The following is a 53,227-nucleotide window of genomic DNA, read 5'->3' as shown; positions in this document are numbered from 1 at the left end:
TGCCTTTCGGAACATAGCGCAGCTACTTGTAGCTTGTAGCCGGTAGCTCGTAACTTTATTCGTTTCTGAGCAGTAGTATTCCATTTGTAGAATCAATCTTTCCTTCTTCCAATAGCTGGTGTACAGCTTCGGTCAGAAGTTCTTTATCTACCAATATTTGTTCGGCAAGACCTGCCGGGGTGACTGATTCTTTTGCAAGAAGTTGAAGCACTTTATCACGTAATTCCTCCATTGAAATCTCCTGTGCCACTTCTTCCGCACGGTGGCTGAGGCAAACATCACATATCCCGCAGTTGTGCTCATTCTTCTCACCGAAATAACGCAGCAACATGCGGCTGCGACAAATAGTGTCGGTTGTCACATAATCTACCATTGCTCCGATTCGGATCTCATACCGTTCTTTACGTTCTTCATATACACTGGGTGGTATTTGCAGTTGCTGCATTTCTATGCGTTCACGCGTGTATATAATATAAGGTGTCTTTTTGTGTGGAATATAGTGTATGATGTGCATCTTAGATAAGCGCATCAGCATATCATACACCCGTTGTCGGGTCAACCCGCTACGCACAGCGAGCGTATCTTCGTTGATAAAAATGTAATCTGTAAACACACCGGTATAGGAGCGCAGGACGATTTGGATAAGCTTATCCATATCCTCTCCTAATTCCCGCAACTTGTAGAGTTCGTCACGGCGAACGGTGAAGTAGAGTCGGGAAGCATTATCCTGTTCATCCGTATATTCCAAGTATCCTGCCTGTGTCAGAATCTTCAATGCACTGTCGGCAGGCACGGGGAAGTACTTGAACTTCCGGCAGAAATCTTCCAGACTAAACTCTCTGACGCATCCCAGACCATCACCCATAGCCATCTGATAATAGTATTGCAAGTGCTCGTATACCTGCTTGATGTAATCTTTCTCAGGGAAAGTATCCGGAATACGTTTATGGAGGGTAATCTTATCTGATTTGGCATACAGGATAACGGCGTATGCCTTGTTTCCGTCCCGTCCTGCACGTCCCGCTTCCTGAAAATAGGCTTCGATGGAGTCGGGCAGGTCGAGGTGGATGACGATGCGCACATCCGGTTTGTCAATACCCATGCCGAAAGCATTGGTAGCAACCATCACCCGGCTTTCACCCTTCTGCCAGCGTTGCTGGCGCACGTCTTTGGTAGCATCATCCAGACCGGCATGGTAAAAGTCGGCGGTGATGTCTTCGTGAATTAAAAGTTCGGTGATTTCTTTGGTTCGGCGGCGGTTGCGTACGTAGACGATGGCACTGCCGGGCATACGGCGCAGGATATGCAGCAATTCTCCGGTCTTGTTTTCTGTTTTGCGGACTATATAAGCGAGGTTTTTGCGCTCGAAACTCATGCGGAAAACATTCTCCTTCTTGAAGCACAGGCGTTCCTGAATGTCTTTCACTACTTCGGGAGTAGCGGTTGCGGTAAGTGCCAGTACGGGGACACCCGGCAATAAATCGCGTATTTCGGCTATTTTCAGATAAGCGGGGCGGAAGTCGTACCCCCATTGCGAGATGCAATGACTTTCGTCCACAGTAATCATGCTGATATTCATCTTCCGTAATTTGGTACGGAAGATTTCAGTGTCCAGCCGTTCGGGAGATATGTACAGAAACTTGTAGTTGCCGAAGATGCAGTTTTCCAGCGTGGTGATAATTTCCTGCCGGGACATTCCGGAGTAGATGGAAAGTGCTTTGATACCCCGTTTCCTCAGGTTCTGTACTTGGTCTTTCATCAAGGAAATCAAGGGCGTAACCACCAGACAAAGTCCCTCTTTGGCAAGTGCGGGTACCTGAAATGTGATGGATTTGCCGCCACCCGTAGGCATCAATCCTAATGTATCCTTACCCTCGCCAATGCTGTTGATGATATCTTCCTGTATGCCGCGGAAGTTATCATATCCCCAATATTGCTTTAAGATTTCCTTGTACATAGAAATGAAGAATGAAGAATGAAGAATGAAGAATGAGCCACACAATTATGCCGCATGGTAATTCTTCATTCTTCATTCCTCATTTAATTGGGTTTAATATCCTCTATCTGTAACTGTACTTCTCCCCGCTTATGGGTGTTTTCTTCGATGGAGTAGCAGATGTCGAATGAACGTTTAGTCTTGATGAAACGCACATGCGAACTTTGTCCGAAGGCGATGCCATTCATTACATTGTTCGATTTGTTGTCCACCAGCTCCAACTTGATGTGTTCCTGGTCGCGACCCACAACTTTGCTCGTACCATAATCATACACGTTATGGGTGCAGAATATAGGTTTCGGATTGTCCGGTCCATAGGGGTTGAATCTCTTCAGGTCACTGAAGAACTTGGGAGTGATATCCTTGAAGTCTATTTCTGCATCAATATTGATGAGGGCACTGGTCTGTTCGGGAAGAATGTTCTGTGACACAAACTCTTCAAAACGTTTGGTAAAGGCGGTGACGTTTTCCACTTTCATAGAGAGCCCGGCGGCGTATGTGTGTCCGCCAAAGTTCTCAAGCAGGTCGCGGCAATACTCGATGGCTTTGTACACGTCGAAGCCGGATACGGAGCGGGCAGAACCTGTTGCCATATCATCCGTGCGTGTCAGTACCACGGCAGGGCGGTAGTAAATTTCCGTCAGGCGGGAAGCAACGATACCGATGACTCCTTTGTGCCAATCCTCATTGTATAGTACGATGGAACGACGTCCGGCAAGTCCGTCCAGTTCAGCCACTATTTGGTTGGCTTCTTCGGTCATACTTTTGTCGAGGTCCTTGCGGGTTTCGTTGTATTGGTTGATTTGGTTGGCCTTTTCCAAAGCTGTGGAGAAGTCCTTTTCAGTCAGTAAGTCGACGGCTTCTTTCCCGTTTTGTATACGGCCGGAGGCATTGATGCGCGGTCCTATTTTAAATACGATGTCACTGACGGTAATATCCTTTTCCGTGAGTCCGCATACGTCGATAATCGCTTTCAGACCTACGCTGGGATTACTGTTCAGTTGCTTCAAACCGTGGAAAGCAAGTATCCGGTTTTCGCCCATGATGGGCACGATGTCCGAAGCAATGCTCACGGCAACCAGGTCGAGCAGTGGGATAAGGTGATGGAACTCTATGCCGTTGCTGATGGCAAATGCCTGCATAAACTTAAATCCTACGCCGCAACCGGAAAGGTGCTCGTAAGGATATGTATTGTCTAAACGTTTGGCATTCAGTATAGCGGCGGCAGGAGGAAGCACATCGTCGGGCACATGATGGTCGCAAATGATGAAATCGATGCCTTTCTCTTTGGCATACGTTATTTCTTCCACGGCTTTGATGCCGCAGTCCAATACAATAATTAGTCCTACGCCGTTTTCAGCGGCATAGTCTACTCCTTTGGTGGATACCCCGTAACCTTCGTTGTAGCGGTCGGGGATGTAATAGTCAATGTTCGAATAGAACTGTTGAATGAACTTGTAGACCAGGGATACCGCAGTGGTGCCATCTACATCATAATCTCCGTAAATCAGAATACGTTCTTTCTTTCCCATTGCCTTATTAAGGCGCTCCACGGCCAAATCCATGTCTTTCATCAGAAATGGGTCGTGCAAGTCGGGCAATTGCGGGCGGAAAAACTTCTTGGCATCCTGTGCCTTGGTTATTCCCCGCTTCACCAATAATCCTCCAAGAATCGGGCTAATCCCTAATTCTTGGGCTAGTTTTTGGCTTGTCTCTGCCTGTTCGGGTGTAATGGGTTGATAATTCCATTTGTGGGTCATTTTATATATTGTTTTTTCTTTTTCCTGTCTCGGGGCTGGAATGGATTTCTTTTCTCTCGAAAAAGTCCATATTCTCCAACAAGCTGTAAAGGTATGAAAAACTCTTGAAACGGAAGTGGATTCTCACGAAAAACTTCATGAAATAGCAGTGGATATCAGAATTTACCTATTTATGGTTATCTTTAAAGAAGCTAAGCGGCATCTCAGCAAAACTTTTCATGCAAGCATGAAAGTTCTGCATTCGATTTGCATTATCTTTGCTTCCCGAAAACTTATAAATGACGTAGTATGTTGATATTCATCTCTTGTGCCAAAACAATGGCAGTACGCACTACTGTGAAGGTTCCTGAAATAACTGTTCCGCATTTTCAGGCGGAAGCATTGCAGAATGCAATGGATATGGGACAGTATTCTGCCGTTGAGCTGGAACACTTGTTGCGGGTGAACTCTAAAATTTCTGCTGAGAACTACCTGCGCTATCAGGATTTTTTCTCAGAAGCTAATTGCCCGATGCCTGCTATTTGTGCATATACCGGTGCCGTCTTCAAACGTATATTACCGAAAGATTTTTCTGCAGATGACTTTCTCTATGCACAGCAGCATTTGCGCATCACCTCTTTCCTTTACGGGCTGCTCCGCCCGTTGGATGGAATAAAACCTTACCGGCTGGAAGGAGATATACATTTGCCGGAGAGAGGGAGAATGTCGATGTTTGATTACTGGAAGCCCTTATTGACGGATCTGTTTATAGCCGACATCAAGCAACAGGGCGGCATACTTGTGAACCTTGCCAGTGGTGAAATGAAGGATTTGTTTGATTGGAAGCGGGTGGAAAAAGAAGTCCGCGTCATCACTCCCGAGTTTCAGGTCTGGAAAAATGGACAGTTGAAAACGATTGTTATCTATGCCAAGATGTGTCGTGGCGAAATGACACGTTTCATTATAAAGAATCGCATAGAGCGCCTCGAAGACTTGAAAACTTTTACATGGGAAGGTTTCGCTTTCGATGAAGTGCGGAGTACGGATAGCCATCTGCAATTTACATTGGCTTAGTCCTTTCGCAAATATTCCATGTATTCCTCGTAGCTGATATATCTTCCTCCCATTGACTTCAAGTGTGGCGTTTCAAACTGGCAATCTATCAGTAAACCTCCATTTTTCCTGAAGATTTGTGCCAGATAGATAAGGGCTAATTTCGAAGCATTGGGAACCAGTGAGAACATGCTTTCACCGAAGAAACAGCGGCCTAATGTTACCCCATAGAGGCCACCTGCGAGGCGTTCTCCTTCCCACACTTCCACGCTGGCTGCAAACTTTTGTTCGTGCATGCGTGTGTAGGCTTCTGTCATTTCTTCGCCGAGCCAGGCACCTTCCATATTCATCCTTAATTCACCGCAGGCATGGATTACATCGTGGAAAGCCTGGTTGACACTTAGGTCATACTCTCCCTTTTTGATAAACGTGCGCATGGAGTGGGAGATATGTATTTCCTCCGGAAAAATGACGAAACGTTCCATCGGACACCACCACTGTATCGTGCCCTCTTGAAAGGCATACCAAGGGAATATGCCGTTGGAGTAGGCAAGTATGAGGCGGTCGATGGAAAGGTCGCCGCCTACTGCCAGCAACCCGTCGGGTTCGCCATAGCGAGGGTCGGGAAAAGCTATTTCTTCAGTCAGTTGGAAAACCATGTTGCTACTCTGTCGGGATTTGTAGTTTTAAGTTCTCCTTCTCTACTTGTACGCAGGCTGTTCCTCCGGATTTCAAGTTACCAAAGAGGATTTCGCGCATCAATAACGGTTTCAGGTGCGAGGCAATCACGCGGTCCATTTCCCGTGCACCGTATTCCGGCAGGAATCCCCGTTGCAACAACCATTCACGGGCTTCGGGGCTTAATTTCATTTCTACCTGACGGGCGGCAAGCTTTCCGCTCAGTTCTCCGAGTTTTTTGTCGAGGATGAGCGAAGCCATCTCCCGGTTCATATCGTGGAAGACAACCGTAGCCGAGAGGCGGTTGATAAACTCAGGTTTGAAGGTTTTCTTTACCTGTTTCAGCATAGCTTCTCCGGCTGTAATCTGGCTACTGAATCCGATGGATGCCTGGCGGGCATATTGTGCACCGGCATTTGAGGTCATGATGAGCACTACATGGCGGCAGTCGGCTTTGCGTCCCTTATTATCGGTAAGCACGGCATAGTCCATTACCTGCAACAAGATGTTGAACACATCGGGATGGGCTTTTTCTATCTCATCCAGCAACAGTACGCAATGAGGAGTTTTGCGAATGGCGTCGGTCAATAATCCACCGTCTTCATAACTGACATAACCGGCGGGTGAACCAATTAGTTTGGCTACAGTATGCTTTTCGGTGTATTCGCTCATGTCGAAACGTTGCAGGGCGATGCCCAGTTCGGCCGCCAGCACTTTGGCTACCTCGGTTTTGCCTACTCCGGTAGGTCCTACAAAGAGGAGGCTTGCCAACGGCTTGTTTTCATCCAGCAATCCGGCTTTAGACATTTGCACAGCTTCCACTACCTGGCGCACAGCTTCTTCCTGCCCGTAAATCTTGTTGCTGATGCGTGCATAGAGTGTTTCCAGCGAAGCGGTGTCTTCTTCTTTCATGGCAAGTGCATCTACTTTGCAGACGCGGGCGAGCACATCGGTAATCAGAGTTTTATCCACTACCTGCTCTCCGGAAGAGGTAGGGTGTATTTCACGATAAGCTCCCGCTTCATCCACCAGGTCGATAGCTTTGTCGGGCAGGAAGCGGTCGTTGATGTAGCGGGCGCTTGCTCTGACTGCATAAGGGATGACGTCGGGCTGGTAGGTCACTCCGTGAAATGTCTCGTACTTTTCTTTCAGCCCTTCCACAATATGGATGGTTTCCTCGATGCTCGGTTCGAGTATGTCTATTTGCTGGAAGCGACGTACCAGTCCCTTGCTGCGGGCAAAGTAACGATTATATTCCTCGTAGGTGGTGGAACCGATGAAGCGGATTTCTCCTCCTTCCAGATAAGGTTTCAGCATGTTGGAAGCATCCATAGAACCGTCTCCTGTGCGTCCGGCACCTATTAAGTTATGTATTTCGTCTATGTAAATAATGGCGTGCCCTTCGCTCCGTACACCTTCCATGATGACTTTTAGTCGTTTCTCAAAGTCGCCCCGGTATTGCGTACCTGCCAGCAGGGTTCCTAAGTCCAGTTCATAGATGCGGCAATCCGATAGGCGTTCGGGAACATTTCCTGCCTCGATGCGTGCTGCCAGCCCGTAGGCAAGGGCCGTTTTACCGACACCCGGCTCTCCTACATGCAATGGATTATTCTTCTCTTTGCGGCAGAGTACCTGAATGGTGCGTTCCAGTTCCGCTTCCCGTCCGATGAGTGGATTGTGGGTTTGCAGGCAGTCGTTCAGGCAAGTCACGTAATTCCGCCAGGGTTCGCTCTTTTCTTGTCCGGCAGTTTGCTCATAGACCATTTCTTCTGCTTCTTCATATTGCGAAATGAGTGAGCTGAGAAATTCCGGTAAGTCTTCCCCGATGGTTTCTTTCAGGAAGTGTGCTGCCCAGGATTCCTGCAATTGAATCATTCCTTGCACCAAATGCGGGACATTCAGTTCCTCGGCACTCGAATAGTTTATCATCAGATAGGCGTGTTGTATGAGTTCATTCAGTTGCGCTGAAACTTCCAATTCATACTCCACACCTTCGGGGATGCTCTCTAACTCTTCAGCGAAATAATTTTCTAACGAGAGGGAAAGTTCCTCAACGTCACAGAAGAATTCTTGCAAGGCATTTAAAAAAGGCGGTTGCTCCAGAAATGCGCTCAATAAATGTTCGGGCATGATGAACTCGTGCCGGTAGGATAGCGCTTTTCTTTGTGCAGAGGAAAATGCACTGCTTACATATTCTGTATTTTGTATGTCCATATCTTTTTTCTGTTTTTATTCTTCCTCCGGTGCAACGGTGAGCCGGAGTGGAAAGCCTTCGCTACGTGCCATGCGGGTGGCTTTCTGCACTTTTGATTGTGCAATGTCGTATGTATAGATGCCTACCACTGCCGATTGGCTTTTGTGTACCTGCATCATTAGCGCTTCTGCTTCTACCGTTGATTTATAGAATACGGTAGTAAGTATCTTTACGACGAACTCCATAGTGGTGAAGTCATCATTGTAGATTGTCACTTTGAAACGCCGCGGTTCGCGCAGGTCTGTGCGTTCTTTTTCTTTGAAAGATGATTGTTGCTGTTCCATGATGGGGACAAAAGTATAAAAAAAGAGGCATATTTGTTCTGCATAAGTTCTTCAAATGTATATAGCCGGTAAAATCACTATAGGTTCAGTACTCGTTTAATGCAAACTCGGTATAGATTCGGTTCAAATTCGGTATAAATTCGGTTAGATGGCATATTTTATGGGAAAGAACCGAATTTGCTCAAAGTAAATAGCAAAGATGTAAAGGAGTAGATAGTTGTTGCATATTTACGCAAAATGAAGAACTAAATACGCATTTGAGGATAAAAAAAAACAGCCAGCCCTCTACTTTTGCACTTATCAAAACTTTAGAATAATATACTATGGAACGAAAGTGCTTGCGAATGTTTTATGTGTTGGCTTTAGCCATATCAATATCTAATTCTCTTGCTTGTGCCGGGAACGGTGACATGCAAAGTGTTAATGCAGGTATGCAGAACAGTAATACTACAGGAAAAGAAGAATGGATGAAATCTCTTCCGGATACACTTCCAATGTGCAAAATATCCATTCCCGGCACGCACGACAGTGGCACCACCAAAGGTGGACGCATGCTGAAAACACAGGCAATGGACATTACCGCTCAGTTGCAGCAAGGCATTCGCGCTTTTGACATCCGCCTGGAGAAGAAAAACAATAAATTAGGAATCTTCCATAGTCACGCTTTTCAGGATATATATTGGGAGGATGACGTATTGCCTGCTTTCATAAACTTCTTGCAGGCACATCCCTCCGAAACCCTGATTGTTTCACTGAAGAAGGAGGGAGGGGAATTAAAAGATTATGCTTCTTTATTATCAGCTTCTTTAAGTGCTCCTGCACATCAGAGCTACTTCATTGCGGACTTCCGTCCGGAACTAACATTAAAAGAGTGTCGCGGAAAGATTCTCTTTTTGCATAGAGACCATGCAATGGATAACTATCCAGGAGCTGCTTGTATAGATTGGAAAGATAATGCCACTTGTCAGCTAATTCTCCGTAATAAAGACGGAAGGGAGGGGTATGTTCTGCTTGAAGATGAATATCAATATGAATCGGATAAAGGTGCCAGAAAGAAAATAGAGGTATGTATTCGTAATTTTGACAGGGTATCTTCTGAACCTGCTTCTTCGCGCCGATGGGGAATTACTTTTGTAAGTGCTACCGGGTTGCCTTTGGGGACACCCGTTGTCTTTGCCAATAAGGTCAACGCACCTGTAGCTAATTATCTGAAAAAAGCAAATAAACGGAATTGTGGCATTGTCTTTATTGATTTTGTAAACAAACAAGGGGGAAAACGTTTAGTGGAATATTTAATAAGGAGTAATATTGGTAATGACTGAATGTTTACGCAAAATGAAGACTTAAATGCGCATTTGAGGATAAGAAAAAAAATCAAGCGCCTTACATTTGCAGATATTAAAACCTTAAAAACTATATACGATGAAACTGGCAATTGATCTCGGAGGAACTAACATTCGGATAGCGCAAATTGAAGACGGCAGATGCTTGAATAAGACATCGGTATCTTGCCTCGCGCAAGCGGATTCCTCTACAGTACTCGGACAACTTTTTCAACTAATCGAGAGTGTAATGAATGAACGGATAGAGGGTATCGGCATAGGTGTCCCTTCGATTGTTGATCCGGAAAAAGGTATTGTCTATAATGTGGCTAATATATCTTCCTGGAAAGAAATCTACTTGAAGACGATTCTGGAAGATAGGTTTAATGTACCGGTCGCTATTAATAATGATTCCAATTGTTTTACGCTTGGCGAAAAGTTGTTCGGTGCAGGACAATCTTATGCTAATATGGTTGGAGTTACCATTGGAACGGGTATAGGAGCGGGCGTCATTATCAATCATCGTTTGTATTGTGGCGAATATATGGGAGCCGGTGAAATAGGCTCATTACCTTATCTGGACTCTGACTTTGAACATTATTGCAGTAGTTTCTTCTTCAAAGAACAGCATCACACTACCGGTGCAGTAATAGCAGAAAAGGCGAAGCTGGGAGAACAGGTTGCGCTGGATATCTGGAAAGAATTTGGTATTCATTTGGGTAATCTTATGAAAGTAATTCTTTTTACTTATGCTCCACAAGCCATTATTTTGGGAGGCGGCATTGTGTCGGCTTTTTCACTCTTCGAAGAAGCCATGAAGGGTGCGATGCATGAGTTTCCTTATGATGTTATATCAAATAAGGTGAAGGTGATACCATCACATCTGAAAGATGCCAGTTTACTGGGCGCCTCAGCTTTGTTTGAGGAGTAAAATCGGATACTTATTTTAGTAGAAAAAGGTTTAAGAAAAAAATATGATACAGCTGTAATCCTGCCTTTCAACCTTTGAGGCAGACGTGAAATTATCTATAATTATTAACTTTAATTTCTTAATGCATGGAACAAGTAAATCTTAGAATCTATCGAACGATTCTAACCTTATTGTTAGGCCTGTTCTTGTCGGTGGGTGCTTACGCACAACAGATTTCGGTGACGGGAACAGTGAAAGACCAAACGGGTGAACCTGTGATTGGTGCCAATGTTTTGATAAAAGGAACTTCTACGGGAGTTATAACGAATCCTAATGGTGAATTTTCGTTGTCGGGGACTAAAGGGGATATACTGGTTATCAGTTTTATCGGCTACACCACTCAGGAAATTCCGGTTACGGGCAAGCCTATGATGGTTATTCTGAAAGAAGATACGGAACTTCTGGAAGAAGTGGTTGTGCTGGGATATGGTGCAAATGCCCGCAAGCAAGACTTGTCGGCTGCTGTAGGGGTGCTGAATAACACGGATGAACTGACGGCTCGTCCGGTCAGCTCTACGGAAAGTATGTTGCAAGGTCAGTTGGCGGGTGTCACGGTTCAGGCCGATGGCGGTGACCCTACTTCCACTCCCTCTATTGTGATTCGCGGACAAGGTTCGCAGAATGGTGATAATGTACTCTGGGTGGTGGATGGCGTGCCGGGTGCTCCCATTGCATCTATGAGTGACATCGAGTCTATCGTAGTGCTGAAAGATGCTGCTTCGGCTGCTATTTATGGTGCACAGTCGGGTGCAGGCGGTGTTATTCTGGTCACTACCAAGAAGGCTAAAGCAGGTGCGCCTACACTTAGCTATGAGGGTACTTACGGCATCCGTCAGGCTACAAATCTGCCGGAACCGCTGAATGCGGAAGGAGAGTTGGAAATGCGCAGAATCTCTTATGCTAATGCTGGCATAGCTCTTCCCGATGGTTGGAATGTAGAAAAGAATCCGTGGATTGCCACTACCCGTACCAACTGGATGGACGAGATTTTCCGTACAGCTTTCTATCAGCGTCACAACATTGCGCTGAATGTAGGTACCGACAATTATTCCAGTCGTTTGTCTTTCTCTTATGATAACGATGAGGGGGTATTGATTAATACTTATAATAAGAACTACTCCATCCGATACAATGGCAAGTTCGAACTGAACAAATGGGTGAGCATTAGCGAAGATTTTGTATGGAAGAATACGGAAAGTCGTTCTAAGGATACGAATGACGCCTATACAGGTCCTGTTCTTTCAGCTATCTACATGCCAGCCAGTGCCACTGTTTATAATCCGTTGGATGGCACGTGGGGAGGTACTACTACCGAAGATCCGGCTTACATTGCGAAGTATGGAAGCAATTTTGCGGGTGCGCACGGTGATGCTGTCAATCCGGTACGTTTGCTGGAGGCGGAAAATCGTTTCAACAGAACCAGTGATGTATGGAGCACTACCAGTCTGCAAATAGCCAATGTGGTGCCCGGTCTGAAATTTACCAGTCGCTTTACGTACAATCTGAAGAGTAACAACTATAAGAACTTCCGTCCCATTCAGGATGAACCGGGCAAGCCAAATAACTCGAATAGCCTGGATGTGACCAATTATCGTTCTGATGCTTGGAAGACAGAGAATACTTTGACTTATGATAATAGTTTTGGGAAGCATACAGTCGGCGCCTTGTTATCTACTACAGCCGATCATTATAATGTACGCGGTTTGGAAGTAAATGGTAAGAATTTTGCAGATGAAACTCCGTACTTACAATATCTGGCTTATGCAGGTTCTACTTCGGCCACCGATTATATGACAGGTCCTGATGCCAATGTTTCATTGGTGGCTCGTCTTGCCTATTCTTACGATGACCGCTATTTTGTGACGGCATCCTGGCGTCGTGATTATGCCGGACGCTTGCCAAAGGATAATAATTTTGGAGATTTTCCGGCAGCTACTGTGGCATGGAAGATTTCTAACGAAAAGTTCTTTAAGAAGAGCAACCTGCTCAGTTTGTTGAAGTTGCGTGCTTCCTGGGGACGTGTAGGTAATCTCGGCTCTATCAGTTATAGTTACAAATCACTTTTGCTGGGAACATCATACTGGCAGGAACAAGCTCAATATGGTGTGGTTAATAATACGACTTGGAACAATTTCGTATATAACTCTACTGCAATGAACAAAGACCTGACATGGGAAACTTCTGAGCAGTATGATTTAGGTTTGGATGTTGAAATGTTCAAGAATCGTTTGTCTCTGTCGTTCGACTACTTCGACAAGCGTACCTTTAACTTGATTCAGAAACAGACCATGGACTGGCCGAGTTCTATCGGATTGGATCCGATGTTGATTAACCAAGGTGAAGTTCGTAACCGTGGTTTTGAAGTGACAGCCAGTTGGAACGATCATATCAATAAGAATTTCTCTTATTTCATATCCGGTAACTTCTCCTATCTGAAAAACTGGGTTTCTGATATAGGCGTGAAGAATGCTGATGGTAGCCCCGGTGTATGGACTGACAGTGATTCTAAATTCCGTAATATTCCTTATACTCGCCAGACTGCAGAAGGTAAACCGTTAGGGTCTTACTATTTGATTAGGACAGACGGTATTTTCCAAAGTGATGAGGAAGCTGCTGCATATGTGAAAGATGGAAAACGTATTCAGCCGAATGCTGTTGCCGGTGACTTGAAGTTTGTTGACTATAACAATGATGGTAAGATTGACGATAAAGACCGTCAGTATTGCGGTAATTCTACTCCAAAGACGACATATGCTTTCACACTGGGTGCTACCTATAAGAAGTTATCCGTTAGTGCTATGTTCCAGGGAGTAGGAGGTGCTCAGGTATTCTATGCAGGTAAAAATATGCTTTTAAGTGACGCAGATGGTAACTTCAACCGTTCAAAAGAAATTTTGAATGCATGGAGTCCTACCAATACCTCTTCGAATATCCCCAGACTCTCCGCTAACGATCCGAACTCTAACTTCACAACAGCTTCCGATTGGTATCTGGAAGACGCTTCATATTTGCGCCTCAAAAATCTGACCATCTCTTATGATTTGACAGACGTGCTTCAAAAGTGGTCTCATTTAAGTGAACGCAGTAGCCGTATGTCTGTTTACTTTAGCGGTGAAAATCTCTTTACGATTACTAATTATTCAGGTATGGACCCTGAATGTGGTGGATGGGATGCGCTGAAGTACCCTGTGTCCAGAGTATTCTCTTTTGGTGTGAAATTAACTTATTAATTAAAATTGAGGATTATGAAAAAATATATACCAATATTAGCTTTATCAGCATTGGTCTTCTGCTCTTGCGGAGATTTTTTAGATGTGCAGCCTGAAGGTAAGCCTACCACTACAACTTATTTTGTGAATGATGGACAGGCGATTGATGCCATTGACGGACTTTATGCGCCCATTCATCAGGAAAAAGGTTTTGGACGTGAGTTGTTCTGGGAACAAGGTGCTGCTTGTGATATTGTATGGGCAAAAACACGCGGTTTCAACAGTTTGGCTACTTTGGATTATACCGGTGATGAAAGTCCCATACTCGGAGGATATGATTTGTTTTACCAGAATATGGCTCGCTCTAATTGGATTATCAAGCAGTTGCTTGCCAAAGAGAAAGTGACTACACTTACTGCGGTAGAACACCGGAGCTTAGGTGAAGCCTACTTTATGCGTGGTATGGCTCATTTCTGGATTGCCTATCGTTATGGTACAAAAGAGCTGGGAGTTCCTTTTGTGCGTTATGAAGATTTTGAAGGAGACTATGATAACTCTATTCCTCCGCAGCAGGCATCTGTAATAGATAACTATAAGTATATTATAGAAGATATGGATAAAGCCATCTCATATTTGCCAAAGTTTGAAGAATATACGGATGAAGACAAAGGACGTCCGCACAAAGCGGCTGCCGTGGCCTATAAAGCTAAAGTATATGCTTACTGGGCTATGTGGGACGAAACGCAATGGAACAATGTGATTTCTATGGTCAATTCCCTGGAAAGTGATTATGGACGTGATTTGGCTCCTACTTTTGACGAAGTGTTCTCTTCTGATTTTAAGGATTTCTGGAATAAAGAATATATCTGGTCTATTCCCGGTAATGGTGGTTCTACAGGTGGTGGTGTCGAGTTCATAGGTGTTATTCTGGAAGATAAAGGCTGGGGTGTATATAATGGCTGGGGACAAATTAAGCCATCTTATGATATTTATGAAGAAATGAGAAAAGATGGTGCAGGTAACGATCGTCTGGTACGCTCTATCTTGGAATATAATCAGGAATTCCAGTTCTTTGGTGAAAAACGTAAGTTCTATTCTGATACGAATCTGGATGTAGGTTTCCAGATTAACAAGTATATGGACCCGTTTAAGCATAAGGATGCTGACACTCAGGGATATGTAAATACAAACGGCAACTGGCCGACAGGTCGTGTGAACTTCCCGTTGATTCGTTTTGCAGAAATGTTGTTATTCCGTGCTGAAGCCTATCTGATGACCAATCAGGCTGACAAAGCAAAAGAAGATTTGAACCGTATCCGCAGACGTTCTAATTTGGAAGAACTGACAGGTACAGTAACCATGGCGGATTTGTATCACGAACGTCGTTGTGAATTGGCTTTTGAATATACCGATCACTTGTTTGACCTGAAACGTTGGCATCGTTCCTCAAATACTGAGATAAAAAATCTGGCAGCTCAGGAATTGAATGCACATCCACGCATCCGTAAGTATACCGACCGTTCTAATCCGGAATCGGAATTTACGATTGAACCTTATGCTGATTATTTGAAAAAGGGTACGTATGCGGATTATATGCTGGTATTCCCTTATCCGTCGGAACAGATTACCAAATCGAATGGTAAGTTGAAGCAAAATGCCGGTTATAATTAATCTTCGTTCTGAAGAATAAATTTATAGAATAGACCTCATTGCCATTGGTCTAATCTGCAAGGGTTGGTATTTTCCCGTATCGATCCTTGCAGAATTTTCTTCTTTTTGCTTTCCGGAGCAAAGATTATTAACAGAATCATATTTTTAATGTAGCCCGATGAAATTAAGAAATTTGACATACGCAGTTATTGCCCTCCTTGCTTGCTGGTCTTGTAGTTCCGGTGAGCAATCCCCCGTTGATTATGTAAATCCCTTTATAGGTACCGGCTTTCACGGTCATACCTATCCGGGAGCAACTGTTCCTTTTGGTGCAGTGCAACTGAGTCCTGATACCCGTTCCGGAAATTGGGATGCTTGTTCAGGGTATCACTATGACGATACAACCCTGAATGGTTTTTCGCATACACATCTGAGTGGAACCGGATGTATTGATTTGGGGGATGTTTTGTTCCGTCCAACAATTCAAGAGGCAGATTTGGCTGCAGAGAAGTGTATCTACCAGCCTGCTGTTTTTTCTCATAAAGACGAGAAGGCATCGGTGGGATATTATTCGGTGGTTTTAAAAGAAGAAGGCATAAAAGTAGAACTGACTGCAACCACACATGTCGGTATGCATTGCTATACATATCCTTCTGGTAAAGAGGCGTCTGTCATCATCGATTTGGCTCACTTGCTTGACAATGAATATATTTACGAAGCTTCCTTGGAGCAGACGTCTGCCAATGAAATTGCAGGTATGCGAAGAACCAGGGGATGGACGGACAATCAATATGTCTATTTTGTAGCCCAATTCTCTAAATCTTTCAAGTCTGTTGATTTTGTAAAGGATAAGAAGATAATGCCTGCCGGAACAAGATTGTTTGGCACCGACTTGCAGGCTGTTCTTGCTTTCGATAGTAGTGATGGGGAACCTGTTGTAGCCAAAGTGGGATTATCACTGGTAAGTGAGGAAAATGCACGCATGAATCTGGAATCTGAAGTGAAAGACTTCAATTTTGATGCAGTGCATGCTGCTGCCCGGCTTGCTTGGGAACAAGTGCTATCTGCCATCACGATTGAAGGAGGAGATGCTGATGATTTGGCAGATTTTTATACAGCCATGTATCATGCTATGGTGGTGCCCAATGTTGTGAGCGATGTCAATGGTGAGTATCGCCGCCATGACATGCAGATAAAGCAGTTGCCTAAAGGCGAAAAGCAGTATTCCACTTTCTCCCTTTGGGATACTTTCCGTGCATGGAATCCTTTGATGACGCTGATTGACACTACATTGGTAAACAATATGGTTAACTCCTACCTGAATATTTATGATGCTTCGGGCGAACTTCCTATCTGGCCGCTTTCAGCCAGCGAGACAGGGACTATGATTGGATATCATTCGGTTTCTGTCATAGCTGATGCCTATTTGAAAGGAATCAGAGGGTTCGATGCGGAAAAAGCATTGGATGCTATGGTTGTTTCATCCGAAAAGAATAAAAAAGGAGCAGACTATTATATTCAGTATGGCTTTATTCCTTCGAATATCAAAAAAGAATCTATCTCCTGCTTATTAGAGTTTGCTTACGATGATTGGTGCATTGCACGTATGGCTCAGGCGATGGGAAAAGAAGAGGTATATCAAAAATACATCGAACGCTCCCAGAACTATATCAATGTATTTGATGGCTCTACAAGGTTCTTCCGAGGTAAGCGGATGGATGGCAACTGGGAAACTCCCTTCAATCCTTCCGAGGTAGGACGTGCCTATACGGAAGCCTCTGCCTGGCAGTACCGCTTCTTTGTGCCTCACGATGTGAACGGAATGGCGCAACTGTTTGGCGGAAAAAAAGAATTTACTGTTGCGCTCGACTCTATCTTTACGGTAGAATCGAAAGTGGATGGTGATCTCGTTGATATTACCGGCCTGATAGGACAATATGTACATGGTAACGAGCCGAGCCACCACATCGCTTATCTGTATGATTATGTGGGACAACCTTGGAAAACACAGGAAATGACGCGCCGCTTGCTTCATGAAATGTATCACCCTACTCCGGAGGGTATTATTGGCAACGAAGATTGTGGGCAGATGTCTGCATGGTATATATTATCAAGTCTGGGAATCTATTCTGTATGTCCCGGAAGCAATGAATTTGCATTGACCAGTCCTTTGTTTGAGAAAGCAGTCGTGAAGTTAGCCAATGGGAAGACACTGACCATTCTTGCCAACAATCCGAAGAAGAATGTATATATAAGCAAAGTTGAACTGAACGGAGAACCGATAGATACTAATTATATCACTTACTCTCAACTAATGGGAGGCGGTGAATTACGCTTTACCTTATCTGATAAACCGGACAAGATAAGAGGGATTTCCGAGGAAGCTTCTCCTTACTCTTATACTAAGGAGAATGTGGTTTCCATTCCTTACGTTGACAAAGATCTGAACTTGTTTATGGGTACGGTAACCATTGCTCTGGCTACAGCGACGAATGATGCAGAAATCAGATATACGCTGGATGGAAGTGAACCTACAGAATTGTCTCCGCTTTATGAAAAACCCTTCGAACTGGATAAGACCACGCAGATAAAGGCAAAAGGATTCAAAGGAGGCTTCCAACCGAGTAGCACCTTATCCATTTGGGCCACTAAAGCTGAATTGAAAGCATCGCTTCCGGTGAATCCTGTTCAAAATGGTACATCCTATAAATATTTTGAGGGCACTTACCAGAAAGTGGCGGATATGGAAAAAACTCCATTAGTGGAATCAGGCATCATGCCGGAACCTTCCATAAAAGGAGCCCGGCAAGAAGACCATTTCGGTTATATATTCTCTGGTCTGATAAACGTTCCTGAAGATGGGGTTTATACCTTCCAGACGCGCTCGGACGATGGCAGTGTTTTATATATCGACCATGAATTGGTAGTGAACAATGATGGTTCTCATGCTGCTATTCCTGCTACGGGATTTATTGCCTTGAAGAAAGGATTTCATCCCTATATGCTTTATTATTTTGAGGACTATGAAGGTGAACATCTGAGTTGGGCCTGGAAGCTTCCTTCTGCAAAGGAGTTGGCACCTGTACCGGCTTCTGTATTGTTTGTGAAATAATCATTAATACATAAATATCATGAAAAGAATATTTTTGTTGTTTTTACCATTCCTTGCTGCATCATGCGGGCAAGTGAAACAAGAGGTTTCCGCTCCGGAACCTATCAATGTAATGTCTTTCAATATCCGTTATGATAATCCGGAAGATAGTCTGGATAACTGGAAATTCAGGAAAGACCGTGCTGCAAATGCTATTCGCTTTTATAATGTAGATATATTGGGAACACAGGAAGTGCTGCACAATCAGTTGGAGGACTTGAAACAACGTTTGCCGGAGTATGATGTGATTGGAGTGGGTCGTGAAGACGGAAAAGAGAAAGGTGAATATAGTGCCCTTTGGTATAAGAAAGACCGTTTTACGCTGATAGATTCCGGATATTTCTGGCTGAGCGAAACACCTGAGGTAGCCGGTTCCAAAGGATGGGACGGAGCTTGTGAACGTATAGCTTCGTGGGCAAAACTGAAAGATAAGGTTTCCGGTAAGGAAGTCTTTGCATTGAATACCCACCTGGATCATGTGGGTATTGTGGCTCGTCGCGAAGGGATAAGCCTTATGCTGAATAAAGTGAATCAGTTGAGTGACGGACTGCCGGTGATTGTTACCGGAGATTTCAACTCGGAACCGGAATCGGATGTAATCAAGCATGTAACTGATCCTACTGATCCGGAACATTTGACGGATGCGCGTACGGCATCTCCCATTGTTTATGGCCCTTCGTGGAGCTACCATGATTTCGGAAAGATTCCCTATGATCATCGTCCGTTGATTGACTATGTATTTGTGCGCAATGGACTTAAGGTTCTTAGATATGGTGTTCTGGCGGAAACTGAAAATGCTGCTTTCCTGTCGGACCATGCACCTGTTCTTGTGACGGTGGAGTGAGAGGGCTTTATAAATGGAAATAGTTGATAACAGTAAATTAATAGCAATGAAGAAGATTTTGAGAAACTGCGTATTCGTAGTTTTGGCAATTGCATTATTGCCTGGCAGTGTATTGGCGCAAAGTCGCCGGGACAAGGAACAAACGTATGTATTGGAAAATCCGTATGCAGTAACAAAAATAACCCCGCCTCAAGGGAAAAAGATAAAGAATGTCATACTGATGATTGGCGATGGCATGAGCCTTATGCATGTATATTCGGCATGGACAGCCAACCGTGGTAAGTTATTTCTGGATAATTGCCAAACTGTAGGTTTATCCAAGACTTACTGTGCCAATAAACTGATTACCGATTCCGGTGCAGGTGGCACAGCTTTGGCTACCGGACACAAGACAAATTATCATGCTGTAGGCGTAGATACGGAAGGCCGTCCGTTGAAGTCGTTAGTAGATTTCGCTGCTGCCAAAGGTAAATCGACCGGAATAGCAGTGACCTGCCGCCTTTGGGATGCCACTCCTGCTGATTTCTGCTGCCACAATAGCGACCGGGATGCCGAAGCTGAGATTGTAACAGATTATGTGAATTGTAGTGCAGACTATGTATTCGGTGGTGGTGCCAAACTCTTTGAAGACCGCGAAGACGGACGTGATCTCTTTAAAGAATTACGTGATAAAGGTTTCCAGACTCCCCGTAGCTGGGATGACTTGGCAGCCATAAAGAGCGGCAAAGTATTCGCTGTGCCCTATCCGGTAGATACTCCGCTTCCTGCCGAACGCGGTGATCTCCTTACCCGCGCTTCATTGAAAGGCATCGAGTTGCTGAACCAGAACAAGAATGGCTTCTTTATGATGATTGAAGGTTCACAGTTGGATGATTACGGACACTTCAACGATCTTGATCTGCTGATGCAGGAAACACATGACTTTGACCGTACCATCGGCGCTATTTATAAATGGGCTGCCGAGGATGGGGAGACATTGGTAGTGGTTACCGCCGACCATGAAACCGGTGGGCTTACACTGGTGGACGGCGACTTGCAGGAAGGTAAAATCGTATGTAAATTCTCTACGGGAGGACACAGTGGAGTGATGGTACCGGTATATGCATTCGGCCCCGGGGCAGAAGAGTTTACCGGTATTTATGAGAATACTGCTGTCTGCGATAAGATAAAGAAATTGCTCGGTCTATAAACTAAACAACTATTTCCCATGCTGAAACATATTTTATTTGTATGCCTGCTCGCCTTTCCGGCACTTACTTCGCTGAAAGCCCAGAGCTGTGGTAATGATGAGAAATATCATTTGCCTTATAAAAATACGTATGTAAAAGAGCCCTTGGTCACCGAGAATGAGTATCGTGTGGCTAAACCCGAAACGATTGAACCGAAGAGCTTTGAAGAAGCCCGGCAGATTCTTCCCAATCCCATTTGGGGCGGGCATGAAAAGGAACTTGAAATGTATTGGCGGGCATGGGAAATAGCTATCGGTAATATCCGTGCACCGCAACCGGGTTCCGGCTTTGTTTCAAGCTATCTGGATACAGCCTATAACGGTAATATCTTTATGTGGGATTCTTCGTTCATCCTTATGTTTGCCCGCTATGGTACACGCTTTTTTCCTTTTCAGCGTACATTGGATAATTTCTATGCCAAACAGCACCCCGACGGTTTCATTTGCCGTGAAATAAAGGTTGACGGGGCTGATTGCTTCGAGCGTTATGATCCCGTTAGTACGGGACCCAACCTGATTCCCTGGTGCGAAATGGTATATTATCACCAGTTCGGAGATACAGAACGCTTGCATAAGATATTCCCGGTGCTTTGCGGCTATTACAAATGGCTGAAACTGAACCGTACGTGGCGGAATGGCACATACTGGTCGAGCGGCTGGGGAACGGGTATGGATAACATGCCCCGTGTGCCGTCAGGCTACAATCCCATTTACAGTCACGGACACATGATTTGGTTGGATACCAATCTTCAACAACTGTTTACCGCCAATCTGCTGCTTGAGATGGGATTCTATCTGGAGCGTTGGCAGGAAATAGAAGAGTTTGAAGACGAAGCCAAGATGTTGGGAAAATATATCCACGACAATCTTTGGGATGAAAAAACGGGTTTCCTGTACGACCAGTATGCTGACGGGACACTTTGCACAACGAAAGGAATAGGTGCTTACTGGGCTTTGTATTCCGATGTTCTGGATACCAAACAACTTGACCGCCTGGTGAAGGAACTGGATAATCCGGAGACATTCAAACGAAAATACCGGGTGCCTTCCTTGTCTGCCGACAACCCCAAATATAAGGAAAACGGACGCTATTGGCAAGGTGGAATATGGCCGGGCACCAATTACATGGTGATGCAGGGACTTATCGAGAAGGGCTATCGCAAACTGGCACGGGAGATTTCTCTGAACCACTATGCCGAGGTGCTGGAAGTATATAAGAAAACCGGTACTTTCTGGGAATATTATGCTCCTGAAAGTGCGGACCCCGGATTTATGGCAAGAAAAGAGTTCGTGGGCTGGGCCGGTCTTCCGCCTATTGCCGAACTGATAGAGTTTATCATAGGTATCCGAGGAGATTATACTGGACAGCAGATTGTCTGGGATATGAATCTGACAGAGGTTAACGGAATAGAGCGTTATCCTTTCGGACCGGAGGGAGTAATCAGTCTGAAAGCTGAGGCACGCCGTTCTGCAAGTGACGAACCCCGTATCACTGTAGATACTAACGTAGGCTTTGAACTGCTTGTGCTCTATGGTGAGAAAGAAAAGAAGATTAGTGTCACACCCGGTAAACATACCTATTAATAAAAAACGTTTATCATGAAAAACAAGATGTCACGACGTCAATTTCTGAAAGCTGGAGGACTTGCCCTGGCTGCAATGGCAATCCGGCCGTCTTCAGTGTTCCCTTCATCCGGAGAGTTGGGGCAGAAGTATACTTCATTGCGTCCTTCTGAGGATAAGAGGTGCTTTACTTCCAAGGCAGTAGAGGCAGCCATTGCAGAGGGAAAGAAAAAGATAAAAGATGAGAAACTCCGTTGGATGTTTGAGAACTGTTTCCCAAATACGCTCGACACTACTATCCGGCATAAGATGAAGGAAGGCCGTCCGGACACTTTTGTCATTACGGGGGATATCGATGCTATGTGGCTGCGTGACTCTTCTGCACAGGTATGGCCATATTTGCCGCTGACGAAAGAAGATAAGGAACTACAACTTCTGGTAGCAGGACTTATCAACAGGCAGGCGAAGTGTATCTTGATAGATCCTTATGCCAATGCTTTCAATGACGGACCGTTGGGCAGTTATTGGGAGACTGACCACACACAACATATGGTGAAGGAATTGCATGAACGTAAGTGGGAAGTAGATTCTCTGTGCTATCCTATCCGTTTGGCTTATCATTATTGGCTACAGACGGGTGATACTTTAGTGTTCGGTGCAGACTGGCACGAGGCTATGACGTTGGTGGTTCGAACCTTTAGGGAGCAACAACGTAAGGAGAACCTGGGGCCGTATAGTTTTACGCGTGACTGTGATCGTCCGACTGATTCGCAGATTAATAATGGATGGGGAGCACCGGTCAAACCTGTCGGTCTGATAGTCTCGTCTTTCCGTCCTTCGGACGATGCTACTCAATACGGTTTCCTGATACCTTCCAATATGTTTGCAGTTGTGTCATTGCGGCAGTTGGCGGAGATAGAGCATAAAGTGTACAAGAATGAGACCTTTGCCGGAGAATGTACGGCATTGGCAGACGAAGTGGATGCTGCCATTCGTAAATACGGAACATTCAATCATCCTGTTTGCGGGCGAATTTATGCCTTTGAGGTGGATGGCTTCGGCAATGCACTTTGTATGGACGATGCCAATGTGCCCAGTCTTTTGTCTGCTCCTTATCTGGGTTATTGTTCTTCTAAAGATGCCATTTACCAGAATACCCGTAAAATGATATGGAGTGACAATAATCCCTATTTCTTCAAAGGAAAAGCCGGGGAAGGGGTGGGAGGCCCTCATGTCGGGTTAAATTATATTTGGCCGATGAGCATCATCATGAAAGCCTTTACAACAGACAATCCTGAGGAGATACGCGTTTGCCTGAAACAATTGCGTGATACGGACGGAGAAACGGGCTTCATGCATGAGTCCTTTAATGTGGAGAATGCAGCGGACTTTACTCGCTCCTGGTTTGCATGGGCAAATACATTGTTCGGCGAACTTATACTTAAAACAATACGTGAATACCCTAACTTATTATCTCAAACGTTATGAAAATAGCTTATTGGATACTTGCCGCATCGTTTACTCTTCTATCCTGTGGAGAAGGGCATAATGATAGTATGAAAGACTACGGCATTATACCTATGCCTAACGGGATAGTTCCGGAACAGGGAACGTATATTTTGCAGGGTGAAAAGACTGTGGCTGTATCTTCTGAAGAACCTTCTATAAAAGTTTTTCAGTATATGGAGAATGCCTTGAAGAATACTTCGGTTACACTAAAGCGTGTTTCTTTAACTGAACAGGCTGATATTAGTTTCCTGATAAACGATACTTTACCTGATGAGGCTTATACGTTGGAGGTATCTTCTCATAATATAAAAATCAGTTCTAATGCAAGTGCAGCCGGACTGTTCTATGGCGTTCAGTCTTTATTGCAGCTCATGCCCGCAGAAATCTATGATACTCAGCGAAAGTATGAAAACAACATAGAAATTCCTGCAGTCAACATTACGGATGCCCCTCGTTTTCCCTATCGTGGAGCTATGATGGATGTGGGGCGTAATTTCCTGCCCAAGGAAGAAGTCTTGAAGTTCCTCGACCTGATGGCTATGTATAAACTGAATAAATTTCATTTCCACCTGACGGATGATCAAGGTTGGAGAATAGAGATAAAAAAATATTCGAAACTTATTGAAATAGGTTCTCATCGTAAACAAACCCAAGTAGGACATTGCGATTACTATTATCCGCGGCGTTTCGATGGAAAAGAGAAAGAGGGATATTATACGCAGGATGAAATCAGGGAGATTGTGAAATATGCCTCCGACCGTTTTATCACCGTAATCCCCGAAATTGAGATGCCGGGACATGCTTCGGCTGCATTGGCTTCTTATCCGGAACTTTCCTGTGGATTAGGGAAGACTTATGTTGTGCGCGATTACTTTGATGTTTTTGATGAAGTCTATTGTCCCAAAGAAGGTACGTTCAACTTTTTGGAAGATGTGTTGACGGAGGTTATTGACCTTTTCCCCAGTCACTATATTCACATCGGTGGAGATGAATGTCCGAAGAAAGCATGGAAAAAATGCGGCCATTGCCAGGCTTTGATGAAGCGGGAAGGCTTGAAGGATGAGGAAGCGTTACAGAGCTGGTTCATACATCGGATAGAGCAATTTGTGAACAGTAAGGGGCGCGATATTATTGGCTGGGATGAAATATTGGAAGGAGGACTTGCTCCTAATGCCACGGTGATGTCATGGCGTGGAGAAGAAGGAGGTATCGAAGCTGCCCGCCAGAAGCACAAGGTTATTATGACGCCCGGTGACGAATGCTACATTGACCATTATCAGGAAAGTCCGGAATTTGCTCCGTTGGCTATCGGCGGTTTCTTACCGTTAGACAGTGTTTATGTTTACAATCCGCTTCCCACCGAACTGACACCTGAAGAGCAGGCTTACATCATAGGAACTCAAGCCAATGTCTGGGGAGAATATATTCAAACTCCTGAATACTTTGAGTATATGGCTTTCCCTCGCTTGTTGGCGATGTCCGAGGTGCAATGGACTCAACCGGAGAATAAGAATTTCAGCTCATTTGCTCAGCGATTGGATGGAGAATTCAAGCGGTTGGATTATTGTGGAGTAAATGCTTGCCGTAACTTCTATGAGGTAAATCTGACGGGAGCATGGAATGATTCTCGTCATACTTATGAAGTAACTCTGAAAACTTTCTGTCCTGATACTGAGATTTATTATGCAATTAACGATTCTGTGGTGTCTTCTTCTTCTAATTTATATAAAGCGCCTGTGAGTTTATCCGAAGATGCTACTGTTTATGCGGCTGTTTACAGGGATGGAAAACCGTTGGGCAGAATTATGCATAAGGAGTTTGCAGTGAACAAGGCTACTGGAAATCCATATGAATGTGTACCGCTTCCGGTTGCGGAGAAAGTGAATGAAGGCATTGGGCTGACGGATGGTATCCGTGGTTATACCCGTGATTTGCGCCGTTGGGTGATTTTCCGTGGAGATACGGTGCGGATTACCGTTGATCTTGGGAAGGCGATGCCTGTAAATAGGGTGGCTTTTGCTTTTCTGTGGCGGCCGTTTGATACACTTTGGCCTGCAAGAAAACTATCAGTTTCTGTTTCTACAGATAGTAAGACATTTACTTCTGTGGGTAGCACAGAGTATTCTTATGATTTCACACCTACTGAAGCCACTCGTTTCCCTGTGTCGTATTCCTTCCCGGAGATTACTGCAAGGTATATCTGCCTGGAACTATTGAACGGAGGCTTATGTCCCGAAGGTTACTATCATGCAGGACAACAGAGCCGCCTGGCTATTGATGAAATAGAGTTTTATTGACCTTAAAACATATGTATTATGAAGAAGAAACTTATTCTTTTATTTTTGTGGGTATGTATACTTCCTGCTTTGCTGTCGGCTCAAAGTCGGTTCGCTTTCAGAGACGGAAAGTTTGTAATAGCCCAGTTTACGGACTTGCACTGGACACCCGAATCTCCGAAGTGCGCTGAAACAGCCGCTACTATTCGTGCTGTCCTGAAATCCGAATGTCCAGATCTTGCTGTATTGAGCGGAGATGTGGTGACTGCTGACCCTGCCATTGACGGCTGGAAAGCGGTGGTCGGCATCTTTAATGAAACTAAAACTCCTTTTGTTGTGACTATGGGCAATCACGATGCAGAATACATGACACGTGGTGATATTTACGATTTCCTTTTAAAATCTCCCTATTATGTAGGGGCAAAAGGTCCGAAGGATGTTGGATATGGCAATTGTGTCATTCCTGTTTATGCCTCAAAAGAGAAAGATAAAGTAGCAGCATCACTCTATTGTATGGATTCTAATGACTATCAGCCAAATAAACTTTATGGTGCTTATGATTGGATTCACTTCAATCAGATTGAATGGTATCGCAAGCAGAGTGCATCTTTAGCAGCCGGTAATGGTGGCACCCCTGTGCCTGCATTAGCTTTCTTCCATATTCCGCTGATTGAATATAACGAACTTACCGGAGATGGAAAAACCTTTGGCAATGACAAAGAGGGCGGAGTTGCTTCATCAAATATCAATTCCGGTATGTTTGCTTCATTTATTGATATGAAGGATGTAATGGGAGTATTTGTAGGGCACGATCATGATAATGATTTTATTGGAATAGCTAAAGGGATAGCTCTTGGCTATGGACGAGTGACCGGTACAGATGCGTATGGAGTATTGACCAGAGGTGCCCGTATCATTGAGCTATATGAAGGTAAATATAAGTTTGATACATGGATATCTACTCCTTCAGGACGGGAAGCTGCCTATTATTATCCTTCGGGACTAAATTCGGAAGAAGAGCAGACCATGACTTATCAACCGGCCAAGAATGTGTCTCCTGATAAGCATGGTGTGGCGTATATCTATTATGAAGGAAAATGTAAGCGTGTTGCTGACATCGCATCTTGTGGTAAGGTGAAGGAGGGAACCATGAAGAACTTCTCAATTGGAGAAGCTGCTGTTACAGATCACTTTGCTTATGATTTCCGTACATTGGTAAATATCCCCGAGAAGGGCGTCTATCGCTTTTATACCTTCTCTGATGATGGTTCTGTGCTTTACATAGACGGTAAACTGGTGGTTAATAATGACGGCGGGCACAGTGGACGCCGTGCTGAAGGGAAAATAGCTCTTGAGAAAGGCTTCCATGAGCTACATTTGTTATATTTTGAAGATTATATGGGGCAGGAATTGGAAGTGGGATATTCCGGACGGAATATTCTGGAAACGACCTTACCTGACGATATGTTGTTTATTCCTGATTAATAGGTATTACATATATATATTATTTCGTTATCTTTTTGTAATTGCAGTCAGTCATCTTCTGATGTTCTTTTCTGTATTCATTGGGTGAGACTTTTTTTAGTGCTTTGAACTGGCGGGACAGGTTTTTTAAATTGTTTATTCCAACCTGTTCCGCTACTTCTACGATAGGGGCGTCACTAGCCAACAGTAACTGGGCAAAACGCTCCATTCTAAGGTTGAAGATATATTTGTGAATAGATTGTTGGGTGACCTGCTTAAAACGAATTTCCAGCAAACGGCGTGACAAAGGAACTTGTTTAACAATATCTGAAACAGTGATGTTTGAAGCCAGATTCTGATGGATATATTTCAGGGCGGTATGTATGTACGCGTCGGCGGTGGAGTAGAAATCAGTTGAAAGGCGGTTTACTATGTTGACGGGTTGAAGGACTACGTCATAGTAACTGGCCTCTTCGTCGTTCAGCAAATGTTCTATGAGTTCGGCCGCTTCAAAACCACCTCTCACGATGTTGTGGCTGATGCTGGATAGAGGAGGATCAGAAAGGTTGCATATAATTTCATCATTATCAACACCCAATATGGCTATTTTATCAGGCACTTTGATATTGTTGACTTTACAGATTTCGGTAATGCGGTTCCCTTGATTGTCATCACAAGCCATGAGTGCTGTGGGCTGAGGTAGCGACTTCAGCCAGGTGAGCAAGGGGGAAGCTTCATAAAACCATAAATCATCAAGGGATTGCTCCTGATAAGAAGAAAAATTGCTACCGAAACCTTGCGCAGCTATACACTCGTAAAAGCCGTCACAGCGTTCCTGTGACCAGACGGTATTACGATAGCCGTAGAAAGCAAAGTTCTGGAAACCTTTGCTCAGAAAGAACTCTGCTGCCATTCTGCCGGTTTTATGATAATCGCCGGTAATATTGGGAATGTTGGTAAACCTCGATTTATAGTCTTGCGCCACTGCTATAATTCCGTTCTTGCGGAAAAGCTCTACATTATCTTCATTGTCGAATTGCCCGATAATTGCATCTGCTTGCCAGGCTTTTGCCCATCTCAATACTCCCTCTATGCCATAGGTATGTTTGTAGGAAGGTGGCATCCGGCATACAACCCATGGCTCATGGCTCTTTGAGTAGGCGAGAACTCCTTTAAGCAAATTATATGCAAAGGATTCAGTAAAATCTGTCAGCAATATCAGGCGAATCATATAAAATAGTAAAAATGAAAGTAATTTATTTTGTATTCAAGAAAATGTGGCTGAATGCGGATAAATCTTATCTACGTAAATTTACTGCTCGTATCAGAAATATCCGTTTTTATGCAGTTGGGTCCAATCAATGGGACTGTGCTCCATAAATAATTTTTTTTAGTCATGTTTCCTTTTAATTAATAAATTTCTGTCTGGCAAATATAATTTATTAATTTCTATTTCCCTAATGGAAACAGTATAATAATAACGAAACAGCATCTCTTTTTTTTGATTCGTCTGGAGGGTACGTAGGTAAATAAATAGTTAGGGAACAAATAAAGTTATGTAAAGAAGTGAAGTAAATGACAAAATGTTAATCCTGGCATCTCACGTTTCTTTCTTTCGTGTAGAGGGAGGACATGGTATGGAAAAACGCAAGGATTCTCCGTTTGAGAAATGCTATTTGATGCAGAATGGGGACAAAACGGAAACTTAGGAAGAAAAAAATGTTTTGTTTGATTCTTATTTGAACATATATCAGAAGAATTTCTTTAAAAATGATTATTTAGCTATGTGGCTTGTTTGCTTCGAAATAGAAGAATAAGCACCTGTTTATCGGGAGGACTACACCCTTTTTAGGTGATGGTATCACCCTTTTGTAACTAAGGTGTAGCTTTATGGTACAAAAGGTGTAGCCTTAGTAAATGGAAGATTGCTTGTTTGGGCAAAAAAGACCGTTTGTTTTGCTCAAACAGACCATGTAATTGCATCGAATAGACCATCTGTTGTATGCAAACAGATGGTCTGATGCTGAAGACTAAAGGTTTCAATCTTCCGAAAGTGGCTTTTAATTTGAAGTCTTGGTTACTGATAGTTGATGAAAACCGACATTCTGCAACTAAAATGTACTATTTGCCTGTTATTGTGATATAATGAATGGACGATTTTATCATCCGCTTTATTTCGATAAGCACATATCACTCCTATTGTAAATCTGAGAAATGGAGAGACTCAGAATAATAGGAGGGAATGTACTAAGAAGCTTGTGTGATGAGAATTTGTTTTTATTTCTTCTTTCTCAAATCTCTTCCTTCATATTGACAGATTGCATTAATCCATTCCTCCTCCAGTGGCTTGGATTCATGCTTTTCAAGATTGAAAGCAACCATGATGGAGGTGCAGACGCACTTGATTTCCTGAGTTTTCGTATCAATCACTCGCTGGGCGAGGTGAAAACTCTTTGTCCCGATTTCCGTAACGGCAGTCTGTACGGCGATGTGGTCCGAACCGTAAATTTGTGCAAGGAAGTTAGCTTCGATGTGCACAACGACAATGCCATCTCTTTCCCAGTCAACGTCCGGACACACAGAAGCAAAGTACTCGGTTTTTCCCAAATCATAGAAAGAGAAGTAGACCGTATTGTTCACATGACCGAACTTATCGACATCATTAAATCGTAGTTGTATGGGCAGGGTGTGGTTAAATTGAATTTCTTCCATTGTTTTCTCTTAAACTTTTCTATTAATCCGTGCAAAAATAGTACTTTTGCGTGTTAATCACTGTATTTATACACCAAGAAATGATAGAAGATATTAAAAAAGCCTGTCAGGTGATGAATGAAGGCGGAGTCATTTTGTATCCCACCGACACCATTTGGGGCATTGGTTGTGACGCCACCAACGAAGAAGCTGTGCGGCGCGTGTATGAGATTAAGCAGCGCTCGGACAGTAAAGCGATGCTGGTATTGGTCGATTCTGCCGTGAAGGTGGACTTCTATGTGCAGGATGTGCCGGAAGTGGCTTGGGATTTGATTGAAGTGGCAGACAAACCACTGACTATCATCTATTCCGGTGCACGCAATTTGGCTCCTAACTTGCTTGCCGAAGATGGTAGCGTGGGTATCAGGGTGACGAATGAGGAATTCTCAAAACGTCTTTGTCAACAATTCCGCAAGGCGATTGTTTCTACATCTGCTAATGTCAGCGGACAACCTTCGCCAGCAAATTTCAGTGAAATTACAGAAGAACTTAAGTCTTTGGTAGACTATGTGGTGGGGTATCGCCAGGATGAAATAGGACATCCGAAACCATCCAGCATTATCAAACTGGATAAGGGGGGCGTTATTAAAATCATACGCGAATAAATGATGCTGCTTTAGTCAGCTACCTTTATCCGGTTTGCAGGGGTGAAGGTCTATAAATAGGTATAATGGAAAAAGAGAAGAGAAGTTTGTTTCAGCGTTTCCTTTTATGGCGCGAGAAGAATATTAAGGAAAAGCAGTTTATTTTGATACTCAGCTTTCTGGTAGGTATTTTTACGGCTATCACTGCCCTGATACTGAAGATGCTGATACATTGGATACAGAATTTCCTGACGAATAATTTTAATACAACAGAAGCCAACTACCTCTATTTGGTTTATCCCGTAGTAGGTATTTTCCTGGCAGGATTGTTTGTGCGATATGTGGTGAAGGATGACATTAGTCATGGAGTAACCAAAATCCTCTATGCAATTTCCCGGAGGCAGGGACGAATCAAGCGGCATAACACATGGTCGTCTGTGATTGCCAGTTCCATAACCATCGGTTTCGGTGGTTCGGTAGGGGCGGAGGCACCTATTGTGCTGACGGGATCGGCTATCGGTTCCAATCTGGGAAGTGTCTTCAAGATGGAGCACCGCACGCTGATGCTTCTGGTGGGTTGTGGTGCTGCCGGTGCTATTGCCGGTATCTTTAAGGCTCCTATTGCGGGATTGGTATTTACATTGGAAGTACTGATGATAGACCTGACCATGACTTCTTTACTCCCATTGCTGATTTCTGCAGTGACTGCCGCCACTGTTTCTTACATCACTACAGGTACGGAAGCAATGTTTAAGTTTCATCTCGACCAGGCATTTGAGATGGAGCGCATTCCCTATGTGATTATGTTGGGAATCTTCTGCGGACTGGTTTCGCTCTACTTTACCCGTGCGATGAATTCTGTGGAAGGCGTATTTGGTAAACTGAAAGGTCCGTATCAGAAATTGGCTTTGGGCGGCATAATGCTGAGTATATTGATTTTCCTTTTCCCACCGCTTTATGGTGAAGGTTACGATACTATTGAATTGTTGCTGAATGGTACTTCTAATGCTGATTGGGATACGGTGATGAACAATTCATTCTTTTATGGGCATGGCAACTTGCTATTGCTCTATCTGATGCTGATTATCCTGTTTAAGGTATTTGCATCCAGTGCCACGAATGGCGGTGGTGGTTGCGGTGGTATTTTTGCACCCTCTTTGTATCTGGGCTGTATAGCAGGTTTTGTCTTCGCCTTTTTCAGTAATAAGTTTGATTTTTCTTATTATTTGCCTGAAAAGAATTTTGCTTTGATGGGTATGGCGGGTGTGATGAGTGGTGTCATGCATGCCCCGTTGACGGGAGTCTTTCTGATAGCCGAGCTTACGGGAGGGTATGACCTCTTCCTTCCGCTAATGATTGTGGCCGCCAGTTCTTATCTGACAATAATAGTTTTCGAACCTCATAGTATCTATTCCATGCGTTTGGCAAAGAAAGGTGAGTTGCTGACACATCATAAAGACAAAGCTGTGTTGACGCTAATGAAAGTGGAAAATGTGGTGGAGAAAGATTTTGTTGTTGTTCATCCTGAAATGGACTTGGGTGAATTGGTAAAGGCTATTTCTGCTTCCCGTCGTAATATATTCCCTGTGACGGATAAAACCGGAATATTGATTGGCATTGTAATTCTGGATGATATCCGGAACATTATGTTCCGCCAGGAATTGTATCACCGCTTCACGGTGGGCAAATTGATGATAGCTATTCCGGCTCGTCTGTATGATACGGATAGCATGGAACAAGTGATGCGTACATTTGATGATACGCAGGCATGGAATCTTCCTGTGGTAGATGAAGAAGGGCATTATCTGGGATTTGTTTCCAAATCAAAGATATTCAATTCCTACCGTCAGGTATTGGTACATTTCTCTGAAGATTAGCATATTAACATATTAGCACATGACTTGTTATGATGAAGAAAGAAGATTTGCGAATAGTTTATATGGGCACTCCCGATTTTGCAGTGGAGTCTCTGCGTTGTTTGGTAGAAGGTGGATATAATGTAGTAGGTGTCATCACTATGCCCGATAAACCGGCGGGTAGGGGACATAAACTTCAATACTCGCCTGTAAAACAATATGCTCTGGAACAGAATCTTCCCTTGTTGCAACCGGAAAAGCTGAAAGATGAGGCTTTCATCCAGGCCTTGCGTGAATGGAAAGCTGACTTGCAGATTGTGGTTGCTTTCCGTATGTTGCCTGAGGTTGTATGGAATATGCCACGTCTGGGGACATTCAATCTTCATGCTTCCCTTTTGCCCCAATACCGGGGCGCCGCGCCTATCAACTGGGCGGTTATTAATGGTGATACGGAAACGGGTATTACGACTTTTTTCCTGCGTCATGAGATTGATACGGGCGAAGTCATCCAGCAAGTTCGCGTTCCCATTGCCGTTACGGACAATGTGGGCATAGTGCATGATAAACTAATGATGCTCGGTGGAAAGCTGGTGACTGAAACTGTTGATGCCATCTTGAACGATGCTGTGAAGCCTATTCCACAGGAAGAAATGGCTGTTGTCGGTGAACTGCGTCCTGCACCGAAGATTTTTAAAGATACTTGCCGCATAGACTGGAACCAGCCGGTGAAGCGTATTTATGACTTTATCCGTGGTCTGTCTCCTTATCCTGCTGCCTGGTCGGAACTATTGCAGCCTGACGGTGGAGCGGTAGTCATGAAGATTTTTGAAACGGAAAAGCTTATCAAATCTCACCAGTTAGCTCCCGGCACTTTGCTGACAGATGGCAAGACTTATATTCGGATAGCTGCGGCAGATGGATTTATCGAAGTCCATGCCTTGCAACTTCCAGGTAAGAAGCGACTGAAAACAGATGAACTTTTACGTGGTTTCCGACTGACAGAAGAGTTCAGAGTGAGATAGTTACGAGCTACGGGCTACAAGCTACAAGTGCTATGCAGAGTGGTAGCGCAGCAACTTGTAGCTTGTAGCCCGTAACTTATAGCTTATATTTTTGTTCCTTTCCCGAAAATTTCCTTTCTTTGCATATTATTAACTTCTAAAACATAGAATGCCTATCGGAATACATTACGCTGAAAACTAAAAAACACACGTAATGAAAGTACAAGCAAATGCTGCTGATGAAATGTTAGTGGCTCTTTATTCGCAAGGTAATAACGAGGCATTCGATATCCTGTTGAACCGTTACAAAGACCGTCTTTATACGTATATCTATTACACTGTACGCAATGAAGAACTGGCAGAAGACATATTTCAGGAGACTTTTACGAAGGCTATCATCACCATTCAGCAGGGGCGTTACAATGAAAACGGTAAATTTCCGGCCTGGCTGACGCGCATTGCCCATAATCTCATTATTGACTGTTTCCGTCAGGAAAAGCAGGAAAATCTGGTATCCTGTGATGAAGAAGAACGGAATTTATTGAATAATATCCGCCTTTCTGAAGGAACAGTTGAAACTGAAATTGTGAATCATCAAATCCTCGCAGATGTACGCCGCCTGATGAAACACCTGCCGGAAGAGCAACGTGAGGTGGTACATATGCGCTTTTATCAGGACCTCAGTTTCAAGGAGATAGCAGAGATGACGGGAGTCAGCATCAATACTTCTTTGGGGCGGATGCGCTATGCTATATTAAACTTACGCCGGATGGCGGAGAAGCATGGAATAGTGCTGACTACGGACTAAGAATACATCCTTTAACAAGCTTTTTCCTTTTCATGATGCAGTATTTACGGAACGCACTGCATTTAACCTAATGTACGTACAACCTTAATTATGTGAATTATTAATTTATTTATCAAACTAGACTAAAATTTTTATGTCATGGAAAAAGTACACTATCTAAAGCGTTTCATGTTTCTTGTAATGGTCCTTGGCCTGATAACCACATTTGTTTCTTGTGATGACGATGATGAACCTAAACCAAACTCTCCTGCATTGACTGACGTAGTAGGTGACTATACCGGTAAAATGCAAATCTTATTCCCGAATCCGACAGCAGAAGAAGGTGAAGAAACACCGGAAGGAACGGATGTAACTGCGAAGTTAACACAAGATGAAGTTGTATTTGAAAAATTCCCGGTAGCGGATCTGATAACTGCCATTGTGGGGAAAGAAGCTGCTCCCGGAATTATTGAAGCTGTGGGTGATGTCAGCTATAAGATGAAGTACACCCCTACTTTTAATGATGAAAAAACAACCATCAGCCTGGCATTCGCTCCCGAACCTCTGGTTCTTGAAATCAACTTACCAACGAAAGAAACTGCCGAAGAAGGAGAAGAAACTCCGGATTTGAAAGTGGAAGTAACAGTTGCAACACCTGCGGCGGGTACCTTTGCCTATACCGGTAATAAATTAGACTTCAATCTACAAGCAACCGGAGTAAAAGTGAACGGTGAACCTCTTGAACTACCTGTTACTACCTTCTCGTTTAATTTAATCAAAACGAAATAAATCATTTTAATTAAACTTACAGAACTGCCCGGGCATAGTGCTTTTGCATTGTCCTGGGCTATTCTGTTTACATATCTCATGTTTTTTTATAACTTCTTGTATACTATTTCTCGTTCTCTCCCGTTCATAACATATAGAGGTATTTCTATCTATTATAGGTAGTCTATAACTTCATTTTTTTAATTTTTAATTTAATAAGCCTATGAATAAGAAAACTACTCCTTTTTTACCTTCTTCATCTTTAAAGTCTCGTAGCTCCATCAGGTCTGTGGTTGGGGGACATCCGCAACCTTCTGAGAAAACCCTTGTTTTTCTCCGTGGCTTTGCTCGTAACTACCGGGTGGAACCTCAGCTTCCGCAGGGTTTACAAGGAATTATATTAGGATGAATGAAATCTTTTGTCTACATTTGTACGTTATAACTATATATGACCTGTAAAATGTAGTGTATTATGAAACCAATCATAGCTCCTTCTATCTTGTCCGCAGATTTCGCTTATCTGGCAAAAGATCTGGAAATGTTGAATCGCAGTGAAGCCGATTGGACTCACATTGATATTATGGATGGTGTGTTTGTCCCTAATATCTCTTTCGGTTTTCCTGTATTGAAGTATGTGGCCAAGATTTCAAAGAAACCTCTGGATGTGCATTTGATGATTGTGCAGCCCGAGAAGTTTATTAACGAAGTAAAGGCATTGGGTGCACATACCATGAATGTGCATTTTGAAGCTTGTCCGCATCTGCACCGGGTGGTGCAACAGATACGCGAAGCGGGTATGCAGCCTGCTGTTACACTGAATCCTGCCACACCTGTGGCTATGTTGAAGGATATCATTCAGGATGTGTATATGGTGTTGCTAATGAGCGTAAATCCAGGTTTTGGAGGTCAGAAGTTTATAGAACATACGGTTGAGAAAGTGCGTGAGTTGCGTGCTCTGATAGATAGTACCGGTTCAAAAGCATTGATTGAAGTGGATGGAGGTGTCAATCTGGAAACAGGCGCCCGTTTGATAGCTGCCGGTGCCGATGTATTGGTTGCCGGAAGTGCCGTTTTTGCAGCTCCCGACCCTGAAAGAATGATACATTCATTGAAGAACCTCTAACTTTTCCTCCAGTTGATAATCAACAGCCTGCAACGACATCCTTTCTTACGACTTCTGATGCCGTTTGCAGGCGGTATTATATGTGGAGATGCGTACTTCTTCCACCAGCGGACAGAGTTCCCACCAGAATTTCCGGCAGAAGTGTCTTATCTGTCCTTTGAACTTGTGCCCGTCTGGATTTGCGTGACAGGTTTTTTTCTGCTTTTTCTAGCTTATTTCTTTTCCAATAAATATCGCCTTAATTGGGTGTATGGCGTTTCTGTTTTTCTTTGTTGTTTTGGTTTAGGTGCCGGTATGGCAGAGGAACGGTTGCATTGCACGGATTTTTCTTTTTCTGATAAAGCTGAAATCTATCAGGCAGTCATCCGGGAAAAGCCGGATATAAAAGAACGGAGCATTCTGTGCCGTGTACAATTGGAAGGCAAAGTGAACAGTGGGGCTGTGCAGAAAAACACACACGGCAATGCTGTTTTACTGTATTTCCCCAAAGACTCTGCTTCTGCCATGTTATGCAGGGGAGATAAACTGTGGATACATACCCGCCTTGCCCCTCCTGCCAATAATGGTAATCCGGATGAATTTGACTATATGCGCTATCTTATCCGTAAGGGTGGTAGTGCTACTGCTTATGTTCCTGCCGGTCATTGGAAGGTGAACGGGCACGAGGTTTCCCGTACCTTCCAGCAGGTAGCTTCTGATTACCGTGAGAAAGTGGTGAATTTATATCGTTGTTTAGGTTTTCAAGGAGATAATCTTGCAGTGCTTTCGGCGCTCACGGTTGGGGATAAGGAAAATCTGAGTGAGGATATTCAGGAAACGTACTCTGTTGCAGGAGCCAGTCATGTTCTGGCTCTTTCAGGACTTCATATAGGCTTTCTCTATGCCTTGCTACTTTTCTTGATGTCTTTTATCTGGAAGCGATGGGCTTTTTTCAAACCTTGTGGACTTTTGTTTATCATTCTTTTTTTATGGGCGTTTGCCTTTCTTACGGGATTCTCTTCTTCCGTGGTACGTTCTGTCATCATGTTCTCTTTATTAGCTGTTTCCTGCCTGCAACCGGAGAAACCGTTAACTCTGAATACATTGGCAGCTACTGCCTTTCTGATGTTGCTTTATAATCCGCTTTGGTTGTTTGATGTAGGTTTTCAACTATCTTTTGCTGCGGTGGCTTCTATCTTATTGATACAACCCAAACTTTATAACTTACTTTCTGTGAAACGTCGTGTTCTCCGTTATGTTTGGGGATTACTAACTGTTTCTGTTGCAGCACAAATAGGTACGGCACCTTTAGTTATTCTCTATTTCTCCCGCTTTTCCACTCATTTTCTGCTGACAAACTTGTGGGTGATTCCTATGGTGACGTTGATTTTGTATTCTGCTGTCTTTCTGCTTATTCTTACTCCTTTTCCTTTCTTACAGTATGGTTTTGCTTCGGTTGTCAATATTTTGTTAAGTAGCCAGAATCGTGTTCTCCGCTGGATAGAGCAATTACCCGCATCTTCTATAGATGGGTTGTGGATAGACCGTTTGGAAATTGTGTTGTTTTATCTTTTTCTGGTGTTTTTCTACCGGAACTTGGTTATCTGCACTGTCCGTAGTGTGTATTGGATGTTGTGTTGTTTGCTTTTTCTGACGACTTATCATGTTGTTTCGGTTAGCCTGTCTTCTCCCTGTCGTAGCATAGCTTTTTATAATGTTCGTAACTGTCCTGCTGTTCATTGTCTTGCTGCTGATGGGAAATCCTGGCTGGCGTGTGCTGATAGCTTACCGGATATATCTCGTTTGCACCGTACGCTTGCTCCCTGTTGGAATCACCTGCACCTTTCAATTCCCAAAACATTGACCACAGATTATTCTATTCCTGGTTTTACTTTCCGTAACCATATTGTTTCCTATGGCGGTAAGCGGATTTGTTTGCTCCATGATTCTCGTTGGGAGAATAAGATTGCAAAACAACCTCTGGCTATTGATTATTTATACATTTCTAAAGGCTACAACGGGCGTATTGAAGAATTAACTTCTCTGTTTCGCATCCGAACTGTTATTCTGGATACTTCCCTTTCCGACTATCGCAGTGATATTCTACGAAATGACTGTTCCCGTTTGGCTATCTCTTGTATTTCTTTGAAAGAGAGAGGAGCGCTTTGCATTCGTTTGTAGTCTTGCATTTAGTGATAATTCTTCTAAATTGGTAACGTAATCAAAAGAAAATGTAACACATTTCTTTTCTCTGTCTTGTTATATGTCTTACTTTTGCTATGACAATAACTATCTTAAATGAAATAATAGATTATACTATGAAAATGTTAACACTGTTAATGGCATTAATGTTGGGTATGCTGACTACTTCCAGTGAAGAGGACAGCAATACTGCTATGGGAAATTGCTATGTAATGAATCTGGATAGTGCCCAAAAATTGGAAAAGATGACCTATTCTTCTTTATTCAGCAAAGCAGGAATTATTGTTCTGGAAGATACGGATGAATCTTTATTGGGAAGAGTTGATAAGATAGAATTCCTTGATAATTATTTGTGTGTATTGGAGAAGAGAAGAGGGCTTTTTCTATTTGACAAGCAAGGTAAATTTGTGAGGAAGATAGGAAATAAAGGAAATGGTCCCGGTGAATACGTATCGCCGGATGATATAACAGTCGACAAGGAAAATAAGAAAATATATATACTGGACTCAAATCAAAGGGTTTTGAAATATAGTAGTAATGGGGTTTATGAGAGCTCGTTTAGACTCGCAAATGATGCTACGAGAAGTAATTACATACAGTATTCTGAAAATGCACTGTATACGAATTTGTATACATTTGATAAATCCCGGAGTCAGTTTCTTTTGAGCAAAGTGAACATAATCAATGGAAAAAGAACTTCTTTTCAGTTAGATGCCTCCCAATATAATAAAGGGTGGGACGAACAATTCAGTACTGATCAGCATACATTTATCTCTGTTCCTGCTGGAAATCCTAAATTTATGCAGATTTTCATGGATACAATATTTGAAATAACTCCTAAAGGAGTAAAACCGTATATCGCTTTCCAAAGTAAAAGTCTGGTGACAAAAAAGGATATAGAAGTTCAAATGGCTCAGTATGATATGTCAGACCCTAGAGTCATTTCGAAAATATGTGATGGGTTGACAAAAGCTAAGAAGATATATAGTATATATGACTATTGGGAAACTGATAAATATATTCATTTGAACTATCTGGTCGGGATGTATGGATATACTGCTCTCTATAACAAAAAGAGCAATGTAACTTCTGTCATGACTGGTTTTAGTGACGATTTGTTCTATACAGATAAAGCGGAAACCAAATTGGTTTTTAAGACTGCTGCGTTCGACAAGGACCGGATATATTGTATAGGGATGAATGATGGTTTTACAAAAGATATACTTTTAAAGAATATGGAAAAAGGTGGAATAAGCTCCCGCATAGAGGGTGCTGACAAATTGAAGACATTGACAGAAGATTCTAATCCTATTCTAATATATTATGAGTTTAAAAAATGACAGGTTTGCTAATAAGCACTATAAGATTGTGGTATTCTTTCCGCTTTAGGCGAAATAATAATCACATTTTTGGCATAAAATGTAAAACGTATGAAAATAAGTGATATTTTTATGGACAGAATAAAGTCGATATTTCTGATAAACCGTTTGAAGCCCATGAAGAACTACTATATCTTATTGTTTTGGTTTCCGCTTTTCTTTTCATGTGGCCCTGCTCCCTTGCAGTCGTATGAGGAAATAAAAGAAATTGTGATAAACCCTGAAGAGGTAGATCCTATCTTAGATTTGTCCGAAGTATTGGATGACTCGATTGAGATAATTCCATTAGAAACGAATGACGAATGTCTCATTGCTGATGTGAAACGAGTTGAATTTTATAAGGATAAGATATACGTGCTTGATGGGACGAATAATGGAATATTGGTTTTTGATTCCCGGGGAAAGTATCAGAAGCGCATTGGAAAGCAAGGAAATGGCCCCGGTGAGTATGCTAAATTGTGGAATTTTACTTTTAAAGGAGATTCAATTCTTGTAAAGGAAATGGGTGGACAGAAATATATTATCTATGATTTGAATAGCGATTTCTACAGGGAAGTTCCTTATGACGTTTGGCATTTTGAAGTGTTGTTATTGGAAAATGATACGATTTATCAGATATCGAACTACGATGCGAGTAAGCATGGCAATTATAATCTTTTCAAGTTCGATTTAAGAACTGCCGAGGTCATTGCATCTTATATTCCTTATGAAGAAAAACATAAAAATAAGTCGGGGTATGGATTAGGCAGGTATACCAGTAGGTTTGGCGATGCTGCTACTTTGATTTATCCGTTTAATGATACCATCTATACAGTGAAAAAGGATACGGTATATCCTTCTTATGTTCTTCATTTTACTTCAAGAAGTCTTCCTGAAGATGTAGATGTGAATAGGGAGGATTTTTCCAGATATGTTCGTCGTAATAAGTTTCTGAAGGGATTTGAATACTTACAGACTACGGAACGTTTCATGTTAGGATATTATGTGGATTATAATCAGTTTAAGTATTTTCTTTATGATAAGCAAACCTCCGAATACAAAGTAGGCAGTATGGCCCAACTATCCCGGTTAGGCGGACTGAATATCCATTATTTTTATACCACCACTACGGGTGAGCTGGTTTTCCTGCAACAGGCAGAATGGTTAATTTATTACTGGAAGTGGGCAAGAGAAAAGTGCTCGGATATGTATAGGGAAAAAATGGATAGAATGATTACTTCTGTAACTGAAGACTCTAATCCGGTATTGTTTAAGGTTCATATGAAGTCGTTTGATGAAGCTAAGGATAATGAAAATTTATAATACAGATGTAATATCATAGTTTATGAAAAAGATATTTGTTGCTGCAAGTTTATTGTGTTTGTTTGCCTGCCAACGCAAACAGGAAAATAAAGTGGAAAGTGTAGACGCTAATACGCTGGCAATTGATTCGCTGACTAATCTGCCGGAACAGAAAATAAAGGAAATACGTTACATTCCTCTGGAGACTAATGATGATATATTGATAGGAGGAGTTTCTACGGTGCGTTATGTTAATGGCTATTTCTATTTTATATCTTCACAAAAGATATTGGTTTTCGATAAGCAGGGCAAGTTTGCTTACTGTATTGATAAGGTGGGACAAGGACCTGGTGAATACACTTCGGCGTGGGGGGTAGATGTTAATCTGCAAGGAGACGTTTATGTGGCAGATACTTCTGTTGGGAAAGTAATCAAGTATTCCTCAAAGGGAACACAGTTTGAAGAATATATGATTGGAGAACGGATGCTTGATTTTGCTGCATTGAATGACAGTGTCTTTTATTTGGCTAACATATTGAAAGGAGGAGAGAGTGATATTGATATTGCTTTGGCCAGATATTCTACTATTTCTAAGGAACTTAAGGTATTGTCAACCTATGATGATATTTTTGATGATGGCATTCAGCGTTTTGGATCGTCTTTCTTCCGCTCAAATGGTTCCCTTTATTATTATAAATTGTTTTCATCGGAACTGTGTGAGGTTACAGAGAACGGCATCAAGAGTTATTTAAAATTTCCATCCACCCGTTGGGCTACTAAAGACATAATAAAGAAGTGGCAGAAAAATATGCAGGCTGCATATAAAGAAGACAAAGACGTGCTACGTGGGATAAGTGCTTTTTGTGAGACAGGCGAATATCTTTATATCGACTTAAGCAGCTTTCCTTCTGTTGCAATATTGAAGAATAAAAAGACCGGGGAACTTACAAAACCTAACTTTTTCTCCGGAAAAATTCGTTCTTATCAACAAGTGAATGGGGCTACAGATAATTACTTGGTCTTTCTGACTTCACCGGAATCAGAAAATATAGAATATATTCTGGAACATGACACTGATATGCTTCCTGAAGAAAGGAAGGCTTTGAGCCATTTGTCCGAGGATGATAATCCGGTACTGATGTTATTGAAATTTTAAATCTCTGTATTTTCCTTATATTTGAAGTCATATGTGACATATCATAATTATGAATAATAGAAACTATCAATTTGTAGGCAGCCGTTGGTTTTATGCCATCTGCTTTGCCGGGCTTTTTGTAATTGAAACGTTGATAGCACTTTTTGTGCACGATGCATTTATCCGCCCGTATATGGGAGATGTGTTAGTGGTGGTATTGGTGTATTGCTTTGTACGCATCTTTATTACCCGTCCGTTACGGTGGTTGCCACTATGGGTGTTTTTGTTTGCCTGCTGTATTGAAGCATTGCAATATTTGCAGTTTGTCACTTTGGTAGGACTACAAGATTGTACGTTGGCAAGGGTGGTACTGGGTACATCTTTTTCATGGTGGGATATTGTCTGTTATGCTGCCGGATGTTTGCCTCTTTTCTTTATCCGCCGGTAAGCGGATGCACCTTAAAGGCACTTTTAAATATGGGTTTTTAGTTCTTTAACGATAAAATTTAGTTTGAGAACTAAAAATATTAGTTTATTTGCGGAAACGTTATGAATGTTAAATCTAAAAACACACAAGAAATCATGAAAAAAGAATGGTTATATGCCACAGGTTTGGTTTGTCTGATGGCTGCTTGTACTGGCACTCCGCAATCGTCGGCTGACGAATTGTGTTCTATTGATGTGGCAGGGGCAATGGAAAAGCCTGCTGAGTTGAAACTTTCGGAATTGGGTGCTGATGTGCGTTATGTTGCATTGGAAACTACTGATTCGTGCCTGATAGGAAGAAATCCGAATATCACTTTGCTGGATAAGCATATTGTAGTGGTGTCGGGAAAAGACTGTCTGCTGTTTGATAAAGAAACGGGTAAATTCCTGACTAAGGTTGGGCATGTGGGAGAGGATCCGGAAGCATACTCTACTCCGGCACCTACTTATAATGATATAGATGGTCTACTCTATTTCATGCGACATCCGGCTACTTTGCAAAAGTATGACGTGCAGGGCAATTATCGTGGCAAACTGGCTATACCAAGCAAACCTGCTGTACCGTCTGATTTCTGTTTTACAGATTCGCTTATTATTGGTCATTATAATGGTTTGGCTATGAGTTACAATGCCAGTTCTTTGCTGTTTTTTAACGAAGCCGGTGAACGGGTAGATACAATTCCCTCTCTGTTTCCGTCGGTACAGGAGAAGACTGTAGAAGATATCGCCAGTATTTCGGTTCTTAAACAGGGCAATGCCGGGCTTCTTTTAAGTCGGTTTAAGAATGGGGAGAGTTCTATAAATATCATGGGCGTTCCTTTCTTATGGAAGAGTGGCGGAAAAGTGCGGTTGAAAGAGAGTTTCAATGATACTATCTATACAGTGGAACGGAATGGTTTGGTTCCCTCTATTGCATTTACTACTGGAAAATGGCACTTAGGCGATGGAGAACGTGGTACCTTTGTAGATAGCGAGAACCGCTTATTGGTAAGTTGCATTTATGAGACTGATAACAACGTATTTTTCCAATGCCTTCAGGGGTATCCTAAAACCCATAATGGAATTTATGACCGGAAAGCTAAAACTACCCGTATGAATGATGAAAAGGAAGGCTTCACGGATGACCTGACTGGGTTTATGCCTTTCCGCCCCAAGACGTGTAGTCTGCAAGGAGAATATGGAATGATTGTTGAAGCCGGAGATGCGATGGACTGGTTGGAAGAAAACCCCGAAATTGCCGAAAATAGTAAATTGGCAGCATTGAAGAATTTGACGGAAGATTCCAATCCTATAGTGGTGATTACAGTGCCGAAATAGTGACTACTATATATTCTTGTCCACCTGTTTTGAGGTGGGCGAGATTATATTTGTTTGATAATTAGAAAAGTAACAGTCCAAAGGCTGTCTTGTTTTGTCCATATGCATATAAGGATTCGTAATGGGAAAACGGCTAATTTTGCATACAGAAGTGTAAACGGAAAAACTAATATAGAATGATAAAGACACAGAATTACCGGTTTTTGTTCTGTTTGGCATTGTTTGTGCTGGCAGCATGTTCCGGTGCAAAGAAAGAAGAAGTTGCCGATGAAGGAGTAGCTACCGTATTGCCGGATGAGAAGAATGAAGTGACTGTGATGACTTTGAAGCGGCAGGTGTTTAACCATGAATTGGTGAGCAATGGCAAGGTGGTAGCCGGCGGAATGGCAGATTTACGCTTTGAAAGTTCCGGTATAGTGGCACAGATTTATGTGAAGAACGGTGACCGCGTGCACAAAGGACAGAAACTGGCAGAGCTGGATAAATTCCGTTTAAAGAACAAGACTGCACAATCCAGGGATGCTTTGGAAAAATCAAAACTGGAATTACAGGACGTATTGATAGGGCAGGGCTATGCAGCGGATGATACTGCCAAAGTTCCTGATGACATCATGCAACTGGCGCGGGTGAAGAGCGGTTATGACCAGAGTCTTTCCCAGTATGAACTGGCTAAATATGAAGAAGAACACGCCACATTGATTGCTCCTTTTGACGGAGTGGTAGCCAACCTGTTTTCCAAACCTTATAATGCACCCAGCACTTCCGATGCTTTCTGTACAATAATCGGTACACAAGGTATGGAGGCCGATTTCACGGTATTGGAGAGCGAACTTCCTCTTATTAAGAATGGTGATAAAGTCGTGGTTACTCCTTATGCTGATCCTTCCGCCAAGTATGAAGGGCGTATTTCTGAAATAAATCCCCTGGTAGATGATAAAGGTATGGTGAAGGTAAAAGCTATTGTAAACGGACAAGGCAAGCTTTTCAACGGTATGAATATCCGTGTTAATGTGCACCGCTCTCTTGGGGAGCAATTGGTTATTCCGAAGAGCTCCGTGGTGTTGCGTTCCGGTAAACAAGTGGTTTTCACTTTAGAGAAAGACAAGGCAAAATGGAACTATGTGCATACCGGACTGGAAAATGCCGATAGCTATACGGTAGCGGATGATGGTGTGAAGGAAGGAGATGTGATTATTGTGACGGGCAATGTAAACCTGGCCCATGAAGCCCCGGTGATAATTAAAAATTAAAGGGGAATGGTCAAGTTTCTGGTACAGCGGCCCATTGCCGTACTGATGGCGTTTACCGCATGTTTCATAGTCGGTCTGGTGACGTATTTCACGTTACCTGTATCCTTGCTGCCGGATATTGCCATTCCGGAAATTACAGTACAAGTTTCAGCACCGAACACCTCTGCACGTGAGTTGGAGAATACTGTGGTAAAGCCATTGCGTCAACAACTCATCCAAGTGGCTCGCCTGAAAGATATGGATAGCGAAGCACGGGACGGGGCAGGACTTATCCGCCTGAATTTTGATTACGGAACCAATACGGACCTTGCTTTTATTGAGGTGAACGAGAAGATTGATGCTGCCATGAACTACCTGCCTAAGGACACGGATCGTCCCAAGGTAGTAAAAGCAAGTGCTACTGATATTCCGGTGTTTTATCTCAGCCTCACTTTGAGGAACGACAGTGCTTATGGGCAGACTGATGAGCGCGCCTTTCTCGATCTGTGTGAATTTGCCGAGAGCGTCATCAAGCGGCGCATTGAACAACTGACGGAAGTGGCGATGGTGGACATCACCGGATTGGTGGGACGCCAGTTGCAGATAGTACCCGACGAAAACAAACTTGCCGTTCTGGGACTTTCCATACAGGATGTGGAGACCGCACTTGCGCAGAACAATGTGGAGCCGGGCAGTATGACGGTGCGTGACGGTTATTATGAATACAACATCAAGTTCTCCACCCTTCTGCGTACGGAGGAAGATGTGAAGAATATCCTTATTAATAAGGAAGGGCGTATTATCCGTCTGGATGATTTTTGCCGGATAGGTGTTGTCCCTGTTAAGGAAAAAGGAGTGTCCATGAGTAATGGTAAACGGGCGGTGACGTTGGCTATTATCAAACAGGCGGATGAAAATATGGACGACATGAAACAGGCGATTGGCAGTACCATGGACTATTTTCAGAATGTATATCCGGACATTGAATTCAGCATCAGTCGTAATCAAACAGAGTTATTAGATTATACTATCTCTAATTTGCAGCAAAACCTTTCGTTGGGTTTCCTTTTTATCTGTATTGTAGCTGTGCTTTTCTTGGGTGATGTCAAATCCCCCTTTATCATCGGGTTGAGTATGGTGGTCTCCATTGTTATCTGTTTCCTCTTTTTCTATCTGTTCAAGATGTCTCTGAACATCATATCCCTCTCCGGACTGATTCTGGCATTGGGCATGATGATTGACAGCTCTATCATCGTGACGGAGAATATCTCACAATACCGGGAACGGGGATATTCGTTGAAGCGTGCATGTATTGCGGGTACTAGTGAGGTGATTTCGCCGATGCTCAGTTCTTCTCTGACCACGATAGCCGTATTTGTACCATTGATATTTATGAGCGGCATAGCGGGTGCCATCTTCTACGACCAGGCTTTCTCGGTAACGGTCGGATTGCTTGTTTCTTATTTCACTGGTATTATGCTGTTGCCGATACTCTATATGCTGGTCTACCGCACAGGTTTGCGCAAGTCGTGGTTTTCACGTATCCGTATCAATAATCCTATAAAGGACCACACGCTCGACCGTTTCTATGACGCCGGAGTTGATTTTATATTTGCTCACAAAACCGCAAGTGTGCTGTTTTGCATTATTTCCGTGCCGTTGTGTGTATTCATGTTCTACTTTATCGGCAAAGAACGTATGCCTGAAATAGACCAGAATGAACTGATAGCCCGGGTGGAATGGAACGAGAATATCCATGTGGATGAGAACCGCCGTAGGGTGGACGCCCTGTTTGAAACGTTTAGAGACGAAACCACAGAACAGACTGCAGCCGTCGGGCAACAGGATTATCTCCTGAATCGTGAACAGGCTCTGTCTTCTTCGGAAGCTGAACTCTATTTTAAAACAGAGAATCCCTCTGAGATAGCTTCTTTGCAGGAAAAAGTTTATCGCTCTCTCAAAGCGGAATATCCGTTGGCTGTTGTTTCTTTCTCGCCGCCCGAAACGGTGTTCGAGAAACTGTTTGTGACCGGAGAAGCTGATATTGTTGCCGAACTCTATTCCCGTAATAAAGAAAAGGTGCCGACGGCTGATGAATTACGTAGTCTGGAAGATGAGTTTATTGCCCGTACAGGATATGCTCCTACAGGCATTGCTTTTGAAAACCAATTGAATATCCGTATTAATAAGGAGAAACTCTTGCTTTATAATGTTTCATACGATGAGTTGTATCGTGTATTGAAAACCGCTTTCAAAGAAAACAGTGTAGCCACTCTTCACTCTTACCAGCAATACTTGCCTATCAGTATTGTAGGAGAAGAGCAGACGGTGAACAGCATCTTGCAGGAAACCCTGGTGCCGACACGGGCGGATAATAAGGGTATTGAATATCTGCCTTTGCGCGAACTTGTGTCGGTGGTGCCGGCAGAAGATTTGAAGTCTATCACCGCAGGGCGCAATGGAGAATATATACCGTTCCGTTTCTACGATGTACAGAATGCAGAACCGTTGATGAAGCAGGCGAAGGAAGTTGCAGATGCTACCGGAGACTGGGATACTTCTTTTTCCGGAAGTTTCTTTTCCAACCGGAAGATGCTGGATGAGTTGGTGGTCATCTTGTTCATTTCCATACTGTTGATGTATTTTATCCTGGCGGCACAGTTCGAGAGTTTTGTGCAACCGCTTGTGGTGTTGCTGGAGATACCGATAGATGTGGCGTTCGCTCTGGTGTTGTTGTGGATATGTGGACATACGCTCAACTTGATGTCCGCCATTGGTCTGATAGTGACGTGCGGTATCATCATCAATGACTCCATCCTGAAGCTCGATGCAATTAATGAATTGCGCAAGACGGGCATACCGTTGCTGGAAGCTATCCATGAGGCGGGACGGCGCAGACTGCGTCCCATTATCATGACTTCGCTGACTACCATCTTTGCGATGGTGCCGTTATTGTTCTCTTTCGATATGGGTTCGGAATTGCAGAAACCGCTTTCCATAGCCATGATTGGGGCGATGTTCATCGGTACATTGGTCAGCCTGTTCATCATACCGTTGATATATTGGTTTATTTATAAAGAGAGGAAAATATGATAAATGATAATTTAGCGCGGAGCGCTAAATTAAGTTACGAGCTACGAGCTACAAGTTACGAGTTGCTGCTCTGTACTCGTGGGCGAATAATTATTCGTCCGGCTATCACACCGAAAGGCACTTGTAGCTTGTAGCTGGTCACTTATCGCGCTTCGCGCGATAAATTATCATTTAGAAACAAAATATAAAAGTTTGAAATAATGAAGAAACTTGGTTTAATAATTCTTTTAGGACTTTCTCAGGCGCTTCCTTCTGTCGCACAACAACAGATAACGTTGGACTTGCAACGGACTATTGCCATAGCAAACGACAGTTCGTTGGAAGCGTTCCGTACAAAAAACATGTATCTGTCCGGCTACTGGGAATACCGCACTTATAAAGCAAACCGCTTACCGAGCCTCACGCTGAACATGACCCCTGCACAATACAATCGCGACATCACCAAGCGTTACGACTCCGGGCAGGACTTGGATATCTACCGTAGTCAGCAATCCTTCTACGCCTATGGCAATCTGGCTATCAAGCAAAACTTTGACCTGACGGGCGGTACATTCTATTTGGATACGGAGTTGGGCTATATGCGTAGTTTCGGCTCCAATTCTTATACCCAATATACCAGCGTCCCCATACGCGTAGGGTATTCACAAAGTTTGGTGGGCTATAATCCCTTCCGCTGGGAACGGAAAATAGAACCGTTGAAATATGAAAAAGTAAAGAAAGAATATATTTATAATGCCGAGCAAGTGTCCGAGCAAGCCACAACTTACTTCTTTGAGCTTGCTATGGCACAGGCGGAGTACGACCTTGCAAAGGAGAATGTCGCTTCCTCCGATACCCTTTACCGCATCGGTATGCAACGCTTGAAGATAGCCTCTATCAGTCGTGCCGACTTGCTGACGCTGAAACTGGATGTGGTGAATGCCCGTAACACCTTGCAAAATGCCGAAAGTTCACTGAAACGTGCCATGTTCTCATTGGCTTCTTTTCTCAATTTTGAGAAGAATACGGAGATACGGCTCTCCCTCCCCAGTCGCCCAAGTGAGTTGGTTATTCCGGTGGATGCCGCTCTGGATGCTGCACGCTCTAACAACCCGAATTTCCTTGGATTACGCCAGGATGTGTTGGAAGCCGAACGGAATGTAGATAAAACCAAGAAGGAATCTCGTTTCAATGCCAGCATTAATGCCAGTATTGGTTTCAATCAGGTGGCAGAGAAGTTTGGTGAAGCCTACAATCACCCAATGCAACAGGAAATGGTGTCTGTCAGCGTTTCTATCCCGTTGGTGGACTGGGGAGTGCGCAAAGGCAAGTACAACATGGCCCGTAACAACCTGAATGTAGTGAAAACCTCTTCCCGCCAGAATGAAATCAGCATTGAAGAGGAAGTCATCATGACCGTGAGCGACTTTAACGTTCAGCAAGCCTTGGTGACGAGTGCCGAAGAAGCCCTCGACCTTTCTATTCTGGCATACAATGAAACCCGCCAACGCTTCATCATCGGCAAAGCGGACATCAGCAGCCTCACGCTCTCTTTGAATCGCCAACAGGAAGCCCAGCGCAATTATATCTCCGCCTTGAAGAATTACTGGTTGAACTACTACAAAATCCGTAAGTTGACGTTACACGATTTTGCCAGTGGCTTCTCCCTCTCCGACAAGTTTGACTACAACCAATAGCTCGCCATTACCATCATTTTTTAATTTTTAATTTTCAATTTTTAATTATGAACCGCCTCTCCTCCTTCACCCTCATCGTCACCTTTGTCTGCTTGGCACTGGTTGGTTTGGCTTTGGTACCGTTACTACCGGTCAAGCTGAATCCGTCGCGTACGTTGCCAGGGTTCACGGTGCGTTTCAACATGCCGGGCACTTCTTCGCGGGTGGTGGAGATGGAGGCAACGAGCAAACTGGAATCCATGTTGGCTCGCATCAAAGGGGTAAAAGCGATGTATTCCACTTCCGGTAATGGCTATGGCTCTATTACGGTAGATTTGGACAAGCACGCGGATGTGGATGCAGTACGTTTTGAAGCTTCTACTATCATTCGCCAGACGTGGTCGCAACTTCCTTCCGGGGTCAGCTATCCGTATATTGATATGAAGGTTCCCGATGAGAATACTTCACGTCCGTTCCTTTCGTTTACGCTGAATGCCCCCTCTACGCCTATACTGATACAGCAATATGCGGAAGAGCATATCAAACCACGGCTGGCACAGTTGCAAGGCATTTATAAGATAGACTTAAGTGGCGCCACCCCGATGGAGTGGCGGTTGGAGTATGACAGTGAACAACTACGCACCTTAGGTGTCACTATTTCAGATATCCGGCGTGCCATTCAACTACATTATAATAAAGAGTTCCTGGGTACGCACAACATGGACACCCCTGCCGGTAAGCAGTGGATACGTCTGGTGCTGGTGCCGGATGGTGTCAGTGGTGACTTCGACCCTTCGGTTATCACGGTGACGGCTTCGGATGGTAAAATCATCCGTCTGAATGAGTTGGTGACGGTGGTTCATGTGGAAGAGGCACCGCAGAGCTATTACCGCATCAATGGTATGTCCGTCACGGCTGTAGAAACAGCTAACCAATTGCAACTGAGTAATGAAGTGATGGAAGAAATGGAAGCGATACGCCTGACGTTGCCGCCCGGTTATGAGGTGCATACCAGCTACGATGCCACGGAGTTTATCCGTGAAGAGCTGAACAAGATTTACTTCCGTACGGGGCTGACGGTGCTTATTCTGTTGGTATTCGTATGGATTATTACGCTGAATCTGAAATACTTATTTTTGATAGTTACCAGTTTGTCCGTTAATATTGCCGTAGCGGTTATTTTCTACTATCTCTTCGGGCTGGAAATGCAATTGTATTCATTGGCGGGGATAACTGTGTCCTTGAATCTCGTGATAGATAGCACCATTGTAATGACCGACCATATCTTGCACCGACGTAATCTGAAAGCATTTATGTCTGTATTGGCCGCTACTTTGACAACAATGGGGGCGCTGGTCATCATCTTTTTCCTGGACGAGAAAATACGGTTGAACTTGCAGGACTTTGCCGCTGTGGTGATTATCAATCTGGCTGTCTCTCTTTTTGTAGCACTCTTCTTTGTTCCGGCGATGATTGATAAGATTGGGTTGGTGAAGAAATCGTCAGGAAATACCCTTCGGCGTAAAAGCGGGCGAATGATTATGCGTCCCTACAAGTGGGTGCAGAGCATGAGGCGATGGGTGCGTGCTCATATACGTATTCGTCGGATTACAGTACATTTTACTCGTTTTTATCAATTGCTCATTCGTTTCCTGCTACGTTGGCGGGTGGCGGTGTGCATTGTTCTGGTGCTGGGCTTCGGTTTGCCCGTCTTCCTTCTTCCTGAAAAAATGGAAGGAGAAGGTAAGTGGGCAGAGCGGTATAATAAAACGTTGGGTTCTTCTACTTATAAGGAGAAAGTGAAACCTATAGTGGATAAAGCTTTAGGTGGCAGTTTGCGCCTGTTTGTTCAGAAAGTGTACGAGGGTAGCTATTTCAGTCGTAATGAAGAAGTGGTGCTCTATGCCAATGCCAACCTGCCGAATGGGAGCACACTGGAACAGATGAATACCCTGATGAAACGTGTGGAGACTTATCTCAGCAGTTTCAAGGAAATCAAGCAGTTCCATACTTCCGTTTACAATGCACGCAGGGGTAATATTCAGATATATTTCAAGAAGGAACACCAGCACAGTGGCTTCCCGTATACGCTGAAAGCCAACCTGATAGGTAAAGTTTCTGAATTGGGAGGCGGCAGTTGGGACGTGTACGGATTGCAGGACCAGGGTTTCAGTAATGATGTTCGCGAAAATGCAGGTTCCTACCGCATCAAAATGTATGGCTACAACTACGATGAACTCTATGCGTCGGCCGAGAAGCTGAAAGAAGTGCTGCTTTCGCATCGGCGCATCAAGGAAGTATTCATCAAATCGGAATTCTCCTGGTGGAAAGATGATTATCAGGAATTCTATTTTAATCTGAACAAAGAACGCATGGCACAGGAAGGGATTGATGCCCAGCATCTGTTCGCAGCCATCCAACCGATATTCGGTAAGAATATGCAGGTAGGTTCGGTGGTGACGGAAAGCGGCTCGGAAAGTATCCGGCTTTCTTCCCGCCAATCTCATGAGTATGATGTATGGGCGATGCAGTTCTTTCCTTACGGTGTAGATGGTGGGAAGCACTATAAACTTTCTGAACTGGCCACGGTGGAGAAGGGGCAAATGCCGCAGCAGATAGCCAAAGAGAACCAGCAATACCGCCTTTGCCTGCAATACGAATATATCGGCTCGTATGAACAGGGCAACAAGATACAGAAACGGGATCTGGAAGAATTTAATAAAACTTTACCGATGGGCTATACAGCCGAGTCGGACAGTCAGTCGTGGGCATGGAACAAGAAGGATAACAAGCAATATTTGTTGCTATTGGTCGTGATTTCCATCATATTTTTCACCACAAGTATCCTGTTCAATTCGCTGAAGCAGCCACTGGCTATTATCTTTGTCATTCCGGTATCTTATATCGGGGTATTCCTCACGTTCTATTGGTTCCGCCTGAATTTCGATCAGGGTGGTTTTGCTTCGTTCGTGCTTTTGTGTGGTATCACGGTGAATGCCAGTATCTATATTCTGAATGAGTACAATAGCATCCGTCGCCGTTTTCCTCGCCTTTCTATGCTTCGTGCCTATACAAAGGCATGGAATGCAAAGATATTGCCCATTTTCCTTACGGTGGTTTCTACTATTCTGGGTTTTATCCCGTTTATGGTCGGGACGGATAAGGAGGCTTTTTGGTTCCCGTTGGCATCGGGTACTATAGGAGGACTGGTTATGTCTATTATCGGTATTTTCTTCTTCCTTCCGGTGTTTTGTTTGAAGAGGAAAGAGGTTTGCAAATACTCTAAAAGAAGTATCGCACTTAAAAGTTAAATTCATCTATAAAGGAGCAAAAAGTTTTCTACGGGAGGGACTATTAGTTTCTGTAGTGTACTGAATAAGTTGACACTTCTAAAATTAGAAATTCATATGG

The 53,227-nt window shown here is 43.5% G+C and carries 35 protein-coding genes; 28 read left to right on the top strand and 7 right to left on the bottom strand.

Annotated features, from left to right (window positions below):
- Positions 1–55 precede the first annotated feature (55 nt).
- The gene (locus QZ135_RS13260) at positions 56–1,957 is read right to left on the bottom strand and encodes an ATP-dependent DNA helicase RecQ (protein WP_294609952.1); all 1,902 of its coding nucleotides are present in this window, start codon (positions 1,955–1,957) and stop codon (positions 56–58) included.
- An 83-nt stretch (positions 1,958–2,040) separates the two neighbouring features.
- Positions 2,041–3,756 (bottom strand): single-stranded-DNA-specific exonuclease RecJ, encoded by a 1,716-nt coding sequence (gene recJ / locus QZ135_RS13255; protein WP_294609949.1) that lies wholly within the window; start codon positions 3,754–3,756, stop codon positions 2,041–2,043.
- 288 nt (positions 3,757–4,044) lie between these two features.
- Here recJ and yaaA point away from each other — a divergent pair, with 288 nt between their 5' ends.
- Positions 4,045–4,809: a peroxide stress protein YaaA gene (gene yaaA, locus QZ135_RS13250; protein WP_294609946.1), complete on the top strand. Its 765-nt coding sequence runs from the start codon at positions 4,045–4,047 to the stop codon at positions 4,807–4,809.
- Here the strand turns inward: yaaA and aat are convergent.
- The 3 genes from aat to QZ135_RS13235 are packed head-to-tail and all read right to left on the bottom strand — an operon-like array spanning position 4,806 to position 8,004.
- A complete protein-coding gene (gene aat / locus QZ135_RS13245) occupies positions 4,806–5,447 on the bottom strand; it encodes a leucyl/phenylalanyl-tRNA--protein transferase (protein WP_294609943.1) in 642 nt (213 codons plus the stop codon). The genes yaaA and aat overlap by 4 nt on opposite strands.
- 4 nt (positions 5,448–5,451) lie before the next feature.
- Positions 5,452–7,680: an AAA family ATPase gene (locus QZ135_RS13240; protein ID WP_294609940.1), complete on the bottom strand. Its 2,229-nt coding sequence runs from the start codon at positions 7,678–7,680 to the stop codon at positions 5,452–5,454.
- 15 nt (positions 7,681–7,695) lie between these two features.
- Positions 7,696–8,004, bottom strand: coding sequence for an ATP-dependent Clp protease adaptor ClpS (locus QZ135_RS13235; RefSeq protein WP_294609937.1), 309 nt, complete (start codon positions 8,002–8,004; stop codon positions 7,696–7,698).
- A 323-nt stretch (positions 8,005–8,327) separates the two neighbouring features.
- Between QZ135_RS13235 and QZ135_RS13230 the strand changes: the two genes are divergently transcribed.
- The 11 genes from QZ135_RS13230 to QZ135_RS13180 all read left to right on the top strand — a co-directional run bounded on the left by QZ135_RS13230 (position 8,328) and on the right by QZ135_RS13180 (position 27,211).
- Complete coding sequence (locus QZ135_RS13230; protein ID WP_294609934.1) at positions 8,328–9,326, top strand: phosphatidylinositol-specific phospholipase C; 999 nt, start codon at positions 8,328–8,330, stop codon at positions 9,324–9,326.
- Positions 9,327–9,426: 100 nt separating this feature from the next.
- Complete coding sequence (locus QZ135_RS13225) at positions 9,427–10,257, top strand: ROK family protein (protein WP_294609929.1); 831 nt, start codon at positions 9,427–9,429, stop codon at positions 10,255–10,257.
- Positions 10,258–10,382: 125 nt separating this feature from the next.
- The gene (locus QZ135_RS13220; RefSeq protein WP_294609926.1) at positions 10,383–13,526 is read left to right on the top strand and encodes a TonB-dependent receptor; all 3,144 of its coding nucleotides are present in this window, start codon (positions 10,383–10,385) and stop codon (positions 13,524–13,526) included.
- 15 nt (positions 13,527–13,541) lie between these two features.
- A complete protein-coding gene (locus QZ135_RS13215) occupies positions 13,542–15,176 on the top strand; it encodes a RagB/SusD family nutrient uptake outer membrane protein (RefSeq protein WP_294609923.1) in 1,635 nt (544 codons plus the stop codon).
- Positions 15,177–15,333: 157 nt separating this feature from the next.
- Complete coding sequence (locus QZ135_RS13210) at positions 15,334–18,267, top strand: GH92 family glycosyl hydrolase (protein ID WP_294609920.1); 2,934 nt, start codon at positions 15,334–15,336, stop codon at positions 18,265–18,267.
- Positions 18,268–18,286: 19 nt separating this feature from the next.
- A complete protein-coding gene (locus QZ135_RS13205; protein ID WP_294609917.1) occupies positions 18,287–19,150 on the top strand; it encodes an endonuclease/exonuclease/phosphatase family protein in 864 nt (287 codons plus the stop codon).
- Between the two features lie 46 nt (positions 19,151–19,196).
- Positions 19,197–20,339 (top strand): alkaline phosphatase, encoded by a 1,143-nt coding sequence (locus QZ135_RS13200; protein ID WP_294609914.1) that lies wholly within the window; start codon positions 19,197–19,199, stop codon positions 20,337–20,339.
- An 18-nt stretch (positions 20,340–20,357) separates the two neighbouring features.
- Entirely contained in the window at positions 20,358–21,962 is a 1,605-nt protein-coding gene (locus tag QZ135_RS13195; RefSeq protein ID WP_294609911.1) for a trehalase family glycosidase, read from the top strand.
- A gap of 15 nt (positions 21,963–21,977) precedes the next feature.
- Positions 21,978–23,429 (top strand): glycoside hydrolase family 125 protein, encoded by a 1,452-nt coding sequence (locus QZ135_RS13190; RefSeq protein WP_294609907.1) that lies wholly within the window; start codon positions 21,978–21,980, stop codon positions 23,427–23,429.
- Positions 23,426–25,747, top strand: coding sequence for a glycoside hydrolase family 20 protein (locus QZ135_RS13185; protein ID WP_294609904.1), 2,322 nt, complete (start codon positions 23,426–23,428; stop codon positions 25,745–25,747). Before QZ135_RS13190 ends, QZ135_RS13185 begins: the two co-directional genes overlap by 4 nt.
- A gap of 18 nt (positions 25,748–25,765) precedes the next feature.
- Positions 25,766–27,211, top strand: a complete 1,446-nt coding sequence (locus QZ135_RS13180; protein WP_294609901.1) for a PA14 domain-containing protein — start codon at positions 25,766–25,768, stop codon at positions 27,209–27,211.
- Between the two features lie 19 nt (positions 27,212–27,230).
- On the opposite strand, the gene QZ135_RS13175 is transcribed toward QZ135_RS13180, so the two are convergent.
- Together QZ135_RS13175 and QZ135_RS13170 are read right to left on the bottom strand one after the other, a co-directional pair.
- A complete protein-coding gene (locus QZ135_RS13175) occupies positions 27,231–28,421 on the bottom strand; it encodes a DNA-binding transcriptional regulator (protein WP_294609899.1) in 1,191 nt (396 codons plus the stop codon).
- 1,046 nt (positions 28,422–29,467) lie between these two features.
- Complete coding sequence (locus QZ135_RS13170; RefSeq protein WP_294609896.1) at positions 29,468–29,902, bottom strand: thioesterase family protein; 435 nt, start codon at positions 29,900–29,902, stop codon at positions 29,468–29,470.
- Positions 29,903–29,982: 80 nt separating this feature from the next.
- Here QZ135_RS13170 and QZ135_RS13165 point away from each other — a divergent pair, with 80 nt between their 5' ends.
- The 16 genes from QZ135_RS13165 (at position 29,983) to QZ135_RS13090 (ending at position 53,127) form a co-directional block, all read left to right on the top strand.
- Positions 29,983–30,546: an L-threonylcarbamoyladenylate synthase gene (locus tag QZ135_RS13165; RefSeq protein WP_294609893.1), complete on the top strand. Its 564-nt coding sequence runs from the start codon at positions 29,983–29,985 to the stop codon at positions 30,544–30,546.
- Between the two features lie 65 nt (positions 30,547–30,611).
- Positions 30,612–32,402: a chloride channel protein gene (locus QZ135_RS13160; protein WP_294609890.1), complete on the top strand. Its 1,791-nt coding sequence runs from the start codon at positions 30,612–30,614 to the stop codon at positions 32,400–32,402.
- A 29-nt stretch (positions 32,403–32,431) separates the two neighbouring features.
- Complete coding sequence (gene fmt, locus QZ135_RS13155; protein ID WP_294609888.1) at positions 32,432–33,403, top strand: methionyl-tRNA formyltransferase; 972 nt, start codon at positions 32,432–32,434, stop codon at positions 33,401–33,403.
- A gap of 193 nt (positions 33,404–33,596) precedes the next feature.
- Entirely contained in the window at positions 33,597–34,190 is a 594-nt protein-coding gene (locus QZ135_RS13150; protein WP_294609885.1) for a sigma-70 family RNA polymerase sigma factor, read from the top strand.
- A 138-nt stretch (positions 34,191–34,328) separates the two neighbouring features.
- Entirely contained in the window at positions 34,329–34,958 is a 630-nt protein-coding gene (locus tag QZ135_RS13145) for a DUF4840 domain-containing protein (RefSeq protein WP_294609882.1), read from the top strand.
- 451 nt (positions 34,959–35,409) lie between these two features.
- Positions 35,410–36,060, top strand: a complete 651-nt coding sequence (rpe, locus tag QZ135_RS13140; protein WP_294609879.1) for a ribulose-phosphate 3-epimerase — start codon at positions 35,410–35,412, stop codon at positions 36,058–36,060.
- 57 nt (positions 36,061–36,117) lie between these two features.
- On the top strand, positions 36,118–38,220 hold the full coding sequence (locus QZ135_RS13135; RefSeq protein WP_294609955.1) for a ComEC/Rec2 family competence protein: 2,103 nt from the start codon (positions 36,118–36,120) through the stop codon (positions 38,218–38,220).
- A gap of 137 nt (positions 38,221–38,357) precedes the next feature.
- Positions 38,358–39,581, top strand: coding sequence for a 6-bladed beta-propeller (locus QZ135_RS13130; protein ID WP_294609876.1), 1,224 nt, complete (start codon positions 38,358–38,360; stop codon positions 39,579–39,581).
- Positions 39,582–39,692: 111 nt separating this feature from the next.
- Positions 39,693–40,922: a 6-bladed beta-propeller gene (locus QZ135_RS13125; protein ID WP_294609873.1), complete on the top strand. Its 1,230-nt coding sequence runs from the start codon at positions 39,693–39,695 to the stop codon at positions 40,920–40,922.
- Between the two features lie 22 nt (positions 40,923–40,944).
- A complete protein-coding gene (locus tag QZ135_RS13120; RefSeq protein WP_294609870.1) occupies positions 40,945–42,057 on the top strand; it encodes a 6-bladed beta-propeller in 1,113 nt (370 codons plus the stop codon).
- Positions 42,058–42,106: 49 nt separating this feature from the next.
- Entirely contained in the window at positions 42,107–42,484 is a 378-nt protein-coding gene (locus tag QZ135_RS13115) for a DUF2809 domain-containing protein (protein ID WP_294609867.1), read from the top strand.
- A gap of 134 nt (positions 42,485–42,618) precedes the next feature.
- Entirely contained in the window at positions 42,619–43,839 is a 1,221-nt protein-coding gene (locus QZ135_RS13110; RefSeq protein ID WP_294609864.1) for a DUF4934 domain-containing protein, read from the top strand.
- Positions 43,840–44,015: 176 nt separating this feature from the next.
- Positions 44,016–45,089, top strand: coding sequence for an efflux RND transporter periplasmic adaptor subunit (locus QZ135_RS13105; RefSeq protein ID WP_294609861.1), 1,074 nt, complete (start codon positions 44,016–44,018; stop codon positions 45,087–45,089).
- Positions 45,090–45,095: 6 nt separating this feature from the next.
- The gene (locus QZ135_RS13100) at positions 45,096–48,161 is read left to right on the top strand and encodes an efflux RND transporter permease subunit (protein ID WP_294609859.1); all 3,066 of its coding nucleotides are present in this window, start codon (positions 45,096–45,098) and stop codon (positions 48,159–48,161) included.
- A gap of 200 nt (positions 48,162–48,361) precedes the next feature.
- Positions 48,362–49,837, top strand: a complete 1,476-nt coding sequence (locus tag QZ135_RS13095) for a TolC family protein (protein WP_294609856.1) — start codon at positions 48,362–48,364, stop codon at positions 49,835–49,837.
- 47 nt (positions 49,838–49,884) lie between these two features.
- On the top strand, positions 49,885–53,127 hold the full coding sequence (locus QZ135_RS13090) for an efflux RND transporter permease subunit (RefSeq protein WP_294609853.1): 3,243 nt from the start codon (positions 49,885–49,887) through the stop codon (positions 53,125–53,127).
- Positions 53,128–53,227: the final 100 nt, after the last annotated feature.

Origin of the sequence: uncultured Bacteroides sp. (assembly GCF_905207245.1) — a bacterium.
GTDB lineage: Bacteria > Bacteroidota > Bacteroidia > Bacteroidales > Bacteroidaceae > Bacteroides.
The sequence above is the reverse complement of the archived record's forward strand: the minus strand, read 5'-3'. Positions and strand labels throughout refer to the sequence as shown.

Bases quoted from the DNA above. Each gene is read 5' to 3' on its own strand.
- QZ135_RS13190 (WP_294609907.1), top strand. From the start codon at position 21,978: ATGAAAAACAAGATGTCACGACGTCAATTTCTGAAAGCTGGAGGACTT.
- recJ (WP_294609949.1), bottom strand. From the start codon at position 3,756: ATGACCCACAAATGGAATTATCAACCCATTACACCCGAACAGGCAGAG.
- QZ135_RS13195 (WP_294609911.1), top strand. From the start codon at position 20,358: ATGCTGAAACATATTTTATTTGTATGCCTGCTCGCCTTTCCGGCACTT.
- QZ135_RS13205 (WP_294609917.1), top strand. From the start codon at position 18,287: ATGAAAAGAATATTTTTGTTGTTTTTACCATTCCTTGCTGCATCATGC.
- QZ135_RS13095 (WP_294609856.1), top strand. From the start codon at position 48,362: ATGAAGAAACTTGGTTTAATAATTCTTTTAGGACTTTCTCAGGCGCTT.
- QZ135_RS13185 (WP_294609904.1), top strand. From the start codon at position 23,426: ATGAAAATAGCTTATTGGATACTTGCCGCATCGTTTACTCTTCTATCC.
- QZ135_RS13210 (WP_294609920.1), top strand. From the start codon at position 15,334: ATGAAATTAAGAAATTTGACATACGCAGTTATTGCCCTCCTTGCTTGC.
- QZ135_RS13175 (WP_294609899.1), bottom strand. From the start codon at position 28,421: ATGATTCGCCTGATATTGCTGACAGATTTTACTGAATCCTTTGCATAT.
- QZ135_RS13235 (WP_294609937.1), bottom strand. From the start codon at position 8,004: ATGGAACAGCAACAATCATCTTTCAAAGAAAAAGAACGCACAGACCTG.
- QZ135_RS13160 (WP_294609890.1), top strand. From the start codon at position 30,612: ATGGAAAAAGAGAAGAGAAGTTTGTTTCAGCGTTTCCTTTTATGGCGC.
- QZ135_RS13125 (WP_294609873.1), top strand. From the start codon at position 39,693: ATGGACAGAATAAAGTCGATATTTCTGATAAACCGTTTGAAGCCCATG.
- QZ135_RS13100 (WP_294609859.1), top strand. From the start codon at position 45,096: ATGGTCAAGTTTCTGGTACAGCGGCCCATTGCCGTACTGATGGCGTTT.
- QZ135_RS13120 (WP_294609870.1), top strand. From the start codon at position 40,945: ATGAAAAAGATATTTGTTGCTGCAAGTTTATTGTGTTTGTTTGCCTGC.
- fmt (WP_294609888.1), top strand. From the start codon at position 32,432: ATGATGAAGAAAGAAGATTTGCGAATAGTTTATATGGGCACTCCCGAT.
- QZ135_RS13105 (WP_294609861.1), top strand. From the start codon at position 44,016: ATGATAAAGACACAGAATTACCGGTTTTTGTTCTGTTTGGCATTGTTT.
- QZ135_RS13110 (WP_294609864.1), top strand. From the start codon at position 42,619: ATGAAAAAAGAATGGTTATATGCCACAGGTTTGGTTTGTCTGATGGCT.
- QZ135_RS13180 (WP_294609901.1), top strand. From the start codon at position 25,766: ATGAAGAAGAAACTTATTCTTTTATTTTTGTGGGTATGTATACTTCCT.
- yaaA (WP_294609946.1), top strand. From the start codon at position 4,045: ATGTTGATATTCATCTCTTGTGCCAAAACAATGGCAGTACGCACTACT.
- QZ135_RS13240 (WP_294609940.1), bottom strand. From the start codon at position 7,680: ATGGACATACAAAATACAGAATATGTAAGCAGTGCATTTTCCTCTGCA.
- QZ135_RS13135 (WP_294609955.1), top strand. From the start codon at position 36,118: ATGCCGTTTGCAGGCGGTATTATATGTGGAGATGCGTACTTCTTCCAC.
- QZ135_RS13145 (WP_294609882.1), top strand. From the start codon at position 34,329: ATGGAAAAAGTACACTATCTAAAGCGTTTCATGTTTCTTGTAATGGTC.
- QZ135_RS13150 (WP_294609885.1), top strand. From the start codon at position 33,597: ATGAAAGTACAAGCAAATGCTGCTGATGAAATGTTAGTGGCTCTTTAT.
- QZ135_RS13130 (WP_294609876.1), top strand. From the start codon at position 38,358: ATGAAAATGTTAACACTGTTAATGGCATTAATGTTGGGTATGCTGACT.
- QZ135_RS13200 (WP_294609914.1), top strand. From the start codon at position 19,197: ATGAAGAAGATTTTGAGAAACTGCGTATTCGTAGTTTTGGCAATTGCA.
- QZ135_RS13165 (WP_294609893.1), top strand. From the start codon at position 29,983: ATGATAGAAGATATTAAAAAAGCCTGTCAGGTGATGAATGAAGGCGGA.
- rpe (WP_294609879.1), top strand. From the start codon at position 35,410: ATGAAACCAATCATAGCTCCTTCTATCTTGTCCGCAGATTTCGCTTAT.
- QZ135_RS13090 (WP_294609853.1), top strand. From the start codon at position 49,885: ATGAACCGCCTCTCCTCCTTCACCCTCATCGTCACCTTTGTCTGCTTG.
- QZ135_RS13225 (WP_294609929.1), top strand. From the start codon at position 9,427: ATGAAACTGGCAATTGATCTCGGAGGAACTAACATTCGGATAGCGCAA.
- QZ135_RS13115 (WP_294609867.1), top strand. From the start codon at position 42,107: ATGAATAATAGAAACTATCAATTTGTAGGCAGCCGTTGGTTTTATGCC.
- QZ135_RS13215 (WP_294609923.1), top strand. From the start codon at position 13,542: ATGAAAAAATATATACCAATATTAGCTTTATCAGCATTGGTCTTCTGC.
- aat (WP_294609943.1), bottom strand. From the start codon at position 5,447: ATGGTTTTCCAACTGACTGAAGAAATAGCTTTTCCCGACCCTCGCTAT.
- QZ135_RS13220 (WP_294609926.1), top strand. From the start codon at position 10,383: ATGGAACAAGTAAATCTTAGAATCTATCGAACGATTCTAACCTTATTG.
- QZ135_RS13170 (WP_294609896.1), bottom strand. From the start codon at position 29,902: ATGGAAGAAATTCAATTTAACCACACCCTGCCCATACAACTACGATTT.
- QZ135_RS13230 (WP_294609934.1), top strand. From the start codon at position 8,328: ATGGAACGAAAGTGCTTGCGAATGTTTTATGTGTTGGCTTTAGCCATA.
- QZ135_RS13260 (WP_294609952.1), bottom strand. From the start codon at position 1,957: ATGTACAAGGAAATCTTAAAGCAATATTGGGGATATGATAACTTCCGC.